This window comes from Pygmaiobacter massiliensis (assembly GCF_900199435.1).
GTDB lineage: Bacteria > Bacillota > Clostridia > Oscillospirales > Ruminococcaceae > Pygmaiobacter > Pygmaiobacter massiliensis.
On the sequence record NZ_OAML01000002.1, the window covers coordinates 287,615 to 345,285 of the forward strand.

Sequence of the window (57,671 nt, forward strand, 5' to 3'; positions counted from 1 at the left end):
CGCGTAACTACCCTGCCCACTGCTGCCGGCCGTGCGATCAACTCCGAATATACCGCGCAGGAAGCAAAAACCACTCAGTATACCAGCAACCTTGCTGTGTTTGGCGGCAAATTCGCCCTTGACCGTGTGCTGATCAACAACGAAAAACAGGTAACCGATTTGGTGCAGTTTCAGCTTGCACAGAAAATCGCTGCAACCCGCGCCAAGTTCTGCGATCAGTTCATCAATGGTGACTCGTCTACCGACGCCACCGCGTTTGATGGCTTGGATAAAGCTATTACCGGCAGCTCCACCGAGCGCACTATCTCGGCTGGCCTCGACCTTTCCTCTGCAACCAAAATCGAGACGAACTGGAAAGCTTTTCTCTATGAGCTGCGCCAGACTCTCAAGCTGATGGACGGTGCGCCCAGCATTGCACTGATGAACGGTGACATGTTTGCTGTAATTCAGACGGTCGCAGATTACGCCGCCGGTTTTACTGCCACAAAAAACGACCTCGGTCAGGAGCTCGTCAAATATGGCAACACCATCCTGATGGATGCCGGTGACAAGCCTGGCTCTTCCAGCCCCATCATCTCCACTTCCGCAATTTATATGACTCGCATCGGTTTGGACGGCGTACATGCGGTTACTCCGGACGGTTCTCGCGGTCCCAAGACCTACCTGCCGAACATGTCGGAGCCTGGTGCTGTGAAATTCGGCGAGGTTGAGATGGTTGCTGGTATGGCACTGAAGGCCACCCGTGCCGCCGCTGTGCTGCGGGGCATTACTCTGTAAGGAGGCAGTTATGAGTAAATACAAAATTATCGCACCGGTTAAAAAGACTTGCGACGGCTATGGTCTGCATTTTGTGGATGGCATTGCCGGCACGGATGACGATACCCGCGCTGAATATCTGAAAACCCGGGGCTACGAGGTGGAGCTTTCAGAGGCCGCCGTTGAAGATGCAAAGAAAGCCGAAAAAGAAGCGACTAAAGCCGCTAAAGCTGCCAAAAAAGCGGCAGAAGCAAGCTCCGAGCCTACAACTTCGCCGGACATTTAAGGAGAGATATTTTGCTTTACTGTGATTATCGTAGCTATGTACGTATGGGTGGGCTGATGACCGAAGAACAGTATCAAATCTGGGGTAGCCGGGCGACTCGAAAAATCGACCAACTAACCTTGGGAAGAGCGCAAGCTCATAGGTTATACCTTGCAGCTGAGCTTGCTGACGCATGTGGCCAAATGGCCGACGCTATGCAACGCCAAGCAGCTGCGCGAGCATCTTCTGCCAGTGGTCTCCTTGCCGGTGCAAGTACCGATGGTTACAGCGAAAGATACTCCGCTGGGAACAGCCGTGCCGCAGAAAGAGAGCTCTACCGTCTACTTGCCGACGCACTCGGCAACGATCCTTATGGATTGCTATACGCGGGGGTATAAGCATGCTAGGCTGTAATAAAACAATCACCATCGTCAACAGCTACCACAATTCTGATACCGATGAGGACGTTTATCTCTGCCATACGTTCTATGGTTGCAGCTGGCATGCGCAGCGTATGAGCCGGCCCGAAACAAACGGTTTAAGTTCTGCTGAAATTCATAAGCTGCGCATCCCGGTTGCTTCGGCCGCCGGGATGCCTTTTTATCATTCGCAGGCATGGGATGCACTCCCGCCAGCTGTAAAGGCAAAAAGCTGGACACTTGCACCAGGCAGTAAAATCATCGCCGGCCAGGTTGACAGCATCACACCGAGACAATATGCGGTGTTAGCCAGCGGTTCTTGTGTCACTATTCTCGGCTATCATGACAATCGCGGCACCGCAATGCCGCACTGGTATGTGGAGGGCGAGTAAATGGGAACAAATCCAAAATGTCGTGTACCGCAGCCTAATGATTTTGTCATGGGGCGCAACGGCGGCTGTTCGGTTCGTTTACACTGGTCTCCAGCCATGGGGCCTCGTTTCTCTGGCGCAATGCAACAAGCACAAACAATGTTTGATCACGAGTGCGCTCGCTTAACCGATAAATATGTCCCCAAGGATTCCGGCACGCTGAAAAACAGTGTGATCACTGCTTCTGATTTCGGATCTGGCATGCTCGTTTACAACACGCCCTATGCTCGCGCGCAGTATTATCGGCATGTGCTGGGTACCGGCTTACACAGCGGGTTGCGCGGCGCACACTGGGGCGAAAGAATGGTAAGCGACAACAAAGCACATCTTCATTCGTTTGTCGCTGGAGCAATTAAGAAAGGGATAGGCTGATGGGTGGAACCATTAAGAGCATGCAAGCATGGCTGAAAAGCTGCCCGCTTGTCACAGATATTGGCGGCAGCCATGTCGCCTTTCGCATCAACTATTTGGGCAGCAAGCCGGTAGAATTTGCTATCGAAGACACTCCCGGTGATCCGATTCTGCAAAAGTATATTTCCGGTTCGCTAAGGGTCAAAAACTTCGTACTGGCCTCTCGTATGGAGTACAGCGAGCAGATTGCACAACAAGCCGGAAATAGCGAATTCTGGGAAGCGTTTTCGGACTGGATTGAAGCCAAATCTGACGCCAAAGAACTGCCGACCCTTGCAGACGGCAAAACCCCGCGCTCCGTCGCGGTTACCAGTACCGGCTACATTATCACCAGTGCCGCCGGCACCTGCAAATTCCAAATCCAAATTCAACTGCAATATTATCAGAAAGGAGCTCGCGAGCAATGAAAATCAGTGAGCTGATGGCAAATCACACTCCGCGGCCGGAATATGCCGGTTTCGCAGACGCTGACACCTGGGTGCTTGGCATTAAAACTTCAGACTCCGAAAAGGCACCCAAAGACTTTGATATTTTTCAGGTCGGTGCGAAAGACCAGTCTGTTTCGTTTAACCCCAAAACAGCCAGTACCACCTATGTACGTGCCGGCGAGGTAACTGTCAAAACAGGCAACGCAGGCAAAATCAAGTTGGAGTTCGATCGCTGCTATGGGGATGCGGCACAGGACTTTCTCGCCAGCCATAAAATCATCTGGGGCACTGGCGAGCAAGTTAAAACACAATTCGTGTATTTCAATTATCTTACCGGAAAAGGTATTTCGGGCGAAGGCAACGTCATTATGGACGATGGCCCGAATCAGTCTGCCGGCAACAACGGCACCTTTAGCGGAAATTTGTTCATCATTGGTACCCCTGAAGAGTATACCTATTCCGCCTTAGCTTAACCTACCCCGGCCCCGCCCGTTTTACCTCCCCGGGTGGGGCCACTTTTATGGGCTTTTGAGCCACGCCGGTGCAACTCCGGCAAAGCCCACACAGTTATAAAGGAGGCTTTACTATGAAAATCAATGGAATTGAGTTCAGCTTTTCTGCTGCCAATGCAAAAGATCTTGAACGGATGGAAGCCGCGCATCTGCTGTCAGAGAAAGAGTCGGCAGCCGAGAAGCTGCGCATTGAAAAAGAACACATCACAAGTTTGCCGGAGATTATCCGCGGCCAGTGCAAGATAGTGATGAACTTTATCGACCGCACGTTGGGCGACGGTGCGAGTCAAAAGCTCGGTCTTGATGGTAATGATCTGAACGACTGCAAGCGTGTGTGCAGCGCGATTCTCTGTGCAACGCAAAACGAGTATAAAGCACTTGGACTTTACACTGCCGCGCGGGTACAGCGCAATGCGTTATAACCTACTTATTGACGAGTTGCCGCAAGATGCCGGCGGGTTGCAGATTAATACCAGCTTTCGAGTGGGCATTTTGCTTGAGCAGTTGTTGCAGGACGAGAGCGTTTCAGATGAACAGACAGTGGATCTTGCCCTCGGACTGCTCTTTCCTCAGGGATATTCCAACAGAGAACAAGCTTGGCATGTTTTGCTTTGGTTTTTTCGCTGCGGAAAACCAGTATCGCATAGCGGCGGCACCCAGACGGCACACAGTAGCAAAGCTTACGATTTTGATGAGGACGCATCGCTTATCGTTGCAGCTTTTCAGCAGGCTTACGGCATCGACCTGACTACAGAAGACCTGCACTGGTGGCGATTTCGAGCGCTGTTCGACGGCCTGCCGGAAAACTGCCGTATCTGCAAAATCATGGGCTACCGTACGGCTGACACCACAGACATGCCAGAAAGTGCAAAATCCTTTTACAGCAAAATGAAAGCCCGCTACGCGCTGCAAAGCCCTAAAGCAAGGCCGCATACCGCCGCAGAGCGGGATGCAGCTTTGAAAGCGAAAATAGACGAACAATTTAGAAAGGCAGAGGCATGGATAAAGAAAGAACCCCTGTAAAGTGCCCCTACTGCGGCAAGAACGCCCCGGTTTGGCGTACCCAAAACGCCAAAGCCACCGGTATATGGGTGAAGTGCAAAAACCCTGCATGTCGGAAAGAGTTTGAAGTGAAAATATAAGCCTGTGCCATTGTGCCCGCGCTCCTTAGGAGGTGGGTATCATTTGGCAGACTTTACAGTAAAGGGCGACACTAGCCTAGACGCCAGCGGGTTTAATGGCGGTATTTCTGCCATGACCGTTGCTGGCGGCAACCTAATTAGCTCTTTTGTGCAAAAGGTAGCCTCAGCAGGCGTAGAGATTGCCAAATCATTCATGAGCATCGGTGTAGGCTTTAATGCACAGCTGGAAACCTACACTACCAACTTTACAACGATGCTGAATGGCAACGCTGAGGCCGCGAGTACATTACTGGGTGAGCTGCGAGAACTGGGTGCATCGACTCCCCTTGCTATTAATGATTTGACCAATGCCGCCCAAACTTTGCTGTCTTTTGGCGCAGCCGACGCCAGCAGCATGACGGATACTCTGCGCATGATTGGCGACGTATCGCTGGGTAACGCTGAAAAACTAAAATCGCTTTCTCTTGCCTATGGCCAGATGGTCAGCACCGGCAAGCTGCAGGGCCAAGACCTGTTGCAGATGATAAATGCTGGCTTTAACCCGTTGCAGGAACTTTCTGAAATGGGTTATGGCACAATGGCATCACTCAAGGAGAAGATGTCGGACGGCGCTATTTCGGTTGAAATGGTGCAAGCTGCTTTCGAGCATGCAACCAGCGAAGGTGGCAAGTTCTACAATGCGATGGAAAATGCCAGTCACACCTTTGCAGGCCAACTCTCTACGCTGAAAGACAATGCAACCTCCCTGGCGGGAGATATCACCAAAGGGCTAACTGATAACCTGTCTAAGAATGTATTGCCAATGGCTATCGGCTGGGTTGATAAGCTGCAAACAGCTTTTACCCAAAATGGTACCGCCGGTATGGCCTCTGCGGCTCTGGATATTGCACAAGGGCTAATCGTCAATCTCATGGACGCCGGGCAGTCGCTCTTTGATTCTGGACTTGAGATGATTGACCAGGTTGCTGCTGGGCTCGTCGAGGGTGTACCACAGTTTCTGTCTCATGCATTGCCGATGATTGAGCAGTTCACTGCAAATCTGCGGCAAAATGCAGGGCGACTGGTGGATAGCGGACTAAATCTTATAAAAAATCTAGTGCAAGGCCTTATCGCAGCTCTGCCGGATTTGATTGCTTACGTTCCGCAAATCATCATTAATATCTGCGGAGTCATCAACGACAATCTGCCCAAAATCCTTCTAACCGGCGCCAGTTTAATTTTCGAGCTTATAAAAGGTATCATTGGCGCAGTGCCTGATCTGATTGCAAACTTTCCTAAAATCGTCCAAGCCATTGTTTCGGTGTTCACGGCGTTCAACTGGATAAACCTTGGTAAAAACCTAATCAAGTTTATCGCAGACGGTATTAAGGCGCTCTTTCATGCGCCTGTTGAAATTGCCAAGAACATCGTAAACAGCATCGTCAAAACGTTTAAGGATGGTTTCCACTGGTCCGATCTCGGCCGCAATATCATTCACGGTATCAAAGAAGGCATTACAGCAACAGCAACGCTCATCAAGGATGCCGCGCTAAACGCTGCAAAAGCTGCCTTCGACGCAGTAAAAAACTTTTTCGGCATTAAATCACCCTCACGATTAATGCGTGATCAAATCGGTAAAATGCTGCCGGCCGGCATGGCTGTTGGCGTCGAGGAATCCACTCCGCAGGCAGTGAGCGCGGCCCGAGCATCTGCGACGGACATGGTAGAAGCTGCCCGCGCTGCTGTAGATGACGCGCAGTATGGAATTGCTGTTTCCGCCTCGGATGCCATGCAGCAAGTAGCTGCGTTTTCTGTCCCGCCGGCTCCAGCCGCAGCCCCTAGTGCAACCACTAATTTTTATCAGACCATTCATACACACGATAGCCTTTCCCCCGCTGAATTAACGCGGGAGGCTGAAGATTTTATGGAAAGGAACCGCTGGAAAAACCCATGACTGAAAATGCTGTTTTCATCTATGAATCTGCTGGCAAATCGGTGGTATTCTCAAAAGATTCTTCGTTTTGGATTTCTTCTGTTACTGGCGTTTCAGGTAATTCCGTCGCAATCAGCGAGTCCCAAGGTGCCGGGCAAATTGGTAGCACCATTAACAACCAATCGGTGCAGCCTCGTGACATCACAATGAATGGTGTGCTGCTTTATGATGCAGAACCCAATCGCCGCGCGGTACTTTCTTGCATTTTGCCGGGGATAGTAGGCCGTCTTACCATTATTGACCGCGGCGAAAGTTGGTACATAGAAGGTGCACCGAAAAAGACACCGGAATTTTCTGATGGCGCTGGCATGCAGAACTTCCAATTCTCGTTGCGATGTCCATATCCGTATTGGCGTACCGTTGCATCTGTCCCCTCACAGATTGCAGGACTGACAAAGCTGTTTCGGTTTCCCTTAAATACCGGCGGTCGGTGGTATCTCTCGCAATATTCAAACAGCCTATTTACCACCGTCCACAACAGCGGCGGCGCGGCCACTGAGTTTGACATTACCTTTACTGCAGCAACACAGGTCACGAATCCTGAACTGTACCATGTGGAGCGGCAGAGCTATATCAAGATTAATAAAGTAATGGCGGCTGGCGAGCAGATTACCGTTTCCACGGTGTATGGCCGCAAAGGCGTAACGCTGCGGCTCGCTGGGGGCACCGAAGCCAACGGCTTCAAATATCTGGACATTGGCAGCGATCTCAACATGCAGCTAGATCCCGGCAACAACACGCTGCGCTGCGCCGCCGAAAACAACCGCGAGGGCCTGCGTGTGCAGATTCTCGCGCCGAAAGGAGTGCTGCCGGGTATATGACACTCTACGTTTACAATGCCTCGCTTGAGCGCATTGGTCTAATTGAAGATATTCGCAGCCTGCAATGGCTGAGTGAATACCAGGATGCCGGAGAAGTAAAGCTCGTGTGCTCGGCTACGAAAAAGAACACTGCTTTGCTTGTGGATGGCAACCGACTTTACTGCACCGAGCACCCGGAAAGCGCAGTCATCCGCGAAGTTACACTCGAGGACAAAGGCAAAGATGCCACGCTGACTGTGCGTGCACCGCTCTCTGTCTCACGCTGGGCAGATCGCATCGTGATGGCAACCGAGAATATTTCCGGTGTGGAAAGCGGCATGCTGGGCCTTACCACAAAGCACCGCAGAGGGCTGCCCGGCGCCTCGGCCGCAGCCAAAGGATTTGTAGCAAAGACCGATACCCAAATTACTTGGGGCAGCGTCTTAGCTGCTGAAATCAGCCTTGCGACCGCTTCCGGCCTGGGCTTTCGCGAAACATTCGCGCCGGAAACAGGCGTGGAAACCTTTGAGGTGTATCAGGGCACTGACCGCACGACCAGCAACGGATACAACGGCTATTTCGGCGATGACATCGACAACCTCTCGAACCTCAAAATCGTGCAAGGCTCTGCCGATTGGAAAAACGTCGCCGTCGTAGGCGGCCAGGGCGAAGGCGCAGCGCGCAAAATCATTACCGTTACGCTCGGCAGCTATGCCGGAGATGACCGCCGCGAGCTTTGGGTGGATGCCAAAGACATTGCCCAAACCTACCAGGTGGCAACACCAGATGGACAAGGTGGTTACACCTATTCCGAAGCTACTTACACCGACAGTCAGTACACTGCTCTACTTGAGGCGCGCGGACTGGAAAAGCTGGCAGCGCAGCTCAAAACGCTGGAAGTATCGGCTGCGCTGGGGCAAGGCTTAATGCTTTACGGCCAGGATTACTTCCTGGGCGACATTGTGCCGCTGAAAATCACCCGGTATGGTCTGCGGCTATCTGCACGGGTTTCTGCTGTGCGTACCGTATATGAAAAAACGGGCAAATCGGTCAATGCGATTCTTTCTGATTTTGCTCTTGAAAAGGAGGCTACGAGCCTATGATTTGTTTTCCTCTCGACAATACCGAATATGGCGCTGAAGCGCTTGGTGCATATCTTTGCACCAGAACTCGTGGTGTCTTTTCGGCTGAAACTAATCTCGCTGTCACTGCTACAAGCGGTATGTCGGTCACTGTCTCCCCTGGTCTTGCATGGCTAAAGTATGCAGAATACTGGGGCACCTGTGCCTTGCAGCCCCAGCCTTTAACACTTTCGATTGAGGTAGCCGATGGCGCTCTTGCCCGCATTGACGCCGTGGTCTGTCGGCTCGACAAAATCAAAAACTGCGCAGAAATCACCGTAAAGAAAGGAGCATATGCTTCTGCGCCTACCGTGGTGGCGCCAGTGCGCAACGACAACTACGACGAGATCTATCTTGCGACAATTAATGTCACTCCCGGCCTCATTGCTATTTCTCAGGAGCAAATTACAGACCGGCGACTTGACCCGAGCGTATGTGGTCTAATGGCCGACAGCATCACAGAAATTGACACTGCTGCCATTCATGCGCAGGTTGCCGGGCTGATTGCTTCGCTCCAAAAAGCCCTGGCAGATGTGTTTGGCGGTGCCTTGCCGGACAAGTCCGTCACTGAGCCCAAGATTGCGGATGGTGCCATTACTACGCCTAAATTCGCAGCAGATGCAAAAGTGCCAAACGCTGGTTACGCTAGTGAGTCTGGAATGGCTACCACAAAACTCCTCGTCAACAATGACTTTCTATCCATCAACACTGCCGGCGACTTTTCAAGTGAAGATATGAAGCCTAGTGTGTTTGGTAGCGAGACCGCTGATACTTCCTACACTAACTGCCCTCCCGGCATTAAAGGTGCTTTCTATGGCTACCGTGAAGTGTGGAAATCCTCTCAAGTTATTACTGTCCACTTAGTTGAGTCTTTCCCTGTTCCGGGAAGAGTCTGGTCTAATGGATATGACACAAACACAAAAGTGTGGTTTGGCTGGCAAGAAAATGGCGGTACTAACAAGTATGTGCGTGATTACGCATGGCCCATTTCTCGTATGGGTGGCTTTGACTCATTTAAGAACGAAGCTGCTACTGCTGCACAAGCCTATTACTTAGGCTTTAATGGCGGTGCTAACACTGTACTGGCTGTCCCTGCTGCTAAGATGGCAGCCAGGGCAAGTAATATCTCGATGGGTTCGGACGGCCGGCTCTGGATTAGCTATTCGTAAGGAGGCGGCGCAATGGCAGGAGGCATCTTTTTTAATAACGTTGCGCAAAGCGGCCTTTTTTACAATGGCGCAGAGCAACGCGAATGTTATTTCAACAATGTCCTTAACTGGAAAAAGGAACTCACGCTATTTTACAATGGCGCCTTCGGTGGGCTCGGCACACCTGTAAAAAAGTATGTGGAAGGGTCAGCATGGCAAGCTAGCCAGATATCTGGTGCCAATTGGCTGATTAACTGCGATGGTCGAGCTGACTGGTGGTTTCCCATCGCTACTTCCGGATACAGCACATTAAATATTCAGGTCGTAGGTCGCGAAGGCGCTGGTCAATGCTTTATGTTTGCCACGACTGGAAGTACCGACAAGTGGGGCGTAAATGCTGAACATGTCCGAGAAATCACTACTCCCGGTACATACACTCTTCCAGTTTCAGCAGGTGCTATCTCTATCGGTGTTGAGGCACTTCGTGGCGGCGTGTATATCTCAAATATGTGGCTTAGTTAAAGATTATTAGGAGGTTCTAACAATGCTAAAACTCACACTCGCAGACAAATCCGAATACGAGGTACTACCGCAAAGCACTGCGGTCTATCCTTCTTTTTCTACCAATGCCCGAAACCGCATGGAGATTCACATGCGGGAAGATCTCATGACACTGGAACAGCTGGATTCGCTTTTTTCGGACAAAAAGAAAACGGACACCATCACTCTCACTGAGATTGATGAGTCCGTGGAGCCTAACAAGGTCAAGCACTCTCTGATTTACAGCAAATACAACTATGTCACCTCGGTCGGCAAAGAAATCGTGACCATTCCGAATTTTACTGACGCAAGCACTCCGCCGGTTACGGAAACGCATCTTGTCGTCAAGCTGGAACAGCTCACCTACACCGAGCAGCAACTGGAGGCACTGGGAATTAAAGTGTAACACCCTATCTCAAAGGGCTACAAACTTTTATTTTTAGGACGGTGAAAGCGGAACGCCGCTGACGTGCAAGTATAAATTTGCGCACTCCTGTTCAAATACAGGCTCATTCGTCGGCTGTGTAGTTTCTTTACTGCACGACACCAACAACAATGCCATCATAATAGCAAAAAGTATTTTCTTCCGCACGACGATACACCTCTTTGGACATAGTGTGGTGTGGATTGAGCCCATTATTCTTTAGCAAGCCGATAAAACGAACAATAGAAAGGACGTAACATGATCACAATCAACGAAAGCATTCTTCCGATCAGCGCAGCACGCTGCGGCAAAAAGCTGCGTGCCTTTAGCGGTATCACCATCCACGAAACCGCAAACAAGGCAGCCACGGCGACTGCGAAAAACCATATGGTATATATGACACGCAACGGTGGCAGTGCAAAGGAATGCAGCTACCACTACGTTGTGGACGAAGCCGAAGTGTATCATCTTGTGCCAGACGGTGAAGTGGCATGGCATGCCGCAGACGGTGCAAACGGCAAGGGCAACAATGAAACGATTGCGATTGAAATTTGTGTGAACGTCGGCGCAGACTTTGCACAGGCATGTAAGAATGCAGCGTATCTTGCTGCTGCTCTGCTGCATGAGCGTAAAATCAAAACTGTGTCCGGCTACATTTTCGAGCACCACGATTTTTCTCGAGATAAAAAGAACTGCCCGGCGCAGTTACGTGCAGGCCAGTGCGGCGGCATGACATGGCTACGTCAGAAAGCACAGCAGTACTTAGATGAAATGTGGAATGTCGGTACCGCACCTGCTCAGCCTGTGCCGACACCTAACAATAAGCTGTACCGCGTACAGGCTGGTGCTTTCTCTTCGGAGCAGTCTGCTAAGGCGTACGCGGCAAAGCTTAGCGCACAGGGTATTCAGTGTTTTGTGACCGATGTGGAGGTGTAACATGGAAGAAAAGCGCAATATCTTTGCAGTGATCAAAGGCGGCATCGTGGGTACAGCAACAGCCTTTACCGCTGCCTTTGGCTGGATTGGTTGGCTTGTCGTAGGCTGGATTTGTTGCATGGCATTGGACTGGATTTCGGGCTCTGCTGCCGCAAAGAAAAACAAGGAGTGGAAGTCTAGCACTGCGAGAGACGGCATCTGGCACAAAGCTGGGATGATTCTTGTGGTCATTATTGCAGCAATCGTAGACGGAATACTCGGTCAAATCGTCAACAACATTCCCGGATTTACACTTCCCTTTACCTATGGCATGATGGTTTTTCCAGTGGTAATCTGCTGGTATATTTTCACGGAACTCGGCAGCATCTGCGAGAATGCAAACAAAATGGGCACTCGCATTCCTGACTTTTTAATCAGTCTTCTTTCCGCTGGAAAGCTCGGCACCGAAAACGTCTGGGACAATATTCTCAAGAAGCCTAGCAAAAAAGAATAGAGACAGGCAAAGCCCCCGGCTAATGAAGGCCGGGGGCTTTGCCTGTTATAGACATATTGGTGTCCCATCATTCTCACTACCAACTAGTTCAAAACTAGTACGAATAGCTTCTACGGTGTGCTCTCACATGCTCCCACTTTCCTAAGCGAAAACAAGAATATGCTCTTATTTTTGATAAACTAGATATCATATTCACCCTTTCTACATGTAATTATGTAAAAGAATGATAAAACAATTAAATCTTAACAAGAATTAACCTTGTGTCAATCATTTTACTTACATAGAACGCTATAGAAAAAGGCCATGATTTACTTGAAAATATCGCAAGCCTATGAGTAAACGTAAAGTTCATTCTGACACTAGTTAAATGGATAGAGCAAAAAGCGGAAGGTACAGCAAAATTAGCGAAATAATGTATATAAAATAAGGTCTCTAGTATATTCGTTCTGTAGGCCCTATTTCTTGCACTATTGAAATCAAAGAAAACAATATTGCATATTAAAGATCATATCAAATAATTATAGAAATTCAGTTTTTATACTTGCTTGCGGCTGGGTGATGGTTTGTATCCAATTATTTTGATTTCCCTGAGGCGGTTTGCAGAGTACAATACCGACTTCCTTACTACACTCCATGTAATGTTGATTTTTATATTTAATGTTAATATTAAGATGTATTTCATCGGGAATTGTTTCGGAGTTTTGAGTGTTACCATTAACTTTAGGAAGAGAGAATATAATAGAAAAAATTTCATCAACAAACACTACTTGTTTCATCTGGTCTATATCTATATGGGGTGCTTCTTTTTCTTCTTTAAGGTACCGTCTGGAGTTTTTATAGTAACTATAGGTAAAGTGATTAATACGTAAATCAATTATAGGATTATTAAGAGTTATAAATCTCAGTTTAAATATTTGTCTTTCCACATTATAATCAATTTGATCCTGGCTTTGGACAGAATAATAAAAAAATGGAAAATCTTCTTGAGACGGTAGCGCTGTAGAACTGTTAATGTGAATAAGAAAGATTTCGGGTAACAAAGTCAATTTCGTAACACTATCTGATAATTTTTTATATTTTGCACTTTGCCGGATAGTTACAATGCCCAAAAACACAGCAGTTAAGGCCCCTATATATGAAATCATAAAAGAAAACCATACTTCCTCGCTGAAGGCTGTAATAAATGGCCGCCAACCAAAAAAACCATTAAACAAAAATTTTTCTAAAATCAAGGGGAGAAATAAAATAAAGAAAATAATTCCTATACTTAATAAGCTTTTTAAAAATCGCTTTTTTTTAAGGTTCTCAAAAAAATTTAGGAATTCAATAATTTTTTTCACAAAAATAAGTCTCCTTAAAATACCAAATTTCGTATTAACATTAGGGCGTTTTCTTAAACATATTTTACTGTTTTTAAATAGCTGTCACACTTGTAGTCAATTTGCTTGCCTACTCATTATACTTAATAGTTTCTTATGAACATCTCTATTTTAAGATTAAAAATGGGGCTATTAAGTGAAGCTCAACCATCGAAGCAAAGGGTACGAAAAAGAAGCTTCCAACCTTCGGTAATCGAGCTTTTATTGATTTGTGTTCTATTTGGTGATCTCTAGAGTTTTAATGCTTTATATCGCATATTTTTAAATAATACTTTTCTATATTTATGAATCTTATCTTTCAACACGAAGCAACTTGCATATCTCTTATATCAATTACTGATATAAGAGTTGGCAAACCGGCAATACCTTTATAATCCATGTTGCGGCACTGATATCTGTTATTACAACGAACCGAATTTTTTGGTATTATTGCGGCATAAAAATTAAAACATTTACAATTTTTTGCAATTTATTTGTAATTCAGATCATATAGAAATAAATCCTCTAACCTGGGTTGAGCGGAAAAGCTTTAATATGGGTAATATTAAGTTCACAAGCCTCAAATAGGAGTCCGCTGCTAAGCGTGTAAAATCTTTAGATTTTCTGTTCCTAGGAATTTTAATCTTCACATTGCACATTCATTCTTGCCTTTTCAATTTCACCTCTCTTTTTTCAAGAAATTCTATAACATAATCTAGATGTTCCGGAATTATTGTTTTTTCCACAAAACTAAAAATTTTTTCTCCCACTTCTGTGAGAATCACACAGCCCACCGGTAAAGATTCTTGGGAAGTTATTGCTGTAAAAGAGGTTTGTCCGTAAAGAAAATTTATAAACGGAGACTCCTTTGGATCAATCCGAAGACGATAGCCTACAAAAGAATCATAGACTATCAATCCTAAGCATTGCAATTCACTTAAAACACTAAAATTTATATTGTATTTTTCTAAATATTCGTAGTTTGGAGGCACTATAACCGTTGGCATCGTCTTACCCCGCTGTGCTTCAGGGCCGAACGGGGTCAGATATATCGCTAAACTACAAAGTGCTTGAAACGCGTTGCAATAAAAAGGAGTAATTTCTGATAAAATACGAATAATGCGCGGAGGTGTGCTATTAGGCTTTTGAATCTCGCCAGCCAAAATTTTTCCCCACATAAACTGCAGTTTTTCATCTGAAACAAATTTTGACGCCTCGAAAAAGCGCTCAAACCATTCTACATTAATAGTTGATTCGAATTCAGAAGATGGACCTAGCTTAACTTGTTTTTCAGCAATCTGAGCAATTGCTATCTGATTTTTCAGATGCTTATAGGTTGATTTTGTTCTAGCAAGTGCCACCATCTTTGCTTCTGGGGATAAATCACTGGACTTAATCTCCTCTATATAAGTTAATACAGCCTCTTTCTTTACTCCCCAAAAAGGAAAGCATCTTCCCAACATATCCGAAAGTTTGTTTACACTTTCCTTAGCCACGGTTTCTCCTGCAGCCTTGAAAAATGTCTCGTAAGTTTCATCCATACACATTTTTTTCCTCCAGTTTTACTCGAAGTCAAATTTACCCTACTTTTGTTTTTATGAACCGCTGATTTATAACTGTTGTATTTTCCTTAGAAATCTGTGTTTGAATATGTTTTTTTATTTTAATTCCTTCTTGTTCTTGCTCGTATGGACAAACTAAAAAGATATCATTGTTTTCAAAAACAACAACTCCTCCGCTAGCCTTTTTCCACTCTTCTTCTTTGGCCTCTATCATATTTAATTTTTCAAGTGATATTGTTTTAAATGTACTTTTACCCATAGCTTCTATTCGTCCCATATTCAAGCTCACTGCTACCATCATAAGAAAACTAATTCCTATCATAATTGCTAGGAAACGGAGATTATCTTGTTTTGTGCTCCCCCTTATAGCTTTGTTCTGATTTCTCATTGCGACTTCTCCTTTGCATTCTGTCCTAAAAAACTTTCTTGAAAGGCGAGAAAGTTTTTCATTTGCCCACGAACACAAAGTCGGCATATGTGCTACTAATGTTAATGAGAACGCAACCCTTACAGATATATTTATATTATCTACTAAGTTGCTCATAAAAGCGGAGTTGTCTCCTATCGCTATAAAAATCATAAAAGCAAAAAATATTATACAAAAAAAAGAAAGCATGTACCGAATTAATTTTCTTTTCTTAAAAAAATAAAAAGAAAGTGCATTAAGTAAAAGCATAATAATAGCTCCACATGTATAAAGAAGAAAGCCATAACTATTTTTTTCTGTAATAGTAATATATGTATTTGAAACACCGAAGTAATTATTGTAGCTCAAGTTATGAACATAAAGCAGAAACTTAATCATAGTGGAAACAACGGTAACAATAATTGTTCCTGCAAAAACAAAGAGAGCAGGGTTAGTTTCGGCATAGTGTTTAATCTTTTCTATAATTGTCCAAAAATCGCTCTCTTTTTCTTCATTTTCCAACAATATTATTTCTTGTTTCATAACTTCTCCTTAATCGATTTCACAACTCGCTTTTTTCTTATCAAGTCATCCAGTAAAGCCATCCTCTGCGGCGTATAGCCTAATGTAAGTTTATCACTTAACTAACATATTGGAAAGGCTATTATTTAAACCCATTGACCAGGTCTCTTCATATTATATTCTAGGTTCTATTGGGAACCTTTGGGCGCAAATGATTATTTTCTTTTTAAATTAAGCTATTTTTTTATTTCCTCGTAATGAGCAGGTCGCCTGTTCGAATCAGGTCAGTAGCTCCAAGAAAAGACTACTAAAAATGGCTTATATTAGCTATTTTAGTAGTCTTTTTGTTTGTTTCAAGGAGATTTTGCAACTTTCCATAGTGCCGTTGAGTTCCTCCAAATATCAGTAAATATCGTATACATTGTAATATACATTGTAATATTATTATTGGAATAGATAATATCGTGTGCTATAATAAGCACAAATCACTAGGCTAATCCCCCTATACATTTTTTTATAAGAAGGGTGGCAGTTTTCAAATGGCCGACGAGAAAAAGATAACAAGGTACAAACGCAACCATGGCGAATGGTGCTTCTATGAATACAAACCCAAGAAATGGGTTGCTCGCAAACAGTTTGGCAGAAAAGAAAATGGTAAGCCAAACATAAAGGCGTTGTATAGTAACTCTGCATCCGAAGTAAAGAAAAAAGCAAAGATTATGATTTTATGCTTCGCTCTAATGGTAACGTAGACTCTACAAAGATGGTTTTTGATAAATATTACAAAAATTGGATGACTACGTACAAATTGCATCAGCTGAAGCCCACAAGCTATGATGCATTAGAAGAGTGTTTAGAATGTCGTATTAGGCCTTACCCTATCTTAGCTAAGGCACAGATGTTTAATGTGACAACTCTTCTTTTGCAAAAATATATTAATGAACTCGTGTCGTCTCAGAAGTATTCATATGGCACCATCAAACGTACAAAGGTCTGTATTAACAATTGCCTGAAGAAGGCAGTACAACTCAAAGACTTACCGTATAACCCCATGGATGGCGTAGAATTGCCATCAGAGGACGTATTGTCTGTCAAAACTAAAGAGATTGAATTTCTTGATGACGACGACATGGAAAAAATATATCTTGAAGCTGGTCGTGTAACCGAACCAAAAGGCGGATATACCACTGCAAAATACTATAAGGCACATAGCACTCGCATATATAGATATGGATACCATGTCGTGTTTCTAATGTATACAGGGCTTCGTATCGGAGAAGCCCTTGGCCTAAAATGGGGAGACATCAACTTTACAAAAAAAGAGATGTTAATTAGAGATAATATGACCACTTCTTTTGATCGCGACAAAGACGGCGCTCGCATAACAAACACCAAATCAAAAAAGCTAGGTTCTACAAAAACAAAAAAGGGTACTCGTACCGTAAGCCTATCGAAGCGTGCTTTAATCGCTTTATGCGAAATAAAGAAGCTCAACGGAGACCATGTTACAAGTACGGACTTTGTTTTTCTAACATCAAAGTTTACTCCGGTCTCAGACAGAAACATTAGAAGAACTTTTAATGCAATGCAAGAACGCTCAAAAACTCGCATACAAAACTCCGGTTTGCATTGTTTAAGGCATACATTTGCCTCTGCACTTTTAAGGCATGGCGTAGATGTTAAGATAGTGTCTGAATTGTTAGGACACGCCAAGGTTAGTACGACTTACGATATATATGCGCATTTTATCCCGTCTCAAAAGATTAATGCGGTCAGCGTATTAGATAAGGACGACGAATGAAGATTAAACCAGTTGTAAAACGTCACAATAAAAAACAGGGTTGAGATTGCTCTCTTCCCTGTTTTTTATTTTAATTCAGTATTACAGAACCGTACAAATTACGCTCTACCCACTTGTCAAACTGTGCTTTAGGAACATAGAATTGTCTCCCAATTTTAATCGTGGGGAACGTTTCATTTGTTAAAAGCTCATATAGTTTAGTTCTGCCACATCCCATAATAGATTGGATGTCTTTCGATGTGTAGAATTTCTTATCATCTTCCGATTTCTGAGTTAGCAGCATTTTATATCTCCTTTTCTTAATTCATGTAGCCAGTTTCGTCCAGACTGGAAACTGCTTGTATTGAAGGCAATCGCTTTAATAAATTCAGTAGAATTATTAGAGTTAGAGCATCTTTCGACGAAGTATATTTTTATAGACTCATCCACATTTTGATAATACACAATATAATTTTCATATATATCCTTATCTGCATTACTAGCTCCCGTGCATACGTTTAAGCAAAATATAATAGTAGTTAAGCATACTGATAAAGCCTTTGTATGTCAGTCGTTTTATATTGATTGCATTCTTTATGTGTTGAAAATTTATATGGGAATCTCACCCATATAAATTTTATACTAGATGTTGGGATGTGCTTTTTTATAGTCCATCCACTCGCAAAAGTTTACGCATTCTGGATCTAATATCGGTTTCCCAAGACAATTTTCATATGCCCTTTTACGCCCTACAAAACTATTTACTTTATGGTCATCTGTATCTTTGATGAATTCATAAACTTTAAGGAAATCTCTTGAATTGAGCAACCTTGTCATACTAACATTCTTTTCACTAAACGGAGAACTTTTTGGGAACCTTTGCATCGCGTCTTTTCTTTTTTTCGTCATATACCCAACTTGAAAGTTAACTTTAATATTAGGAGTTCCATCGCCTTTTACTGTGCTAAAAAGCAACACGTCATTTTTCAACTGATATTGTTTGACAACACCATTTGCACACTCTCGTGCTTCGTATTGCCTATCTCTAAATCGATACAATATCTCAAATAGTATTGGATCTGCAATAACATGCCCACAAGCTGTGTGATTATTTTGGTCTATATCAGTTCTCTTCATTGCGACCATATCATCATAATTTAATCCGTACCAAGCCAGTATCATCAGAGTTTGAAGTCCAAGGAACGAGTCTCCAAACTTTCCAATTTCGCTTACATATTGAGCAAACTCTTTAGTAGAGAAAAAGTATGACGAATATATCGCATTTGCAGAACGATTTAGCTCAGAACGAGTAATCATCATTACTGCATGTGTAGCCGCGTCCGCAAGTGTAATTTCCCCCCGTGCCGCGCACCAATAAACGTATTCTCTCAATACTGTAATTTTTTTGTAGAACAGCGAAGCCGTTCCCGTCATCTTTGCGCTAAGCAGACACTCAAACGTCTGTTCATAATTAAACTTGCAAAAATCTTTATCCCACTTTACCTCAAAAGGATAAAACGCAACTTTAAAGAGCGTTGCTGCAATATTTTTCTTATATACACCTGGTGTATCATCATCACCTAGAGATTTTAAAAAACCATTTTTCATCAGTGGATTATATATAGAAATAGATTGGTCTTCTTGCATACTATCACCTCTATCAAAGATCATCATACCTTAAGCAGATATTTCATGCAATACGCAGCTAGGCGAACACTGCAAACATAAACTTCGATAAAGTCCAGTGTGTTTTATGCCTTGTTCAAACGCTTTCAAAATACACTAGCTTAAAAGCGCCATACCAATAGCTTCCTTATTCCAATCCTTATCCGAAAACTGACCAAGTTTAAATTTCAAATTAGTCTGATCTACCATAGTTCTTACCCATCAAGGTGCTGTCTTTATCCATATACTTAATTTCTCTACTTGCGCATTTGCCGTGTACCGGAGAATTACTCTTCCAACACTGTCTACCAAATGGGATACCCTTAACCATTCCCGAATACATATTAAATTTAGCTTTGAGGCAATTGCAGCAAGTTGTTATCTATTTCTTCCATAGGCTATACTCCCTTATAAGTTTTGTTGCGGGCTTAGTTCTTCTATGTTTATTATCTTACGGCAAATAAAGAAGTTTGTCAAGAGTTAATTTTCATTGGATAAAACAAGTTTTTTACAGAGAGCCCTATTCCACACAGTAATATATTACTTTACGACTTAAGCCTGCCGACCACGTGGAGCTGTCTATCAACATTTTTGATAATTAGTATAGCAGTTGTCTTATAACTTTCACATAATAAAATTGTGAAATGTCCTGGTCAAGCATATTTGTAACACCACTGTCTAATTTAGCCCGAATTGCGTGCCTCTAGTGGTGTCATATAGTTGTTATAGGAATGCGGACGAATCTGGTTGTACCAGAGATAAGCGTACTCGGAAACGGCATAATTGAGCTCCTCGTCCGTGTTAAAAGTGAATTGCTCAATCAGCTCTGCTTTCAGGCTGTTGTAGTAGCGTTCCATTGGGGCGTTGTCATATGGGCAGCCGGCTCGGCTCATGCTCTGTCTAATCCCGTGTTCTTCACAAAAAAGGGTAAAGTTCAGAGATGTAAATTGGCTGCCTTGGTCAGAGTGTAAAATAAGCCCGTACGGACGTTTCCGCTGGGCATCCAACGCTTTGTTCAATGTCTTAATAGCAAGCTCGCTTGTAATCCATCTTCCCGTCTCACTTGCTACCACACGGCGATCGTAGAGGTCGATAATCGTGCAATTATATCGTACCATCCCGTTTGAAATGAAAAGATACGTAAAATCTGTGCATCAGACTTGGTTTTTGGCAGAAACCTCGAATCTCTGATTCAGAAGATTCGGAAATACCTTGTGAGGCTCCCCCTTTTTATAACCAGGCCGCTTTCTGCGGCAGATGCACAGCAACCGCAATTCTTTATTCATATACCGATGTACCGTGGCCTTGCTTAATGAAATCCTTTTTCGGAGCAGAAAGATTCTCATGCTTCTGTGCCCTAAAATACCACCAGTTTCATGGTAAATAGTCTCTATCTCTCGGCGAATATCTGCTTTTTTGGCAAGATACTCTGCCGTTTTTCCTTTTAAGTAGTTATAATAAGCATTTGGACAAATGCCCGCGCTCCGTAACATCCAGCGGATGCCAAACAATAATACACGACTTTTATGCTCCGGCACCAATAGCAACTGGGGTAAATCTGACAAGCTTTTATCATTGCCGAAAAACTTTCTCAGAAATCTAGGAATATTTCATTGCCGGAGCGTATGTAACTTTGATTAATTTTAGAAGGAGAAAACAAACACATGCAGAAAGATAGCCAAGAGCCATATTTGAAAATTTACACACCCCTTTTTAGGGTTTCCCAAGACATGGTGAAACCTTATCTACGTCCAGAGCAGCTGTTGATTTTCACCTCTCTCAAATATGGGGAAAGCAGACATGGAGAATCACGCGCATCCATTCAGGCCCTATATGAAGATTGTGGGCACGACATATCTTGCCCTTCACGCGCTACATATTACAGGTTCAAAAACTATATTCGCGACACCATCCAATTTGCGTATGAAAATCTTGGTTGGACTACGAATGCTGAATTGGATGAAAAGTATAGCAGCATACGAATGTTTAAAGTAAACATCTCGGACAGCCCCAAAAATCTATTAGATGGATGCGATAATAGCTTCGCCATGTTGTATGAAGATGAGTGGGAGGTGCTGCGAGACTATGTTAATGCAAAAAACAAAGGAGTCTTGTTGCAGGTATTCCTCACGATTGTTTCATACATTTATCCGCGCAAACCAGGTCAGACAATTGAATTCTCACCAATGGCCACTTATATGTCTTTTGAAAGATTAGCAAAAGAAACTAAGCTATCTGCTCCTACTGTTTTGAATGCGGTACACGCACTCGTGGATGCTGGCATGCTTGCTTGCAATAACTATGGTAAGTTTGTAAATGACAATGGCGTGATTGTAAATACTCCCAACGTATACGCACGACCCCAAATTGATGGATCCGAAAAAGAGGAAATGTTTGCAAAGGCTCATTTAATGCTAAAAGCATACAACGTTTCTGACCGTCAACTTCGTTATGAATACTAACTAAATATATCTACACCACGCTTGAGGAAGGAGGTGCACATATGGCAGTAAAAGAAAACGCAATTAATTGGGACTCCGAAAAGCCTTACGCTACAGTTTACTTTGAGATCCAGAGTTGGATTAATAAGATTACTAGGATGGCCGAGGCCAATGAAGAATTTAAAATTATAGCTACCAATACTGATGGTTCTATTTTGGCTCGTATTCCTAAGAAGTGTGTCAAAATTCATTTGCCCAGGCAGATGTCAGAAGAGGCACGTAAAGCAGCCGGAGAGCGTATGCGGAAAATGCAAACAAAAAATTAAACAAACTAATAACCATTCAAACTAACAACGCCAGTAGGAACTCGCAAAATAATATCGTCGATGATTCGCTACGTGACTATGGAAGGGAGGATACAATTTATCTCTCATTACATTTTAGTCTCTTCTGAACAGATCTCGCGTATAAACTCTTTCTTGTACATCATCTAGGCAACTGTCATAGCGGTTTGTGATAATGGCGTTACATTGGCGCTTAAAATTTTTCAAATTATTCTCCACTCGGCTGCCAAAAAAGGTCGTTCCCTCCTCTAATGTCGGTTCATATACAACGACGGTTGCGCCCTTGGCTTTGATGCGCTTCATAACGCCTTGGATGCTGGACTGACGGAAGTTGTCGGAATTAGACTTCATTGTCAAGCGGTATACGCCCACGACAACAGGCTTCTCTTTTTCTGCACTCCATACATCATTAGCTTCGTAGCTTCCAGCAATTTCCAACACACGGTCAGCAATAAAATCTTTGCGTGTGCGGTTGCTTTCAACAATTGCCTCAATCAGATTCTCTGGTACCTCAGCATAGTTTGCCAGCAGTTGCTTTGTATCCTTGGGTAGGCAGTAGCCACCATAGCCAAAGCTAGGATTATTGTATTGATCACCAATGCGCGGATCAAGGCAGACACCATTGATGATTTGCTGGGTGTTCAAGCCCTTCATTTCCGCATAGGTACAGATTCTCCGAGTGGTTGTTGCCAATATTGTAAAGCGCATAGGGTGGAATGGGCAGACCGTCCTCGCCATTTTTCTTTTCGGGTGGCTTTTTCATCACGCGAGCGATACCTTCCACAATATCGTCTATGTACGTGAAGTCGCGTTTACAGTTGCCATAGTTGAAGATTTGTATTGTCTCCCCTTTTAGCAGCTTGTTGGTAAAGCCGAAGTAGGCCATATCGGGGCGGCCTGCCGGGCCGTACACCGTAAAGAAACGCAGCCCTGTACAGGGGATGTTGTAGAGCTTGGCGTAGGCATGAGCCATAAGCTCATTGGATTTCTTGGTGGCGGCATAAAGGCTGACCGGGTTGTCCACCTTGTCATCCGTGGAATAGGGCACTTTTTTGTTGGTGCCGTATACGCTGGAGCTAGAGGCATAGACAAGATGCTGCACACCGGGCGCACCGTTATCATAGCTGTGTCGGCAGGCTTCGAGGATGTTATAGAAGCCCAGCATATTCGACTCTATGTAGGCATCCGGATTGGTAATGCTGTAACGCACACCAGCCTGTGCGCCGAGATTAACTACAATTTGCGGCTTGTATTCTTCAAAAATTTGGGAAATCAAGGTTTTATCGGCAAGGTTGCCTTTAATAAAGGTGAAATTCGGATATTTCTCAAGCTCAGCAAGGCGCGCTTCTTTGATGCGCACATTATAGTAAGCGTTCATATTGTCGAGGCCAACAACGATCATCCTCGGCTCCGTTTTTAAGAGCTGCTTTGCAAGATTGGAACCAATGAATCCGGCCACGCCTGTAATAAAAACAATTTTTTTCATCATTTATCCTCGACAGTCTGTAGTCTAGTATCTATCAATTTTTTGACTTTTCTTCTTCAAACTCTTTTAGTGCGTTCTGCACATACTCCGTAGTCAATATTTTTTTACCGTGCCATCAACATCCAAACGGTTGGTGTTGTGGCTGGTGTAGCTTTCATCCGCCATGGTCTGCACTTCACCCTTGACCACAAACTTATCGTAGTTCAAATCGCGGCTGTCGGCAGCAACGCGGTAATATTTGCCCATGTCTTCGCTACGCAGGCGCTCCTCGCGGGCCATGAGGGTTTCATACAGCTTTTCTCCGTGGCGAGTGCCAATGATGCGGGTGCCGTGGTCGCCAAACAGTTGTTGCACTGCTTTCGCCAAATCGCCAATCGTAGAGGCATCTGCTTTCTGGATAAACAAATCGCCCGGGTTGGCGTGCTGGAATGCGAACATAACCAGATCGACAGCCTCATCCAAATTCATCAGGAAACGAGTCATATTGGGGTCGGTGATCGTGATTTCATGGCCGGCACGAATCTGGTCAACAAACAGCGGGATAACGCTGCCACGGCTGCACATAACGTTGCCATAGCGTGTGCAGCACAAGGTAGTGCCGCGCTCGGCGGCGACACGAGCGTTGGCATATACAATATGTTCCATCATAGCCTTGGAAATTCCCATGGCATTGATGGGATAGGCTGCCTTATCCGTAGACAGAAACACGATATTTTTGACATGGTTTTCGGTCGCAGCATGGATAACATTGTCTGTGCCGATAATGTTAGAACGAACAGCTTCCATCGGGAAAAACTCGCAGTTCGGAACTTCCTTGAGAGCAGCCGCGTGGAATATGTAATCAACGCCCGACATGGCATCGCGCAGGCCTTGAATATTGCGGACATCGCCAATGTAGAATTTCACCTTGCTGAAATATTTAGGGTAATCCGCCTGTAGTTCATGGCGCATATCATCCTGCTTTTTCTCGTCGCGGGAGAAGATGCGGATTTCACCGATGTCGCTGGTGAGAAAGTGTTTTAGGACGGTGTGGCCGAAAGAGCCGGTACCTCCGGTAATCATGAGGGTTGCATTACAAAAAGCACTCATATTTATTATCTCCTTAGCTTTTTGAAGAAAAGCAGTAAAAATTTTTTTGAATTATTGCAAAAAAATTCGTCTCTCAATATAACTATTAGTGTAATATAGCTTATCACTCCAACCGCAATCATCTGTAACAGCCCCCAAATATTACAATGTGCAAATAAGGCCACAACACGAATATTCAAGGCCATCACAATGGCGCTAAACAAGTATTTCCATACCCCTCTAAAAATACATCTCGCATTTAGTTGTTTCGTTGCCAAACAAAAAATAATCTGTATAAGAATTCCCGTTATTTCCGCCGTTACAGATCCAACTGCTGCACCGATAGCACCAAATGTCGGAATTGATATTATGTTAATGACTAAATTAGCACAAGCTGCAATCGTCACAGAAATTGTATAGACATTTTGCTGACCTGTTGGTATTAAATAAGAGTAACCTGTAATATGTGCCAAACTAATTGGAATCATAATCATTCCAAATATTCTTAATAGCGGAATAGCCATTTCGTAGCCTTCCCCAAAAAACACCGGAACAAAAATATCCGCAATAGTTATAAGGCCGAGGGTCATCGGTATAGACAACAAAAAGACAAAACGATATCCTTGATACAAAATAGATTTTGCTTCTTCAATTTTGTCTTTTTTATATAAATTAGCAATTCGAGGAAGAACTACTGTAGAGATTGAAGTTACTACCGTTAGCGATATTCGTGCAATTTTTTCAGCCTGTTCATAGCATCCATTTTGATATGTTGATTGCGTTATCCACCCAATCATAGATTTGTCAAGAATAACATAAATTTGAGTGGAAATTGTTGGCAGGAAAAGCAAAAAAATTCCTTTTGCATTTTCAAAGGGCTTTAACTCTGTAGGTTTTCCCACATATCTTGGGACATAAATCCACATTATTAAGTATCCAACGGCATTAAATCCACATGTCATTAAGAGATATAACCAAAGATCTGATTCTGTACGAATAAATAGAAAAATGCATACACAATGGACAAGTCGTACAGCAACACTTCTGGTTACTATTTTTGTAAATTCTTCTATTCCTTGAAATAGCCATGTTACGTCTAAACCCACATTAATAATATTAATACTCAGGATCAAAAAATATATTTTATACTGTTTTGCCGTATCTATGAATAGCCAATACCCAACCAATGTAGCAATCGTTGTAATACCGCGAAAAGCCATTATATTCCAAAACGACTTTGTCATCTTATATTTGTCATCTCGACTGTAAGCAATTTCTCGTTGTCCAAACGAGCTCGACCCCATAACCGCAAACAGCGTAAAATATGTCACAATTGAATTGGTATAGCTCTGAATCCCGATGCCGTTTGCTGTCAGAACACGGGCAAGATACGGTGCCGTTATAAGCGGAACAATAATTGACATCAATTGATTTGCTGTGTTTAATATATAATTTTTCTTTATGCTAGCAGTTTGTTCCATTTCTTATAACTTGTCCTCCATATTAAAAAGTTTCCGAAAATTCTTTAATTACTTCAAGAAAAGCATACTTGTTTGCAATATCTGGTTCCAAGTAGCATCCTTCTCCCCATTCATTCCACGCATTTATAAACACATATGAATTATTTCGACTATCTATCTCTTGTATTCGATTCAGTTGCTTTCGAAAAAAATCAGGCGTTGTATGCGTGTACGTCAACCCCTTATAACTACGCCTTGGGGTGTTATCCCATTGCGGAAAAGCACCTAGGAAAGTATTTCTTTTTAGGTCTTCTTTAGCTTTCGCTCCATTTATATATGGAAGCAACATATTTGAATCAATAATGGATTCTATAATTTCTTTATGAAAAACTTTATTAATTTTTCTAACAGCGTGATTGCGCAGCTTAAAGAATCTTTTTGAAAGGCCTTTCCAACGATTGGAAAGTGTTAATCCCGGTTCAAAATTATAATACGCTTCATACAATTCCGTTCTTTGATCAACGCCTTTTGCTGTTTGACCTGCCACCAGATAAACTCCGTCAAACCCATAATTCATTGCCAATTTGTTCCATACCGCTAACATTTGTGGCATGCATTCAATATCTTGCGCTCTATATATACAAAGCATCGGTCGATTATCTATTTTGATATATCTGCTATCCTTGAAGTATGGGAGCATGTACTCAAAATGCTTTACCCAGTCATCATGTTCACCATAAGTTTGTTCCATAAGGACTTCATTTTGAAGTCCATACCATGTTTTTGTCCATGTTTCATTTGCCCAACAAAAGCAATATTGTATATTGATGTCTTTGTTATTCAGTAATATTTCAGCAGGCTTTTCCATCAATTGTTTGCCGCAAAACCAATATTGATAAATGCAAAATCCATCTACCCCATATTGATTTGCCAACTCCGCTTGCCATTTCCAAGTTTTGTAGCCCTCGCACCTTAAATCATAATAATTATTGTTCAATGGAATTTTGGGTTCTATATGATTTTTAAACAAAGGTTTAGCAGCTTTAACCGCACTCCACTCTGTATAGCCCTTTCCCCACCATCTGTCGTTTTCAGGAAACGTATGGTATTGGGGCAAATATAGTGCTAGAAATTTCATTCCATCCTCCTCATTTTTAGATACCTGCTTGCTCCATTTGACTTGATTTAATTTGATAGCTTTCTTTCATCATTAAGCCTGCAATCAACCAGAAAAACACATCGCAGCTATACGAAAAATAATTCACTTCAAACATCATGTTTCCGATCAAGAGTAAGGTCATAACAGCAAAGCTTTTCAGTCCTTTTTTCATATTCTTCAAAGCCGCCCTAATTAGCGTGAGCAGAACTATAAGGTAATTGAGTCCTCCAACAAAACCACCTTTATAAAACATATCAATCAAAACATTATGCGCTCCTGCACTGTGGCCAGATAACGACTTCATTCCCACACCAAATAATAAATTTGTATCAAACATAGCAGAAAGCATTTCTGCCCAAAGAGTACTGCGGCCACTGGTCCATCCTGCCAATGTAATATTATTACTTCCTTTTGCGAATCCTTGCATAAGAGTCAAAAAGCCCTCATCAGAAATTAGTGCGCCACTGAGGCACAGAACTGCAAAAATCAACCACAAATTATTTATGCGCGTCTTTCCATTTTGTTTATTATGAACAAACAAGCAAACAAACAGTGCAAAACAGACATACAGTATTGCGCCTCTTGATTTTGTTAGTACTATGCCACTTAAGATCACGATTATTGAGCACCATTTCACTCGTTTACTATTTATAAAATAAAAGCTCAAAAGCACTCCTGGAACCAACGCTGTAGCAATGATATTCGAACCTCCGTACGGAATAACCATGGCAATCTTGTACTGTATATCTAAATACTGGTAACCACAAAACAAAGCAGTGTAAACGACCTGTCCGCAAAGCACATATGCAAACAGCAGCAACATCTTTTTGAATACATTTCTATTTTTGTAATCTATATTGCAGTTTATCATTATGATATATGTAATCAAAGATGCTGCTGTACAGGACCAGTGCCAAAAATAATCCATTGTGTCAATTTGAGTTTTTAAAAAGGGGATGGCATCAACTATACATTTAATCATCAATCCAACCGAAACGCTATCAACAATAAACTTTCTACCTTTTAGACAGCTCAAAAAAAGCACAATTGCAAATACAGCCGCCAAAATAAAATGAATAACTATTACATGCCCTTCAATATACGGAACCACCATCGCATAGAAAGCTGTAGCCCCATCATAATTCACAAAAGCTAGTAGTAATAATGTTAGTGCACAATATAAAATTCCGATACACTTTTTAGGATTGAATGTCATTTTATACTCCGTGTTCTCTCAGTAATTCTATATACTTGGCCACATAATTTTCAACCATGGTAGCTTGTGCATACCTCTCGTGGGCTAATGTCTCGATTTTTTTTGCATCCAAATGCCGATGCAGCAGTTCCATCAACTGGTACTGTAATTGAGTGACATTTCCATATTCCACAAAAGTGCTGAATTCTTCAATGGAAATTTGCTCTGGTGCCCCGGCTTTAAACCCCACCACCGGCGTACCGCAACAAAGGCTTTCGGCACAAACCATTGAAAATGTTTCTCGCTTGCTTGTCAGCAATGTAACATCGGCCATCGAATAAAGCTGTGCAAGTTTCTTTTGATCTGTTACTTTTCCGAGCAAAGTCACATTGTCCGGTACGCTTACATCGCCCACACAATCGCCTGCAACAATAAACATAGCCTCCGGCATCTTTTTTGCCAGCTCTATGACATAATAGCCACCTTTAATATGGTTTGGGTCAGCGCTAAATCCAGGCGTTACATGAAGCACCACTTTATTGTTTTCGCAGCTATATTTTTTTCGAAGCTCTTGTGTACCATACGGTTTGAATACAGCTGTATCTACGCCATTCAGAACAACACAGTGCTGTTTTTCCGCCAAAATCGGAGATTTCTTCGCGCGCTCCATCAGCCATGGTGACACGGACACAACCATTAAGTTGTCATCAAACCCGTCAAATGCATCTTTCATTTTTCGCCACATATATCCTGATTTATCGCCCATCATTGACTTAAGCTCCGAGCGATAGCGAGGACAAATAGAGTGACCGCATCCTGTGCGGTTACTCCATTGATTACAATCAATGGAGTAACCGCATCCTCCGGTATACATAAACTCTGCATGCAGCGTCAAAACAGTAGGGATTTTATTGATTTTAAGCCAATTTACTAGTTTATAGATGTTAACGAAATAATTGTTCAAACACTGCAAGTGAACAACATCCGGTTTTTCCGATTTGATAATTTCAAGCAAACGATATGTTGATAACGCACACCCACCATACATTACGCCAGTTACATTGGCCCTGAAATGCTGGATGTGTGAATAGAAATCGTCGCAAAGCTGATAAACATTTTGCTCCGTGGATTTCTGTCTGCGGCCATAGCACACCACGCTTTGCACCCCGAATTGAGGCAACATTTTATGAATATCAGCAACTATTTTTCCCGTACTTCCATAGTCATAAACGCTATTTATCTGTAGTACCTTCATTCAATCTTCCTTTTCAGCGCTGACTCGATTTTCTATCGGGCCTGCATCAATTGCATCTTGCAGCCATTGCCGAACCTTTTTCGGATTGACATCTGCGCTGTGGTTTCTTTTTGCAAGCGCCCTTGCACGCTTCACAATTTGCTGCCGCAACTCTGCATTGCTCAAAATTTCTTCTAAACTGCTTTTTAAATCTTCCGGTCGCGTAATCACATAAGCCGCGCCATTTTCCTTTAAGTAGTCGATGGAAGCAATTCCTTCCGGGCCATAGGCAATCAAGCAAGGTCCATACATCAGCGATTCTGCAATTTTAGTGGATACGGAAAAGCGAACTAAATCCTGGGTTTCCTCTTCAAATGTCTCTGTATGTATAACAGCAACACTATTTTCCATAATCTTGGGAACATCTGATGCTGATACAGAGCCATGAAAAACAATACCAGCACCATTCTTAAGTGGGGTAATATACTCTTCATTAATCGATCCAGAATAAACATCAATACAATGCGGCGTGCTTTCAAACGGTATTGTTGATATTGCTTTTCCCAAATCAATCAATTGCCGATATCTGTTGTAGCCAACATTTCCAATGTAACTCACTTGAGCCGCGTCTGATTTTAATTTCAGTTCTTTGAATTCCGCTGACGTATGTAAAGTGAAGCATTTATTTCTAAACAGCTTTGTATAAGCCTCGTTCATTGTATCACAAATGGTAAAAATTCCGTCAACATCCGCAACGGTTTTTTTCACACTTTTCAAAAAGAGCTTTTGGCGAAATCTTCCCAGGAACTCGGATTTGTTTCGATTATTAATATAATAGTCATCAACGCAGACCATAACCATAGGAACATTAAGCCGTTCTTTAAGCCATTTCGCTATTCTATACGAGAAGGCTCCATCTCCAGATGCAAAAAAAATCACATCTGGCTTTACATCGTCAACCCATTGAAGCAGTTGTGTATTATTCCATTTGCTCAATCCCCATATAATGTCGCGGAGCAGCAATATCCACGCTTTATGCCTTGATCCAACCTTGTACGCATTTCGACTAATTCCTGTGTCAATTCGAGCAGACTCATCACAGTCGCGAACATCAGAGGCCTCTATTTTTGTTCCCGTTCTTTTTGATGAGAATATCGATTTTAAAGCGTCCACATCAGAGAAACGATAATAATCTTGGCATATTTCTGGATTTGTAGGCTTCTCCGAATGAAAATACAGCTGAGCAAGTTCATTCGGCTGAAATCCGGTAAAATAGCTCGTTAGTGTTTTCCCCATATTACTTGTTTTACTAAATACCGTTTGACTGATGACAAGTACCTTCATAACCTTCTTGTTATAACCTCTCATTTCCAATCATAACTTAGCCAAATCCGAATCCGAATCGAAATCAACCTTTCTCGCTAACAGCAATCTCTCTTTTTCTTTTTCAAGAATCCCCAAATCATCGCATGTAAGCACTTCCGGACTATTGCGATTTTCTTTCCAATTCACATAGCACACCGCTGGTCTTGCCTTTTTCACTCCAATCACTCTTCCATAGAGGGTTTGAAAGAAGCTCTCATCTGGCACCAAAGAATGCTTGAAATAGTCCGTATACCATTCATTGCTTTTCAAAAAAAACATCATAGCATCTATGCTATGTTTTGACAGAAGCCACCATTGACTTCCGTAGTAAAATTTTTCCACCCTGGTCCTTCTTTTACAGACATTTGTGGATTTTCTTCCGCCAGTCATAAACCAAAAGAGATGCTTTACCACCTTAATATAGGTATCATTAGATACCATCCAGTTTGGATAATACAGCTCATTTCTCTTCCAATAGCCGCGCTCAAACGACTCCTTGTCTGGAAGGATTTCTATAAAGTCCTCTCCATTGTGTTGCTCCACATATTTTATAATTTCATCCGAAGGGTGCAACGGCCAATCCTGCCCTGACATAAGCCAGATATAATCATATTTTTGATTGGATTGTCTGATTGTCTCGATAAGCCGGAGCGTCGCCTCGACCATTCCAAATCCGCCCCATTGAATATCTACACTGCACACCTTCGGGATAACTGTGATGTTTTTTCCCGAAATGTCATCACGGCTAATCGTACTTTTTCTATCCACGTGAATAAAAAAGGAGATATTCTCATTTTCCATTGCTCGGAGAAGCAAATTGATTTGTTGCACATTTTTATGGCATAACATTGCAACTGCAATTTTCATTAAGCCTCATCCTCCGTTTGAGATTGCAACGCCTTTTTCAGGTTGCTGAAATCAAGATCCAATGACTTTACATTCTGTGGCTTTACAATACTGTCATCGGGATCTCGCAGAAACGTGATTCCTTTACTACCATTCAGCCAATCATTGTAAGCATACAACGATTTCCCTGTACTATTGGAAACGGCAACGCATGGTGTAGATGTAATATAGGAAAATATCATTCCGTGAAGTCTATCCGTAATTACAATTTCACATTCAGCAAACTCTTTTAACTTGCTTATTACAAGGCTCTCTCTGTACTCTCCTGCCACTGGCCGTTCCGTACCGACCGTTGTGTCAAATTTTCTTGTTTTCACCTTGTTTTCTGAAAGGTGTTCAATGATTTTCTTTGTCTGTTCAGGCGTTATCGTCTTTTCCTTATCATCACGCATACACACCCCGATTCCACTTCGGTTTTCAGCAGAAACAGTTCCATTCAAAGAAAAGACAATATCCGGGCACAACTCAATGCACGTTTCAGGAAACAACATTTCCATTTCTTGAAAGGACTTAGAGTCTCGTGCAAATATAATCAGATTTTCATTCGCAGCATAGCTTTTTCGTGCTGCAACTATCTCATGCTTTCCATCCCTATCATTGCTAAAGTAGATTGACTGTGGAAAAACAACAATTCTATTCTGTGGAAAAGCTTTAATAATCGTTCTTCGAATATACTCGTATCTCGGATATAGATTTCCCAGATTTCCGCCACCTTGAAGGACAATTAGATCGCCCGGCTTTATTGTTCTTTTTAGCCACGAAAGATATTGAATAACACTACCTTCTTGGAATTCGTAGATTTCTGCATTGGGGAAGGTATTACTACAGAATTTGCAGATTGCGTATGCGATCGCTTGGTCTCCCAGATTTCCATAGGCTGGCGCATCCAAAAACCATATCTTCATTTTTCCGTCTGATGCGTTAATGTCAGCATTTTTTTGCAAAATGAATTCTTTTGCAAATCTGAGTTTTCCATATTGATCAATCGATAAGCCATCCAAAACTCTGCTCATAATATCTCCCTTCAATTTAGTACTTCTTCAACTTGTTAGTGATCTTTACCCTTAGCTTTTTGGGTGTATGCTGTCTAATCCAGCGGAAAGATCCTAACGCAACCGTATTGACAGCACCTTCGACTGCCATTTTCCGATTAACAGCCTTTTCCTCTTTTTCAGTAAATACCGTATTGTTATCTTGTAATTTCCCGCTCAGGAACTTTTTCATGTCCGGTTGGAGCCATTCACTTCCATCATCACACACGCGGTTTCGCATGCAACTGTATGTTGGAGTGTCCAACGCAGGGATATCACCCAATGTAAGCCATACATGAGAGTTATGACAGTGTGGCTCTGTGCAGTGTGTCCCAATCGCTTCCCACTTAATGGGTTTATCTAAGTCCTTAAAAATATTCTGAATATACTTTCCACAATAGCACTGTCTGAGAATTCCCGTACCAAGATTCAGTGTTGCTGTCCAATACCCTGCATAGCAGAATTCTTTCCGCTTGACATTAAATGTGGACATTTTAAACCTGAACAATTCAGAATCAAAGCTTCCCCATGTTTTGATATAATCTTCTCGGCTCAAACTTGTAAGAATCGGAAGATCCGGATCTGTTTCCTTGCGTGCCACAGTAATGTGGCACAACGCTCCCACTTGTTCTATGCACATTTTTTTAATATCATCAATATAGGGAATGGTTTCATCATTTGGTGTCAACTCTACCGAGAATGAACATCCTGCATTCTTCATTCGATGGACATTATCCCAAAAGGCATCAAATTTATTTAAGCGGCGCAATTCCGTATAGGGGAACGAAAATTTAAAGAGCAAACGTTTTCTAAATTCTTTTGGAAAGTCACAGATTTCCTCGAAGCGTTTAGTCACAGTACCATTTGTGACGACTGCCAGATAGTGTCCTTGAGCCAACAATTCATACAGGACATCTGTCATCTGCGGAGGCAATAGCGTTTCACCGCCGCCACAAAGGTTGAAGTGGCACACACCTCCAAGCCGTTCTTTCGAGAGCGCTTTCCCCATAGTTTTTGCATCGTACATAAAATATGGCAATGCCGCGAGGAACTTATCCTCTTGCGCAATGTAGCAATACGGACACCGAAGATTGCATGTCTGCACCGGTACAGCGATATCAATAAAACGTTTGATCTTATCCATTTTCTTTCCTCTTTCAGTAGTCAAATTCAATATCTTTTGGCAGTCGTCTCAAAACAGCCTCAAGTTTTTGTATCTCACGATACCTTTGGAACGGTTTTTCATGGGCAAAGATTATCAGTCTTTCTTTATATCTTAAACTGCATAATCTCCTAAAGCAGAACCTTTCAAGCCGCATATCCGTTAGCGTGTAGTTCATGCCATTCTGATTGTGCCCCCCGCATATAATTCGAAGGGTATGCCATAACTCAATCGTCCGTCATCAGCACACAGCAGCTCTCTGACTCCCGATTCGTTCATCGCACAAATCAATGAATTTTCAGCGGCAAACTCATGAAGCCGACAAGTTTTCGATATTAAGCCACTTTCGCATAAACATTTCTGAAATCTGCGATATGAATTAACCTCGATTTTTCCATCCACGCGAGCATGATAGCCCACGGACAGCCAGCTTTTACAGCTTTTTATCTCTCGAATGACGGATGGTGTCATCGTTAGATTCTCGTCTTCAAACAAGTACAATGAAAATTTGGCATTATAATCGGTATTTAATTTTTTGAGACTACTGAAAAAAGAGTTTTCAAAAATGGAATTATAATTGTTTTTAATTATTTCAACGAAAGATTCAGGCACATCATCAAAACTAATATGCACTTTCTTTACAGTCATTGGGACGAACAAGTTTTGAATAAGAACAGTATCTACAGCATTTAAGACAAGATGCCCCGCTGTGACTAACCGATTCTTTATTCCCATTATTCTTTCCTTTCCTCAAATCATCTCCTTCTAAATCCTTTTACCGTTCGAACTCCAAATCTTAGGAGGTCGTCATAAACTCCAACAATGTTACTTTCCAGTTTCTTCGTCAGGGCATACTTCTCGTTGGAGTCGTATAACCGCCCTGATAGGAATTCCTTCATATCCTCTGTGTGCCATCCCGCTTCCTCACGGTTTCGCAATTCCGCATACGATGGAGTCTCAATTTCTGGAATAACACCGAGCGACATAAAGTGACTGGAATTCATGCAAAATGGTGAACCGCAATGAGTTACCATCGCTAAAAAGCGAATAGGCTCATCCGGGTTCTTGAATATATCCTGAAACACGTATGAACTATAGCAACGTCTTAATCGCCCATTAGATAGATCAAGATTTCCAGCCCAATCTCCCGCATAGCAGAACTCTTTTCGCTTCACATTAAAGTTCTTCATTGTAAAGCGAAATTGTGGAGAATCAAATTCTTCCCCATACTTTTGATATTCAGCTTCAGTATGTTCTGTTAGCAACTCGATTTTCTGTAAGACTTTTTCTTCCTTGCGAGTCGCTGCCACCTGAGGTTTTTCTCCTACTCGTTCAATACATATATCTTCAATTTCTTGGAGATACGGAATATATTCATCGCACAGGTTGATCTGCACCATAATAGATGCACCCGCTGCACGAACCATATTGACATTGTCGAAAAAAGTATTTAGAAGGCCAAGTCGTTTTAATTCCAAATAGTGAAGTGAAAAGGCAAAATGAAGATGCGAAACATACTCCCCTGCTTTTTCAACTATTTCCTTCAGTCTTTTTTCAATTGTCCCATTCGTGATAATATTCACATAATGGCCATTTTTCAAAATGCTATATGTGATATCTGCAATTTCATTCTGTAAAGTTGTTTCACCTGCACCGCAGATTGAAAAGTACGTTACCACCCCCAGCGATTTTTAGAGATGGCACGGTCAATTTGCTCAGGAGTGTACTTCAACTCCGCTTGCTTCATTTTTCGATTATTTCTTTGGATCACATAGCAATAACTACATTTTAAATTACATGCAGTTACTGGCAATAAGCACTCAACAAATCGCTTAATGGGCATTATTTATTCTCCTCATTTCCTCAGCACTTTCTCAAACACAAACTTCCGCATCCAGTTTGGAGCCAACGCCGACCCATTGCGAATCATGCAACTTTTAATGTACTGGCTGTTTCCAATAAAGCCCTTGTCCTTCATGTACTTGAACAGTCTCGCCTGTGTTTTAGCATACTTCCAACCTGCTCGTCTCAAATACATCTCAGAACCAGCCCTCATATGCAGCAGTGGCTCTTGAATGTTGTAGCCTTGATATCCGGCCAGCAGCATCCGCAGCCAAAGGTAATAGTCCTCCAATAGATAGAAATCCTGATAGGAACCAGCCGCCTCGACCGCCAATTTCTTGTACATCACACAAGGGTGATTGAACGGATTGCGCTTCTTCGCAAACTCCACAATCGCCGCATTGGTTTCAGGCGGAACACGCATCGCATCCACAACCTCTGGATTAGTTGTAAATTCCTCTACGACACCGGAGCAGATGCTCACTTCCGGATGTAAGTTAAAAACAGTAATCTGCTTTTCGCAGCGATTGGGATAAGCAATATCATCACTATCCATCCGGGCGACCAACTCATTCTTGCAATGATTGATACCCTCATTCAGAGCATTGCCAAGGCCTCCGTTCTTCGCCAGCCGGACGACATTCAAGGTATCGCCCATCTCCTGCTGCTTTACTGCAATCACGGCATCCAGCTCTGGATTCAGCGGGCCATCGCACACCAACACAAAATCACCTGTGGGCAGAGTTTGCTCTTGAATGCTCTCGATTGCCTGCCTCAAATACTCTGGTTTCTCTTTTTGGTAGACGGACATGAGAATCGAGTATCCTTCGTATTCACTCATACTCATCAGCGCTAACATTTCCCTCCCACAAAAAACGGTACTCCTCAATCTGAAGAAGTTTGAGCCGTTTGTACCCCATTTCAATTTTTATTCACTCATAGCCGTGGTCTTTCCCTCTGCTACCCCTTCTGTGCTATCCGGCACAAACAGAATCTTCACTGTCGCCAGCATAATTTTCAAATCCTCAATAATGCTGGGGTGGGCTATGTACATCAAATCCATTTGGAGTTTGTCATACGGTGTCGTATTATATTTTCCATACACCTGCGCGTAGCCGGTCAAGCCTGCTTTCGCCTGCAAGCGGAGAGAAAACTCAGGCATTTCCTCACAGTATTGGGCTGCGATTTCAGGGCGCTCAGGTCTGGGGCCGACGATTGACAATGAACCGACAAGAATATTAAACAGCTGAGGTAACTCATCAATGCGGCACTTACGGATAAACTTTCCTACCGGGGTAATGCGGTCGTCCTTATCGCCAGTACTAAGACGTGCTACGCCGTCTTTTTCTGCATCAATTTGCATGCTACGGAACTTCAGAATTTTAAAAGGCCTTCCGTCCTTTCCAAGACGGATTTGTTTGTATAGCACGGGTTTTCTGTCGTATCCATAAATCGCTAAAGCCGTAACCAGCATAATAGGACTGGTAATGACAATTGCAACCAGAGAGAGGATAATATCCATTGTACGTTTGGTAAACAGATATTCCGGCTGTGCCATATAGCGCCCCACCTGCAAAATGGGCAGATGGAACATGTGCATGGGACGCGCGCCAGACATGATCGCATCGCCCACGCGCGGAATGACGAACACATTGATATCGTTTGCGATGCAGTATTTTAAGATTACATTGCGGTCATGACTATGTATGCCGCTTAGGAAAACGACCTTCATTTGCGCAAGCATATCCAAATTTTGCAGGCATTCTGACACATTGGCCGTAAGCTGAACATTATACTTTTTGTCCATGCCATATTCATCGATGAGCTTTAGCAAGCCGCGTCGCTCGTCATAAATGATGGCCGTTGGTTGCGGTGGGGAGGTTCGGAAATACCAATGGTTTGCCAAGAGCGCCCATGCAGTCGCCAACAAAATCTGCCCCACAAATGCAGCAAGACCCGGCAGAATATTCGGAAGATGCTTTGACAACAGCCAAATCACAATGTACATAATTCCATCGCAGACTGCCGCTGCCAAAGTCTGCGCATAAATGATCTCCGAAATGCGCTGAGTCGACATCCAGAAGGCATCATACACGCGGCCAATCATGATATACAAAATGAAATACAACGCCACAATCAGCATGTTACCCTTTGCGTAGTAAGGCGATGACACTCTGTTTGCATAGTAGCAGTACCAGCACAAAAAGAACGGCAATGTAATCATGCACACATTGATTATCTTGACAATCCGCAAAGCCAAGTTGTGCTTAAACTCTGTCATTTGATTTTCTCCTTCTCCCCCACGACAAATAGCTTGTATCGAACAGCATCCGACACAGGCTCAAGTCTTACCTCCCTATTCAATTTCTCAGCTCAATTTGATTGGGTCAAAATGGAGCAAGCAGGAACTACGCACTATCATGCAGATTCGCTCGCTTGACCATCCTAGACATTCAAATTGAAGAAATCAAAAGAAAAGCAGGACTCAAGCCATCGAAAATACGCATAACTGCGATGATTTCTTGGTTGTCCCTATTATATCCCCAGCACCGCCGTCCTCCAGCTTAATTGCAAGTGCGGCTATCAGCATGATGGGTGAGGTCAAAATCAGCATGAGCAAGCTGATAACAATATCGAGGGCGCGTTTCCCGAAATAGGTTTGTGCGTTTTTGAATGAACCGTTATATTCCATTAGCGGCGTATCAATGAAGTGCTTTACATTGTAACCGCGAGCAACAATATCTTCGACGGTCAGTGTGACATAAAAGCGCTTACCTGTATTCACACAGTAATTCACAATCTTGCTGCGTTTTTCAAGTCGCATATCATAAATGAAGATTACAGGATAGTTTGCAATCTCAACTAACGTCTCGTTAATATCGTTTGATACTGGTATGCGCTCTTCAATTTCAAATAAGTGACCATAGGTTGCTTCCAGTTTTTTCGCAAATTCCTGTCCCTTGATTTGTTCGTGTCTGGTAATATCCGCATCGTAAATCAGCAGACAACGGCGCGGTTCTACATGAGCCAAAAAGTATTGCTTTGAACGCGTTGCCCAGAAAAATCCGATAACACTCTGAAGAATAACAATACCTGCACCAGGCAGCACGTTGATATATTGCCTTGCCACAAGACAGCCTGCTACATACAAAATCAAATCCGCAAAACCGATGGAGAGAAATTGTGAAAAAGCAGTTTCGCCAATCGCGTTGGAAGCAATCTTAAAAGCGCGATAAACCTGTCCAAACTTGATGTACAGAATCAACCAAATCACAATGACAAAAATGCTCTCAACTCGCGGTGCGTACGAAACACAATGTTGTTATAATAAAGTAGCCATATCACTTCAAACGCCGCCGTCATTAAGGCAGTGATTATCACGCTTGCTGTTCGCGTAATCGTTCTGTTTTCTTCAACCTTGTTCGACATCTCTCAGAATCCCCCACGCAAATCCTAATCTGCATAAACTCTAATCATTCACAAACACAAAAAATAGCCCATGCCGAAATATTATTAGGCATGGGCTTAAGTCGTACTTTCTCGTTTGCGTTTCTCGCCATTGGATTGGTCACGATAAATAGTCGAAATCCATTTTGTGCTTTGCGACACAGTCGCTCGCATTTGCCGAAATATTAAAGCAGAGAAACTCGAGAGTTAGTATGACTTAAGCCGACGAAACACCACATTATCATGTGGATTGCGGTTTCTTTATTTTATCTTTATCGCCTTTTAGCACATTTTAAAGTTTTAAAGTTCATTCGTGTGAATTTTATACAACGCTACATTACTGATTGATTCATTATCTGCGTGAGGCTTTCAGAAGTTTCTCTGTGAGTAATACTTCTGAAATCTTTTGGTCTTGGTCGTAATGATGAACGCCGCTGCCAAAATTGTATTTATGATTCCAAAATACAACACAGCTTGAAACACACTTGCAACATATTGAACTAAAAACACATAGGCTGACTTCGGCGACACATTGATTCGCTCAATTGGAAAAAACATCTTTCCTGCCAATACAAGCAAAAAACAAAATGCGGCTGTTGCTATAAGCGCATAAACAATATCAGAAATTCTTTTTTCCCAATCACGCTCGGTTTTAAATAAAAGCAAAACTGTAAATATCGATGCCACGCTAAAAAATGCAAGAGAAGCGATTGCTAAGCGGTTAACCTTGGGAACCAGGGGTGCGATATAGCCTGACATCATGACGCTGACATAGCTTTCATAATCCAGCCGGCAACCATCTGCCAGTTGATTCAGTCCTTCTTTTATATTTTCAGTTACGGTGATATTTCGCTTTTTCAGGTCAGTTTCAAAAGTTTTCAAAGCAGCATCTTTTATCTCGGGGTGTTGCAGCAACTCTCGCTCTCCCCGATAAAGGGAATCTACCGCTGCAAACATATCGGTTTGAATTTGCCCCTCAGAGATGAAACTGGTCATTACCTGCTTATCAAATCCACCGGCCGCACCATAGCTTTCATAGTTTTCTTTCAGCTCGGTGCATACCACTTGAGAAAATCCGCTTTTTAAAATTTGCGTTTTGCAAAAACTAGAATTGCATAATGTCATACCTACCACTGCACTACACATTAAAAGTGTCAGCATCAGTGATAAAAAATAAGAAAGAAAAAGAGAAAGCCTATTTTTTGCTTTTGTTTTATTCATGAATTTTCTTCCTAACTCTCGTAATCAATCATTGGTCCACTTGCGTATTCGCCGTAAATAAAATATCTCTCTTTTACAAAACCCAGAGCTGTAAAGGGGTAGCAAGTATATAAAATTAAGTTTTCTTCCGTCTTTGAAAAATCATACGCTGTGGGGTCTCGATAATCTTTAATCCCCATATCTTGGACACGATAAGTGTATTCTCCATAATGAGTACGCACGCTTACAATGTCCCCAATCTGTACATCCTGCAACCCATTAAAAAAGGTGCTGCAATGGCCTGCAAGAAGCACTGTTTTATGATCTCCCGGGATACCCACACCTGCGTCGTCTGCGTAGGTGCCTACGCCGCGGTTGAGCTCTCGATTGCTGTCGCCGTAATACAAAGGAGCGTCTACTGAGGTACCCTCAATTGTAATTTGTCCATAAAGGTCACCTTTGTCGGGATATTCAAAGGCGCTGCGAGAGACTTTTCCGTTTTTCGCAATATTCTGAGAGAGGTCTGAAAACAAATCTGCTGGCTGGGCATGTGGTAAATCCACAAACAAATAATTCGCTAAACTCAAATATGGTTCTACCACTGGCTTTGCCGTGAAAAATAAAAGAGTCAATGTAATTGCGAGAAATAGGATGGGGATAAAAACATACTGCGCTACTGTTGTTTTTTGTGTTTTATCCAACATGCACTCAATCCCTTCTTTTCGCTTTATTTAAACGTCACGATTTTTGTGACGGTTTCTATTCGTAAGGAGAGAGACCCCGAGGCCTCTCTCTGCTTCTTTTAGAAGCAACTTAAGTGGAGCTTTTACGCACCCATCTCAAGTTTACGGGCTTTTACAGTAGCCACGCCCAGAACGCCCACAACAGCAAGTGCAACTACAGTTGCAGCTGTCTGAAGGTTGGAACCAGTGGATTTAATAACTCCAGTGGTAACCGGGGTAGTGGTGGTGGAACCGCTGTTGACCTTCCAATCGCCTGCAACGCTTGCATTTGTAACAACAGCTTTGCCACCAACGGTAGCAGTAGCTTTTGCGGTTACAGTGCCTTTTGCAGTATCAATAGCCAGGTCAGACAAAGCAACTTTGACATCCGAACCCAAGGCAGCATTGATGGCATTGATAGCAGCATCAACATCTGCAGCGCTCAAGGTGCCAGCATTTACTTTAGTCCGTACGCCTTCTGCCTGTGCTTTGATGATATCAGCATCTACAGCAGCAATCTGCGCATCGGTCATTTCGTTAACAACCTGCAGTGCCAAAGCTTTCTGAGAAGCAGTAGCAATGTTATTGCCATTGATCATCCCAGTCAGCTGGTCACGGCTATAGTTGGTTGCTGCAAATGCGGATACACTTAATGCGAGTGCCAAAACCAAAACCAGTGCAACGGAAATTAATTTTTTCATCTTAAATATCCTCCTTTCCACCAAATTTTATATAAACGGTTCATACAAACCGGTTATATCAATTTGAGGCTATGCGCTCAAATACTCTTCCAGGCAGAGGCCGCTCTCGTAAATAAGCTTTGCCTGCTCTCCGCCCACATAGCGATAATGCCAGGGCTCATAAATTACGCCGGTCACATCCTGCTTATCTTTGGGATAGCGCAAGATAAAACCATATTTCCAAGCCTCTCTGGCAAGCCACTGGCATTCTGGCGTTTGTTCGTAATCTTCTTCCATGCGTTGGTTGTAGGTTGCTACGATATCTAATGCCAAGCCCAAATTGTGTTCACTTTCACCGGGCTTTGCTACCAGAGTTTGTGCTTCCTCTGCCGCTTGTTCTGCTGACATTTCTGAAGACAATTCTCGGACTTTTGCATTATAAAGTTGTTGTTGCTTTTCATAAGAACGGTATGCTGAAGCAATTTTCAGCTTCATACCATCCGCAGTTGCCGCATCAAGCAGTGCCGCAAAATCGTCAGCTGCCCGGGCATCTAAGTAATATCCTGCTGTATCGATTGCAACCGTTTGCACATCAAAGCCTTCTGGCAAAGGATTGGCACGATTCACCAGTTTTAAATACCATTCTTCTCTTGGGATAGGATCTGGAGTGGGAGCGGGTGTAGGTGCAGGAGTTGACGGAGCAACCTCTTGCGCCATTGCTGTGCTCACAATGCTGGGCGCAGCAACTTCCTTAGCAGGTTCACGTTGCGTAAAATAAAAAATCACCAACAGCAGTATCGTTATTGCTATTAAGGTGATAAAAACGACCGCCAGTGTTCGGATAAGCTTATCCATCTTTCTTGAAAGATGCGCTGTGTTTGAAGTTGGCAGCTCAGTTTCCACTTTAGGTTCTGGCTTTTCTGCGCCATCCTCAAAATATTTCATCTCAATAGACATGCTCTAGCTCCTTAGCAGGTTTAATAATTAAACCCAATAGTTAAGCAGACGTTTTGGTTCGTGTGGTTCTTCCGGAGTAAAATCTTCTTTTGAAAAGATTTTAACCGCATTGCATAGCAACGTAGATACCCGTTCGGCTCGTACCATACCAGACAGCTCCTCTATTCCTTTTTTCATCTGGGGTGGCCTTCTCTCTAGCGAGTGGGCATCACTAGCAATCACGTGCACTAAATTCCAATTGATCATTTTTCTGATGATCTTTTTTCTTTTTTTATTGTGAAGTAAACTGCTTGCATTGATTTGTGCAAGGGCCCCAGCGGAAACCAGTTCGTAAAGCAAATGAGGATTTTTCATGATGTAAGGATATCGTTCTACATGTGCCAGAATTGGCACAATACCTTTGAGCTGCAATTGATAAAAAACATCCTTTACCCATGCCGGGAAATGCGTAACCGGAAGCTCTACTAAAAGGTAAGGCGTATCCTGAAGGCACAGCTTTCCAAAATCCAGCGTAGCAACGGCAGGAGAAAAATAGACTTCTGCTCCCATTCTATATTCGAGCGCCACCATTTCTGTTGTCTTTTCCTGCATGAGAAGCTCAAATGCTTCCTCGCGCTTTTGCAAAAATTCTTCCAGCGTCTGGTCTTCACATCGAAAATGTGGTGTGAAAGCGACGCGGCTGACGCCGTCATTATACTGGCGTGCCAGCAGTGCTCTGGCCATCGTGACATCTTTTGCTCCGTCATCTATGCCCGGCAAAATATGAGAGTGTAAGTCTGCGATAAGCAAGCTCGTTCTCCTTTCCTGATTGCAGGTTAAACGTGTTGATAGTTATATTCGTACGAATAGTAGTAGCCGTTATCTTTGGCAACGCCCTTAAAATCAAACCGATTGAGAACGCTGCCGATGATATTCACGCCCACGCTTTCCAGGTTTTGTTTCGCAAGCTTGACGGATTCAATGGTAACGTACTTATGGCGAATCACCAATACCGCACCATCAGTCAGACGTCCGAGCACCGCTGCGTCGGTAACCACCGATACCGGCGGTGCATCGAAGATGATATAATCGTAGGTTTTCTCCATTTCGCTGATTAGCGCTTCCATCTTCTTGCTGCCAAGAATTTCTGCGGGGTTCGGGGGCACGGCGCCAGCTACAAGCACCTCTATTTTTAAATCGCTAAAGGAAACAACGCTTTCTTCCAAAGTTGCCTCTCCGCTGAGCACAGAGGTCAACCCTTGAGAGCGCCGGTTGATTTTGAGGTAGCGGTGCAAAATAGGTTTTCTCAAATCGCAGTCTACCAGCAATACTCGTTTGTCCGTTTCGCCAAGGGTAACGGCAAGGTTAATCGCTACATTGCTCTTTCCTTCTTCCGGGATAGAGCTAGTGACGACGATTTTTTTGTAGTCCCCGTTAACCGTCATAAAATTCAAATTAGTGCGTAGGGATTTATAAGCTTCTACATACTGAAATGGTGCAGCAGCAGAAATAATGTGCAAGGAACGATTTTCTTTTTTCGCTTTTTGCTTTTTCTTTCCTAATTTCATGGCTTCTCCTTAGTCAATTTCAGGGATGACACCCAAGACTGTAAGGCCCAATCGGCTTTGAATATCTTCACTGGTTTTAAATGTGTTGTTAAACAGCTCTTTTATCAACACAACAGCAACAATTAAAGCCATGCCTAATATTCCGGCAATGGCCGTGTTCTTTTTGATGCTCGGAGAAACCGGCTCTGTGCCTACCCGCGCTTCAGAGATCACCTTTACGGAACCGGCCTCCACCATATCCTGAATAACTCCGGGCGCCACTTTCGTAATCTCCTGCACAACCGTTTTGGCATATTGCGGATCCGGATTCTGGTAAGAAATTCTCATGACCTGTGTAGCATCTACGGCTGAAACCACTACTTTTTTAGAAAGTTCTTCATATGTTTCTGAAAGTTTGAGATTGTTGATGACTGGCATTAAAACAGTATCGCTGCGGACGATAATGCTGTATGTAGAAACCAAATTTTTAGCTGATGTAATCTGATCATTTGTTACAGTGGCGGATTGATCTTGCCGAGTATTTACAATCATTGTGGCACTCGCCTCATATTGAGGCGTGATCAGAAACATTGTAATCATTAGCCCTACAATGGCAGACACTAACGTGGTGGCAACGATCGCAATCAGGTTATGCTTGAGTAAAAGAAACACTTCTCTCAAATCAATTTCTTGTTCATATTCACGCTCTTGCAAACAAAACTCTCCTCTTTTTTCAATATCCTCTAAAAGTGCTTTTTATTCCAAAATTTAGCATAAAAATAGTAAATGCCATATATTTCTATAATATTTCTTTTTTCGTGATTAGGTCAAAGAAAATGTTCCCAATGGCCTAATTTTTGTTCCCAATGGATTTAGTATCATTTTAATCGATATGTTATAGTAAGTTGAAGAAATGCAAAATCGGCTAAAAAACAACAAATTTACTTTGAGAGAGTAGTCTGTTCGTTATATATCACGTATTTTAAAGTAGCCATAAATACAAATAGGGCAGCGTTGAGATTAAGCTCTCGTCTCTGCCCTATTTTTACTAATTGAAATATGTTATAATATTGTTAAATGATAGTCTAAAAAATCATACAATAAACTTGCATTGTAATAACATTGTAATACGAAATGATTATTGGCACCCACAAATCCTCAATACAGCTCATTCTTCCTATGATAGACTATCTTTCTCGTAATGGGCAGGTCGCCTGTTCGAATCAGGTCAGTAGCTCCAAGAAAAGCCCTTATATTTCTCTTGTTTAAGCCAAATATAAGGGCTTTTCTGTTTTGGCAATTTACTTGATTGTATACACAATTTGAATTTTAAATTAAAGCTTATTCGTCTAACATCAGCATTTTTCACCCAACTTTTGCGTACTAAATACAGTTATTTTCTTTTAGGCATATTTGCATAGCTTAGGGGAAAACTTATGGCAGAGGTGATAAATATGGCGAAACAAGGCATGGCACGTCCGGACTGGACGCACACCCATCCTCGCAACGATGTAGCTCCCGTTCCAGAAATTCAAGGTAAAGCAAAGCATGGCAAGGCTCATGTGCGTCCTATCATCCCTGGCACAGAAGCCCCTAGCCAAAAAGTGTATCACGAACTAAAAGGTGATGGCACCGTGGGCGATATAGATCCTTAGGTCAAACAATAATTTTATATTAATTGAGCAAATAAGAACCCCGGGTGCCACAAACAGTTGGCGCCCGGGGTTCTTTTGTTTTCTAAATTGCATTTGCTCCTTATTAACCTCTAACAAGCGCCATGCCTATGTTACTTTTAATATTTTGCCATTGCATATTCTGCGTTACAGCGGTCGAGCTTGTCTTCTTCGTCGGCTTCCTCTAGGTATTCCTGTTCATTAGAAAGACGGAACTTTTTAACCAGCTCTTTGAGTATATTGGCCTGTCCTGAAAGTTCTTCGCTTGATGCTGCACTTTCCTCTGCGGTTGCAGAATTGGTTTGTACCACAGCAGAGATTTGTTCTGCTCCCTGTAGCACTTGATCTACAGCATCTGCCTGTTCTGTGGATGCCATTGAAATTTGCTCCATTAATGTCAGGCTGTTTTTGGCTTCCGCGGCCATATTATCTATGGTCTGAGCAATCTCGCCTGTAATTGTTTGGCCCTTTTGCACGGCCTGAATTGACTGCTCTATCAGCTGGGCAGTAGTTTTTGCGCTTTCGGCGGATTTCTGCGCCAGATTCCTCACTTCATCGGCGACAACAGCAAATCCTTTGCCTGCTGTTCCTGCGCGAGCTGCTTCTACTGCGGCATTCAGTGCCAGAATGTTGGTCTGAAACGCGATGTCGTCGATATCTTTGATGATTTTTTGTATATTATTTGATGAAGCATTGATTTCAGTCATGGCTTTTTGCATTACCTGCATTTGCTCGTGTCCGGTGTCTACTTGCTGATTGGTACGTCGCAGATTTTCCTGACCTTCTGTTACATGCGCTACAACTTCGTGAATACTGTTGTTCATCCCCTGTAAAGAGGCAACCAGTTCTTCTACGCTATTTGCCTGTTCGGTAGAACTTTGGGACAAGACCTGGGCACCGCTTGCTATTTGTTCTGCACCGCCTGAAACCTGGTCAGCACTTTCGTTAATCTGCTGCAAGGTTTCACTAAGGTTATCCCGCAATATATCTAGAGACTTTAAAATAGGCGCAAAATCACCTTTATATGCTGTCTCATCCTGTGTGTTAACACAAAAGTCACCTTTAGACATCGCCTCTACCATATAGCTGATATCATTAATCAGCGAGTGGTATCCTCGCGTCATTTCGCGCATATTTTCTGCAAGGCTGCCAATCTCATCGCGTGATTGATAGGTAATTTCGACATTCAAATCGCCTTCTGCCATACTATGCGCGGCCTTTTCAATTTCGTGTAGTGGCTTAGTAATCATCCGAATAATCGCTAGACCCATTACGATTGCTACCCCAAAAGAAGCAGCTGTAACCAGTAAAATAATCGTTTGCGTGTATTTTGTGCGTGTAACACTGTTTTGCAGCAACGCCGTCTTTTGCTGCTGTACTGCTTCGTCAATCGTCCCCAGTGCTTCGGAGGCTTTTTGCGCAGCTGGCAACAGCTCGTTTTTGTAAAGGCGCTGCGCGGTCTCTTTATCCGTTAGCGACAAGGAGTAAATGCGCCGACTGAGCTCATCAGAAGAGCTAGTTAAGCCTCGGAAGATTTTAACTTGATTTTGATACTCGGGGTAATTTTCCAAGAGATAGGTCAGGTCATTGGCAAGGTTTTGGGTGTGCGCTTGATATTCGGCATACAACGCATCCACATCCTTCTGTGTTACAGCTAACACCATTTGTGCTGTAATTGCAGAAGATGCCTCTACATTGTATTTAACCTCGTCTACACGCTCCATTACTTGATAAGCATCCTCATCAAATTGCCCTATCATTTTGTTCATGGTGCTCATTGCACCAGAAGACATCCAAGTTGCCAAAGAGAATAAAATTAAAATTAAACCAAAACCAAGAACCAGTTTACTGCGCACTTTCATATGTTTCACAATTTGTCACCTGTATTCTATATTTTTAATTATTATACACTTTTCGACATTAAGATGAAATATTTTTGTATATATTTCAAATATTTTTTATTTTTATCTATAAATTTATATATAAAATCAATTTGTTCGTTTCTCTTTTCGAGTTTTGCTTTTCCTTTTTCAGTATTTTGATATAATAAGAAAAAAGAGATGGGGTGACGCCATTGTCGCAAACCACCAAACGCGCCTTAGAAGCTTCTTTAAAAACGCTTCTTTTACAAAAGCCCTTAGATAAAATCACCATTGCTGATATTACAGAGGACTGCGGTATCAGCCGTATGACCTTTTACTATCACTTTAAAGATATTTATGATTTAGTGGAATGGTCCTGTGCAGAGGATGCCGCCAAAGCCCTTGCCGGCAAAAAAACTTATGCCACCTGGCAACAGGGCTTTCTGCAAATCTTTGAAGCCGTGGTTGAGAATAAGCCTTTTATCATGAACGTTTACCATTCTGTCAGCCGCGAGCAGGTGGAGCTTTACCTGCATAAAGTAACCTATGACTTGCTGATTGGCGTGGTAGAAGAAAAAGCTGCGGGCATGACGGTGCGGGAAGAGGATAAAAAGTTTATTGCTGATTTTTACAAATGGGCCTTTGTCGGCATTATGCTGGACTGGATTAAAGGCGGCATGCGTGAAGACCCGCAAAAGATTATCGACCGCCTGGCAATGCTCATTCACGGGGATGTAACGCGTGCTCTGGGCAACTACCGTACCGATAAAAATTAGACAAATTTGCCCGAATGATAAAATTTTTTACATATCGGCCGCTGTGATAGATTTTTCTACACAGCGGCTTTTCTGTTTATTGTTTTTGTTGTGTGAAAAGCTAGAATAAAGGCATACACCAAACCAAATAAACGGAGGTATTAACTATGTACTATTCCAGTGGTAACTATGAAGCATTTGCACGCCCGGTGAAACCCGAAGGCGTAGATCACAAATCTGCATACATTGTCGGCTCTGGCCTTGCAGCTCTTGCTGCCGCCTGCTTTCTCGTCCGTGACGGCCAGATGAAGGGCGAACGCGTACACATCTTAGAAAAAGGCCCCATCCCCGGCGGTGCTTGCGATGGTTTTTTATACGAAAACCTCGGCTATGTCATGCGCGGCGGCCGTGAAATGGATAACCACTTTGAGTGCATGTGGGATTTGTTCCGCTCTGTCCCCTCTATTGAAACCGAGGGTGTTAGTGTGCTGGATGAATACTATTGGCTGAATAAAAAAGACCCGAACTCCTCTTTGATGCGCGCTACCATCAACCGCGGCCAAGATGCCCACACAGATAAAAAATTCGGTCTTTCGGACAAAGGTGCAATGGAAATTATGCAGCTTTTCTTTACGCCGGATGAAGACCTGTACGACAAACGCATCGACGAGCTTTTTGATGCTGAAGTTCTGGATTCCAACTTCTGGCTGTATTGGCGCACCATGTTTGCGTTTGAAAACTGGCACAGCGCTCTTGAGATGAAGCTATATATCAAACGCTTTATCCACCATGTTGGCGGTTTGCCGGACTTTACCGCACTCCGTTTCACCAAATACAATCAGTACGAATCCATGATTCTGCCGATGATTAAGTATCTTGAGTCTTATGGCGTGCAGTTCCACTACAATACCAAAGTTGTCAATGTGGAATTCGACATTCAGCCGGAAAAGAAAGTTGCGAAACGAGTCATCGTGCTCCATGAGGGTAAAGAAGAATCCATTGATTTAACCGAAGATGACCTTATCTTTATCACCAACGGCGGCTGTGTAGAAAACTCCAGCCTCGGCAGCCAGAACGCCCCTGCCCCCTTCCATTCGGAAATCAAAGAGGGTGGTGGCTGGGATATGTGGCGCAAAATCGCGGCACAGGATCCCGCATTTGGCCATCCCGATAAATTCTGCCACGACCCCGAAAAGAGCAACTGGATGAGCGCCACCGTCACTACCCTCGACAACCGCATTCCTCCTTATGTGCAGAAGATTTGTCAGCGCGACCCGTTCTCCGGTAAGGTCGTCACTGGCGGCATTGTTACTGCTAAAGACTCGAACTGGCTGCTTAGCTGGACATTTAACCGCCAGCCTCAGTTCCGCAGCCAGCCCAAAGGGCAGCTTGTCGGTTGGATTTACGGTCTATTTAGCGATAAACCGGGCAACTTTGTAAAAAAGACGATGCGCGAGTGCACTGGTAAAGAAATCTGCATGGAGTGGCTTTATCATATGGGCGTGCCCGAGGACCAGATTGAGGACCTTGCAGAGCACAGCGCAAATACGATTCCCTGCATGATGCCGTATATCACTGCTTTCTTTATGCCGCGCGCTGCCGGCGACCGGCCTGCCGTGGTGCCCGAGGGCAGTGTAAACTTTGCTTTTGTTGGCCAGTTTGCAGAAACTGTGCGAGACACCATCTTCACCACAGAATACTCCATCCGCACCGGTATGGAGGCAGTTTACACCCTGCTGGACATTGACCGGGGTGTGCCCGAAGTTTGGGGCAGCGTTTATGATGTGCGCGACCTGCTGAACTCTACCGTACAGCTGCGCGATGGCAAAAAAATAACTGATATGGAACTTGGTTTTAAAGAAAAAATTGCACTGAAAGAAATTCTTAAAAAAATCCAAGGAACAGATATTGAAAAGTTGCTGAAAGAGCACAACCTGATTTAACCTAATCGTTTCCCTTTTTCAACTCTGCGTTTCTCAAAAATAAAAAAGCATGGCTTCTTTATCGAGGCCATGCTTTTCGTTTTTTCTTGAAATATTTTCCATTTAGAATCGTTTTAATAGTGGAGCATTGAGAAAAGTGTAGCGCGGAGGGTAACGCAAGTGCAGCTTGCTTTTTCGCTTATTGCGCGAGATAATACCAAAAAGGGGCGTTTTGATATGTATAAAATTTTGATTGTGGAAGACGACGCAGCAATTACCGCAGTGCTGACCCGACGACTTACCAGCTGGGGTTATGCGGTAGAAACGGTGCAGGATTTTTCCGCTGTATTAGAGCAGTTCGAGACTTTCGAGCCTCATTTGGTATTGATGGATCTTTCACTACCCTTATATAATGGCTACCACTGGTGTACCGAAATCCGTAAAACCAGTAAAACGCCAGTGCTTTTTATTTCTTCTGCTGGGGACGATATGAACCTGGTGATGGCCCTGAATTTGGGTGCAGACGATTTCATCGCAAAGCCCTTCCATTTAGATGTAGTAACGGCAAAGATACAGGCCATTTTACGCCGCACCTATGCCTTTGGCGCTGACACCTCTTTGCTGACCTTGGGGGACGTTTCTCTCAACCTTGGAGACTGCACCCTTTGCCGCAACAGCGAAAAACTAGAGCTGACCAAAAATGAATTTCGCATTTTGCAGCGGCTGATGGAAGCACAAGGCAACATTGTTTCGCGAGAGGCGATTATTCGCAGCCTTTGGGAAAGCGAAAGCTTTGTGGATGACAATACGCTTACCGTAAATGTTACCCGGCTGCGGCGCAAGCTCGAAGAACTGAACCTTGGCGATTTTATCCGCACCAAAAAAGGGATCGGCTATTGGGTGGAGGTTCCCACATGAAGATGATTTTCAATTATTTTAGGCTGCGGGCAAAATTCTTTTTGCTCTATTTGCTGCTGCTTTTTTTACTATTTGCAGTTTACGGGTTGTATGGCCTGCCGTTTGGCCCGGCACAGTATACCGCGCTGCTGCTTAGCCTTGTCTGCGTGCTTTTTTGCATTGCAGACTTTTTCTCTTTCGCAAAGAAACTTCGTTATTATGCCGTCATGCAAAATCAGCTTGTAGCACTGCCCAATGTGGTGCCTTCCTCCCCTTCCCCCACCGAAGAGGCTTTGCTGGCCGTGATTCGCCAGCTTTCTCAGCGTGCACAGGCTGCCGAAACCGCCCATACAGCACAGCTTTCTGCCACCAACGAATACTACACACTCTGGTCGCACCAAATCAAAACCCCTCTGGCCGCCATGCGGCTTTTGCTGCAAGAGCCGGAGCCCGACACCGACGCCCTTCTCCAGGAACTGTTTAAGACCGAACAGTACGTCGAGATGGTGCTGGGCTATCAGCGATTAAAAATGTCGACCAAGGACTTGGTTTTGCAAGAGTATCCACTAAATACGCTTGTGCACAAAGCAGTTATGGGGGTTTCAACCCTCATAATCCATAAAAAGCTTTCGCTTGATTTGGCTGAGCTGCATGGCACAGTGCTGACCGATGAAAAATGGCTGATTTTTGTGCTGGAGCAGCTTTTGACCAATGCCGCAAAATATACTGCTCGCGGCACCATTTCGATTTATCAATCCGCAGATGCCCCACATCTTTTAGTTGTAGAAGATACCGGCATCGGCATCCGGCCAGAAGATTTACCACGTGTATGCGAGCAGGGCTACACCGGCTGCAACGGCAGGCTGGAGGAGCATTCTACCGGCATCGGGCTCGCACTTTGTAAACAGGTAATGGCGATGCTTGGGCACTCTTTTACCATTACTTCTGTTTTGGGCAAGGGCACCCGTGTGACGCTGGACCTGGGACGCAAAAAACTGGAAACAGAATAGTCTCCTTACAAAACTGTAAGGTTTGCCACACAAATTGTAAGGCGGTTCGATGGCTTCGCTGTTAACCGCCTTTTATAATAGAGTCAGAAACAAAACAAAGGAGATTTCTGTTATGCCTTTATTAGAAGTCAAGCATCTCAAAAAAATTTACACCACCCGGTTTGGCAACAACCCTGTGGAAGCGTTAAAAGATGTGAATTTTACCGTAGAACCCGGCGAATATGTCGCTGTGATGGGCGAATCCGGCTCTGGCAAAACCACACTGCTGAATATTCTGGCAGCACTGGATCGGCCTACCGGGGGCGAAGTTTTGCTGGCTGGCACCCCGACAAGTGCCATTCCTGAAGCAAAGATGGCCGCTTACCGGCGCGACAACCTCGGCTTTGTATTTCAGGATTTTAACCTGCTGGATACGTTCTCGTTGCGGGATAATATTTATCTGCCCCTTGTGCTGGCACAAAAGAATCATACTGAAATGGCGGCGCGGCTGGAGCCGATTGCAAAACAGCTTGGCATTGCGGACCTGTTGGACAAATACCCGTATGAAATATCCGGCGGGCAAAAGCAGCGCGTGGCGGTGGCCCGTGCACTGATTACTCACCCGCAACTGGTACTGGCAGATGAACCCACCGGCGCGCTCGATTCGAAAGCCACCGAAAGCCTGTTGCACGTTTTTGAAGAAATCAACAAAGCTGGTCAGACAATTGTAATGGTAACCCACTCCACGCGGGCAGCCAGCCATGCAGGGCGCGTGCTCTTTATCAAGGACGGCGTGGTTTTCCATCAGCTATACCGCGGCGAGCACACCAGTGCCGAAATGTTCCAAAAAATTTCGGAAACGCTGACTGTTTTGACGACAGGGGGGAACAGCGTTGAATAGCCGTTTTTATCTGCGCCTTGCGAAAACCAACATTAGCAAAAACCGAAACATCTATACCCCCTACCACATCGCGGCTACCTTGATTGTTATGCTGTTTTACTGTCTCATTTCCGTCACCACCATGGTGGCCAAAAGCGACAGCTCTACCATGGCTTTTATGTTGGGGCTTTGTACAGTAATTTGCGGCATTATGTCGCTGGTCATTTTGTTTTATATCAACTGTTTTGTAATGCGCCGTCGCAAACACGAATTTGGTCTTTACAGCATTTTAGGCATGGAAAAGCGCCACATCGCACGGGTAATGATGTGGGAAGTGATGCTTACCGGGCTCTTTTGCATCGTCGCCGGCATTGTTTGCGGTGCGGTGTTCAGCCAGTTTTTCTTTCTATTATTAATGTATATTGTCAAACTGCCTACCCGGCTTTCCTTTACGATTCCCCTGGGCGGTGTTGGCGTCACCTTTTTGCTTTTTGCCGCTGGGTTTGCCCTCGTGCTTTTATACGATGTTCTCTCGCTGCGCCGCACCGACCCAATTGCGCTGATGCGCAGCGGCAAAGAGGGCGAGCGCGAGCCCAAGGCGCGCTGGCTGGTTGCGCTGATTGGCCTTGTTACACTGGGCGCCGGTTATACACTTGCATTGACAGTAAAAACCGGCTCTGAGGCCCTTATGGCATTTTTCCCGGCGGTGCTGCTTGTCATCGCCGGCACCTACTCGCTTTTTATTGCCGGCAGCATCGCACTGCTGAAGCTGCTGCGCAAAAATAAAAATTTCTATTACCGGCCCAAAAACTTTATCTCTGTTTCGGGTATGATTTACCGGATGAAACAAAACGCTGTGGGGCTTGCAAATATCTGTATCCTCTCCACCTGCGTACTGGTTACACTCTCTTCTACGGTTTGCCTTTTTATTGGCGAAGAAGATATTCTGCGCAGCATGTACCCACGCGATGTTGCGGCAAGCTGCGTTGCCAACACCCCCGCAGATGGCGATAAGCTGCGCGAAGCCGCCGAAGACCACGCCAAGGCGTATGGGCTTTCTCTTGAAAACCCCACTGGCTTTTACCGCATTTTCTGCCCTGGTGTGCGCAGCGGCGATTCGTTTAAAGTACAGACCTATTTTGACAATTCTACCTATCAGGTGTATCTGACGACCCTCGAAGATTACAATAGAAACACCGGTTCTACTCAAACACTGGGCAAAGATGAAGTTCTGGCCGCTGTATATGGTGAACCGTTACAGGGCACTACCCTTTCGATCGCTGGCCATGACTACCGCATCGCGCAAGAGGTGGATTTGCCCGCTTTCATTGGCGCTGCTGATAAAATGAAGGCACTCGTTGTCGTGCTGCCCTCTTTTGAAGCACTGCAAACACAGCTTGGAGAGATTAACGCCAACCTGTCCGATGACGATGCCCGTGTATTGTTCTACCACTATCAATACGACACCGCAGGCGGCAAAGCAGTTTCAGCTGATTATTACGACACAATGTACAGCGACTTCGCTGCAAAGGTACCCACCCTTAGCCGGGTGCAGGATGTTAACGGAGCACGCAACGAGTTCTACCAGCTTTACGGCACACTGCTTTTTGTAGGCATCTTTTTTGTCGCACTATTCCTCATCTGCGCAGTGCTTATCATTTACTATAAGCAAATCACAGAAGGTTTTGACGACCATGACCGTTTCCGCATTATGAAAAACGTTGGCCTTTCTGATGCCGAGGTGCGTTCTACCATCAGCAAGCAGGTGCTTCTGGTATTCTTTTTGCCGCTGCTTACGGCAGTGCTGCACATTTCGGTTGCTTTCCCGGTTTTGCTTAAACTGTTAATGGCTTTTAATATGGCCAATACTCCACTATTTTTAGGCTGCACGGCAGGCTCTGTGCTTTGTTTCTCGGCACTCTACCTCGTTGTATACCGCCTTACCTCTCGCACTTATTACCGCATTGTGCAAGCTTAGCTGCTATCTTTCACCAAAGGGTCTGTGCCTGTATCGGCGCAGACCCTTTCCTTTTTTCTTGAAAAAGCTTACAAAATAAGCTAAAATATAAGCACAACACTTGCGGGAGGGAGCAATTATGGCAGATTCGGCCCTGACAAAGCGCGTGCTTGGCGACAGCTTAAAAGAGCTGATGCAAAAAAAGCCTCTTGCCAAAATCTCGGTGGGTGACATTACCAGCCACTGCGATATCAACCGGCAAACCTTTTATTATCACTTTAAAGATAAATACGACCTGGTCAACTGGATTTACTCTTCTGAAACGATTCCCTATATGACCAGTTTTTCAGACAAGGCACATTGGGCAGATGGAATGTGTGACCTTTGTCTTTACATGCAGGAAAATAAAAAGTTTTACATAAATGCATTGTCTACCCCAGGCCAAAACAGCTTTCAGGAATATCTGACTGACTTTTTATATGATCTTATTCTTTCTTTGCTGGACGAGCTTTGCGGCGAACGCAAGGTAGATCAGCGAGACCTTGATTTTATCGCAAACTTCTACTCGCTTGCCTTTGTGGCACTTGTGATGCAGTGGGCCCAACACGGCATGAAAGAAGACCCAGTAGAGTACGTTGGCCGCATTACTGCACTGGTAGACGGCAACATGCTGCACGAGCTCGACAAATACAGCACAAAAGAATAGCACGATTCCTTTTCTGCTATCCATTTTCGGAACTCGCGTTTTTGTATGCTACGAAATTTATTTGCTTTCATATGAAAACAAGGCGTCAACGCTGTAAAAAGCGTTGACGCCTTGTTTTTTGCAAGTCTTTGCTAAATCTTATTTCCTTATACTGCGGGCATAATGGTCAAAATAGCCTGTCGCAGTGTAGCGGGGGCTGGCACGCTCATTTCAAGATGGCCGAGTGAGATGGTCCCGCCCCGCCGCCAAATGAGAAAGTCGCTGCCGGGCGAAAATGCATCTGCAAGGTATGCGGTATCTATTTGCCAGTTAACCGGGAACGTATTGAGCTGCGCATCTTCACGAGCAGCATCTACAAACTGTGCCATCGCCGACAACTGCGACGGTGTGAGATTTTGCGGAATCAGCAGCGTATACATACAACCCGCTTGGCCTAGCTGGTGCAGCATTGCATTGGTTTGCACTACCGTTGCTGTTTCTGCCGACACCCGCAGGCTTGCGCCATAAACGCAGGCATTTTTCCGCAGTAACGCAGCAGCGGATTCCATATCATCAGAATCGGCTTTGAGTGCCAGCATGCAGTTTCGCATTTGCCCCAATGCCTGCGCTGTGCCCTCAGTGATTAACGATGCGGGCATATTCAGCAAAAAAGTGGACTCGGTATATTTGCGGGCAAACTGTAAAATCTGGTTCAGCTCGCCAAAGTCGTGCCGCAAATCCAGCGCGAAAGAAAACACACCAAGCTCTCTCGCTTCATCTATCAAGCCCGGCATCTTCGCCAGTATATTATCTTCTGCATTTTTCTGCAAATCGAACAAAATAAACGGCGGAAGATGTCGGCGAAGCACCTCTTGCTGTGCGCGAACCTGCCGCACACCATAGGTGAACGAGGTGTACCCCAGGTTCATGCTAAGCATACGCAGCGTTTCCGGGTTGGCATCTTGGGCAACCCGCAGCAACAATTCATAATAAGGGCTATTGGGTGCCTCGATGGCTTTTTGCACGCAATCTACAAATAGCTGCTGGTTTTCGCCTTGAAAAGTCATCTGCCCCAGGTCCGCCAGACGGCGCAACGCCCGCTTGGGATCGGTTTTTAAATCAGCGATGCTGCGCTGCACAATTGTGCCTACCGCAGTGCGCTTCATTCTGTGTTGAAAATCCATTTCGTTCCTCCAAATTCTCGCCGACAGCAGAGCTTTTCAGCTGAATGGTGCAGCTCACCCTACTATTCCTTATTCAGTATAACGGCAGCCAATGCCCTCTCATATAGACAAAAAGTATATTTGTCTAAAAAACAGATAGATTCCTTTTTTGCACAAACAAAAACAGGCCCGCCACCAAGTGAAACGGCCTGTTTTTGATCATCTTTTCTTCTATTATATGCAGCAGGTTACAGAGTTTCTTCTACCTTTACTGCACCGTAATTGCGTACCGAAAGCACATAGCAGCTGTCTGCACCAAAGGTCTGCTCCATAGTGCTAATATACTGCGACAGTTTTTCCTGTGGCACAAATGCTTGAATTGTGCCTGCAAAGCCGCCTCCCTGCAACCGCCATGCGCCGGTATCGCCCAGTACATGCTGGCTTAGCGCTACGCCCAGCGCCACCCCCTGCTCTGTTGGGTGCTTAATACTGTAGGCATTTTGGTTATACTCAAACGAGGAATGACCACCATCGATAATCAATTTTTCGAAACGGGCAATATCCCCTGCGCG

57 protein-coding genes and 4 pseudogenes (2 of these 61 running past the window's edge) are annotated in these 57,671 nt (G+C 43.7%); 28 read left to right on the forward strand and 33 right to left on the reverse strand.

Annotated features, from left to right (window positions below; all coding sequences use genetic code 11):
• From C1A11_RS01380 to C1A11_RS01460, 17 genes are all read left to right on the forward strand, one after another.
• On the forward strand, positions 1 to 777 hold the 3' portion of the coding sequence (locus C1A11_RS01380) for a major capsid protein (RefSeq protein ID WP_102048643.1). Its footprint begins 156 nt before the window's first position; only the last 777 of its 933 coding nucleotides appear in the window; its start codon lies off the left edge, out of view; its stop codon occupies positions 775 to 777.
• 10 nt (positions 778 to 787) lie between these two features.
• Positions 788 to 1,042: a hypothetical protein gene (locus tag C1A11_RS01385; RefSeq protein ID WP_102048644.1), complete on the forward strand. Its 255-nt coding sequence runs from the start codon at positions 788 to 790 to the stop codon at positions 1,040 to 1,042.
• Positions 1,043 to 1,053: 11 nt separating this feature from the next.
• The gene (locus C1A11_RS01390) at positions 1,054 to 1,419 is read left to right on the forward strand and encodes a head-tail connector protein (RefSeq protein ID WP_102048645.1); all 366 of its coding nucleotides are present in this window, start codon (positions 1,054 to 1,056) and stop codon (positions 1,417 to 1,419) included.
• A gap of 2 nt (positions 1,420 to 1,421) precedes the next feature.
• Complete coding sequence (locus tag C1A11_RS01395; RefSeq protein WP_102048646.1) at positions 1,422 to 1,832, forward strand: DUF6751 family protein; 411 nt, start codon at positions 1,422 to 1,424, stop codon at positions 1,830 to 1,832.
• Complete coding sequence (locus tag C1A11_RS01400) at positions 1,833 to 2,243, forward strand: minor capsid protein (RefSeq protein WP_102048647.1); 411 nt, start codon at positions 1,833 to 1,835, stop codon at positions 2,241 to 2,243.
• Positions 2,243 to 2,689: a hypothetical protein gene (locus tag C1A11_RS01405; protein ID WP_102048648.1), complete on the forward strand. Its 447-nt coding sequence runs from the start codon at positions 2,243 to 2,245 to the stop codon at positions 2,687 to 2,689. Before C1A11_RS01400 ends, C1A11_RS01405 begins: the two co-directional genes overlap by 1 nt.
• Positions 2,686 to 3,183: a phage tail tube protein gene (locus tag C1A11_RS01410; protein ID WP_102048649.1), complete on the forward strand. Its 498-nt coding sequence runs from the start codon at positions 2,686 to 2,688 to the stop codon at positions 3,181 to 3,183. The genes C1A11_RS01405 and C1A11_RS01410 overlap by 4 nt, the downstream gene beginning before the upstream one ends.
• Before the next feature lie 113 nt (positions 3,184 to 3,296).
• Entirely contained in the window at positions 3,297 to 3,644 is a 348-nt protein-coding gene (locus C1A11_RS01415; RefSeq protein WP_102048650.1) for a DUF6673 family protein, read from the forward strand.
• A complete protein-coding gene (locus tag C1A11_RS01420; protein ID WP_145995698.1) occupies positions 3,601 to 4,245 on the forward strand; it encodes a bacteriophage Gp15 family protein in 645 nt (214 codons plus the stop codon). The genes C1A11_RS01415 and C1A11_RS01420 overlap by 44 nt, the downstream gene beginning before the upstream one ends.
• Before the next feature lie 162 nt (positions 4,246 to 4,407).
• Positions 4,408 to 6,297, forward strand: a complete 1,890-nt coding sequence (locus tag C1A11_RS01425; protein ID WP_102048652.1) for a tape measure protein — start codon at positions 4,408 to 4,410, stop codon at positions 6,295 to 6,297.
• The gene (locus C1A11_RS01430; protein WP_102048653.1) at positions 6,294 to 7,157 is read left to right on the forward strand and encodes a phage distal tail protein; all 864 of its coding nucleotides are present in this window, start codon (positions 6,294 to 6,296) and stop codon (positions 7,155 to 7,157) included. The genes C1A11_RS01425 and C1A11_RS01430 overlap by 4 nt, the downstream gene beginning before the upstream one ends.
• Positions 7,154 to 8,239, forward strand: coding sequence for a siphovirus ReqiPepy6 Gp37-like family protein (locus C1A11_RS01435; RefSeq protein WP_102048654.1), 1,086 nt, complete (start codon positions 7,154 to 7,156; stop codon positions 8,237 to 8,239). Before C1A11_RS01430 ends, C1A11_RS01435 begins: the two co-directional genes overlap by 4 nt.
• Entirely contained in the window at positions 8,236 to 9,426 is a 1,191-nt protein-coding gene (locus C1A11_RS01440; RefSeq protein ID WP_102048655.1) for a hypothetical protein, read from the forward strand. The genes C1A11_RS01435 and C1A11_RS01440 overlap by 4 nt, the downstream gene beginning before the upstream one ends.
• 12 nt (positions 9,427 to 9,438) lie before the next feature.
• Entirely contained in the window at positions 9,439 to 9,927 is a 489-nt protein-coding gene (locus C1A11_RS01445) for a hypothetical protein (protein ID WP_102048656.1), read from the forward strand.
• 22 nt (positions 9,928 to 9,949) lie between these two features.
• Entirely contained in the window at positions 9,950 to 10,351 is a 402-nt protein-coding gene (locus C1A11_RS01450; protein ID WP_102048657.1) for a hypothetical protein, read from the forward strand.
• Between the two features lie 276 nt (positions 10,352 to 10,627).
• Positions 10,628 to 11,305: an N-acetylmuramoyl-L-alanine amidase gene (locus C1A11_RS01455; RefSeq protein WP_102048658.1), complete on the forward strand. Its 678-nt coding sequence runs from the start codon at positions 10,628 to 10,630 to the stop codon at positions 11,303 to 11,305.
• A 1-nt stretch (position 11,306) separates the two neighbouring features.
• Entirely contained in the window at positions 11,307 to 11,798 is a 492-nt protein-coding gene (locus C1A11_RS01460) for a phage holin family protein (protein ID WP_102048659.1), read from the forward strand.
• Positions 11,799 to 12,316: 518 nt separating this feature from the next.
• Here the strand turns inward: C1A11_RS01460 and C1A11_RS01465 are convergent.
• The 3 genes from C1A11_RS01465 to C1A11_RS01475 all read right to left on the reverse strand — a co-directional run bounded on the left by C1A11_RS01465 (position 12,317) and on the right by C1A11_RS01475 (position 15,667).
• Positions 12,317 to 13,138: a hypothetical protein gene (locus C1A11_RS01465; RefSeq protein ID WP_102048660.1), complete on the reverse strand. Its 822-nt coding sequence runs from the start codon at positions 13,136 to 13,138 to the stop codon at positions 12,317 to 12,319.
• Positions 13,139 to 13,815: 677 nt separating this feature from the next.
• Entirely contained in the window at positions 13,816 to 14,697 is an 882-nt protein-coding gene (locus C1A11_RS01470; protein ID WP_180950203.1) for a DUF2806 domain-containing protein, read from the reverse strand.
• 37 nt (positions 14,698 to 14,734) lie between these two features.
• Positions 14,735 to 15,667 (reverse strand): hypothetical protein, encoded by a 933-nt coding sequence (locus C1A11_RS01475; RefSeq protein ID WP_102048662.1) that lies wholly within the window; start codon positions 15,665 to 15,667, stop codon positions 14,735 to 14,737.
• Positions 15,668 to 16,373: 706 nt separating this feature from the next.
• Here C1A11_RS01475 and C1A11_RS01485 point away from each other — a divergent pair.
• Positions 16,374 to 17,447 (forward strand): tyrosine-type recombinase/integrase, encoded by a 1,074-nt coding sequence (locus tag C1A11_RS01485; protein ID WP_102048664.1) that lies wholly within the window; start codon positions 16,374 to 16,376, stop codon positions 17,445 to 17,447.
• A 70-nt stretch (positions 17,448 to 17,517) separates the two neighbouring features.
• Here the strand turns inward: C1A11_RS01485 and C1A11_RS14030 are convergent, their stop codons facing one another.
• The 4 genes and pseudogenes from C1A11_RS14030 to C1A11_RS14035 all read right to left on the reverse strand — a co-directional run bounded on the left by C1A11_RS14030 (position 17,518) and on the right by C1A11_RS14035 (position 20,584).
• Positions 17,518 to 17,730, reverse strand: coding sequence for a helix-turn-helix domain-containing protein (locus C1A11_RS14030; protein WP_102048665.1), 213 nt, complete (start codon positions 17,728 to 17,730; stop codon positions 17,518 to 17,520).
• A 338-nt stretch (positions 17,731 to 18,068) separates the two neighbouring features.
• Positions 18,069 to 19,073 (reverse strand): phage lytic cycle repressor MrpR family protein, encoded by a 1,005-nt coding sequence (locus C1A11_RS01495; protein WP_102048666.1) that lies wholly within the window; start codon positions 19,071 to 19,073, stop codon positions 18,069 to 18,071.
• Positions 19,074 to 19,774: 701 nt separating this feature from the next.
• Positions 19,775 to 20,233: pseudogene (locus C1A11_RS01500) on the reverse strand (IS3 family transposase); the annotation flags it as partial.
• A gap of 12 nt (positions 20,234 to 20,245) precedes the next feature.
• Entirely contained in the window at positions 20,246 to 20,584 is a 339-nt protein-coding gene (locus tag C1A11_RS14035; RefSeq protein ID WP_423242017.1) for an IS3 family transposase, read from the reverse strand.
• Between the two features lie 171 nt (positions 20,585 to 20,755).
• On the opposite strand from C1A11_RS14035, the gene C1A11_RS01510 reads away from it, so the two are divergent.
• Together C1A11_RS01510 and C1A11_RS01515 are read left to right on the forward strand one after the other, a co-directional pair.
• The gene (locus C1A11_RS01510) at positions 20,756 to 21,553 is read left to right on the forward strand and encodes a hypothetical protein (protein WP_102048669.1); all 798 of its coding nucleotides are present in this window, start codon (positions 20,756 to 20,758) and stop codon (positions 21,551 to 21,553) included.
• A gap of 41 nt (positions 21,554 to 21,594) precedes the next feature.
• Complete coding sequence (locus tag C1A11_RS01515; protein ID WP_102048670.1) at positions 21,595 to 21,858, forward strand: hypothetical protein; 264 nt, start codon at positions 21,595 to 21,597, stop codon at positions 21,856 to 21,858.
• A gap of 114 nt (positions 21,859 to 21,972) precedes the next feature.
• Here C1A11_RS01515 and C1A11_RS01520 read toward each other — a convergent pair.
• The 23 genes and pseudogenes from C1A11_RS01520 to C1A11_RS01630 all read right to left on the reverse strand — a co-directional run.
• Positions 21,973 to 22,542: pseudogene (locus C1A11_RS01520) on the reverse strand (UDP binding domain-containing protein); the annotation flags it as partial.
• A 1-nt stretch (position 22,543) separates the two neighbouring features.
• Positions 22,544 to 23,362 (reverse strand): annotated as a pseudogene (locus C1A11_RS01525) (NAD-dependent epimerase/dehydratase family protein); the annotation flags it as partial.
• A gap of 34 nt (positions 23,363 to 23,396) precedes the next feature.
• Positions 23,397 to 24,451: pseudogene (locus tag C1A11_RS01530) on the reverse strand (polysaccharide biosynthesis protein).
• A 5-nt stretch (positions 24,452 to 24,456) separates the two neighbouring features.
• Positions 24,457 to 25,911: a flippase gene (locus C1A11_RS01535; protein ID WP_102048672.1), complete on the reverse strand. Its 1,455-nt coding sequence runs from the start codon at positions 25,909 to 25,911 to the stop codon at positions 24,457 to 24,459.
• A gap of 22 nt (positions 25,912 to 25,933) precedes the next feature.
• Entirely contained in the window at positions 25,934 to 27,028 is a 1,095-nt protein-coding gene (locus C1A11_RS01540; RefSeq protein WP_102048673.1) for a glycosyltransferase WbsX family protein, read from the reverse strand.
• Between the two features lie 16 nt (positions 27,029 to 27,044).
• On the reverse strand, positions 27,045 to 28,265 hold the full coding sequence (locus C1A11_RS01545; protein ID WP_102048674.1) for an O-antigen ligase family protein: 1,221 nt from the start codon (positions 28,263 to 28,265) through the stop codon (positions 27,045 to 27,047).
• A gap of 1 nt (position 28,266) precedes the next feature.
• Positions 28,267 to 29,499, reverse strand: coding sequence for a glycosyltransferase (locus tag C1A11_RS01550; protein ID WP_102048675.1), 1,233 nt, complete (start codon positions 29,497 to 29,499; stop codon positions 28,267 to 28,269).
• Positions 29,500 to 30,822: a glycosyltransferase family protein gene (locus tag C1A11_RS01555; protein WP_102048676.1), complete on the reverse strand. Its 1,323-nt coding sequence runs from the start codon at positions 30,820 to 30,822 to the stop codon at positions 29,500 to 29,502.
• Positions 30,823 to 30,852: 30 nt separating this feature from the next.
• Positions 30,853 to 31,710 carry a beta-1,6-N-acetylglucosaminyltransferase gene (locus C1A11_RS01560; protein WP_102048677.1) on the reverse strand — a complete coding sequence of 286 codons (858 nt, stop codon included), beginning with the start codon at positions 31,708 to 31,710 and terminating at the stop codon, positions 30,853 to 30,855.
• Entirely contained in the window at positions 31,710 to 32,762 is a 1,053-nt protein-coding gene (locus tag C1A11_RS01565; protein WP_102048678.1) for a polysaccharide pyruvyl transferase family protein, read from the reverse strand. Before C1A11_RS01565 ends, C1A11_RS01560 begins: the two co-directional genes overlap by 1 nt.
• A 16-nt stretch (positions 32,763 to 32,778) precedes the next feature.
• Positions 32,779 to 33,924: a radical SAM protein gene (locus C1A11_RS01570; RefSeq protein WP_102048679.1), complete on the reverse strand. Its 1,146-nt coding sequence runs from the start codon at positions 33,922 to 33,924 to the stop codon at positions 32,779 to 32,781.
• 192 nt (positions 33,925 to 34,116) lie between these two features.
• Positions 34,117 to 34,677, reverse strand: a complete 561-nt coding sequence (locus tag C1A11_RS01575; RefSeq protein WP_102048680.1) for a hypothetical protein — start codon at positions 34,675 to 34,677, stop codon at positions 34,117 to 34,119.
• 20 nt (positions 34,678 to 34,697) lie between these two features.
• Positions 34,698 to 35,621, reverse strand: a complete 924-nt coding sequence (locus C1A11_RS01580) for a radical SAM protein (protein WP_102048681.1) — start codon at positions 35,619 to 35,621, stop codon at positions 34,698 to 34,700.
• A 176-nt stretch (positions 35,622 to 35,797) separates the two neighbouring features.
• The gene (locus tag C1A11_RS01585; protein WP_242965780.1) at positions 35,798 to 36,643 is read right to left on the reverse strand and encodes a glycosyltransferase; all 846 of its coding nucleotides are present in this window, start codon (positions 36,641 to 36,643) and stop codon (positions 35,798 to 35,800) included.
• Positions 36,644 to 36,712: 69 nt separating this feature from the next.
• Positions 36,713 to 38,065 carry a sugar transferase gene (locus C1A11_RS01590; protein WP_102048682.1) on the reverse strand — a complete coding sequence of 451 codons (1,353 nt, stop codon included), beginning with the start codon at positions 38,063 to 38,065 and terminating at the stop codon, positions 36,713 to 36,715.
• Positions 38,066 to 38,269: 204 nt separating this feature from the next.
• The gene (locus tag C1A11_RS01595; protein WP_102048683.1) at positions 38,270 to 39,058 is read right to left on the reverse strand and encodes a sugar transferase; all 789 of its coding nucleotides are present in this window, start codon (positions 39,056 to 39,058) and stop codon (positions 38,270 to 38,272) included.
• A 542-nt stretch (positions 39,059 to 39,600) separates the two neighbouring features.
• Positions 39,601 to 40,452 (reverse strand): hypothetical protein, encoded by an 852-nt coding sequence (locus C1A11_RS01600; RefSeq protein ID WP_102048684.1) that lies wholly within the window; start codon positions 40,450 to 40,452, stop codon positions 39,601 to 39,603.
• 11 nt (positions 40,453 to 40,463) lie between these two features.
• A complete protein-coding gene (locus C1A11_RS01605; RefSeq protein WP_102048685.1) occupies positions 40,464 to 41,135 on the reverse strand; it encodes a class D sortase in 672 nt (223 codons plus the stop codon).
• Between the two features lie 122 nt (positions 41,136 to 41,257).
• Positions 41,258 to 41,854 carry a hypothetical protein gene (locus C1A11_RS01610; protein ID WP_102048686.1) on the reverse strand — a complete coding sequence of 199 codons (597 nt, stop codon included), beginning with the start codon at positions 41,852 to 41,854 and terminating at the stop codon, positions 41,258 to 41,260.
• A 69-nt stretch (positions 41,855 to 41,923) separates the two neighbouring features.
• Positions 41,924 to 42,790: a M15 family metallopeptidase gene (locus C1A11_RS01615; protein ID WP_102048687.1), complete on the reverse strand. Its 867-nt coding sequence runs from the start codon at positions 42,788 to 42,790 to the stop codon at positions 41,924 to 41,926.
• 27 nt (positions 42,791 to 42,817) lie between these two features.
• A complete protein-coding gene (locus tag C1A11_RS01620; protein ID WP_102048688.1) occupies positions 42,818 to 43,579 on the reverse strand; it encodes a tyrosine-protein phosphatase in 762 nt (253 codons plus the stop codon).
• A 26-nt stretch (positions 43,580 to 43,605) separates the two neighbouring features.
• Positions 43,606 to 44,337, reverse strand: coding sequence for a CpsD/CapB family tyrosine-protein kinase (locus C1A11_RS01625; RefSeq protein WP_102048689.1), 732 nt, complete (start codon positions 44,335 to 44,337; stop codon positions 43,606 to 43,608).
• Positions 44,338 to 44,346: 9 nt separating this feature from the next.
• Positions 44,347 to 45,030 carry a YveK family protein gene (locus C1A11_RS01630; RefSeq protein ID WP_180950205.1) on the reverse strand — a complete coding sequence of 228 codons (684 nt, stop codon included), beginning with the start codon at positions 45,028 to 45,030 and terminating at the stop codon, positions 44,347 to 44,349.
• Between the two features lie 722 nt (positions 45,031 to 45,752).
• Between C1A11_RS01630 and C1A11_RS01635 the strand changes: the two genes are divergently transcribed.
• On the forward strand, positions 45,753 to 45,971 hold the full coding sequence (locus tag C1A11_RS01635) for a hypothetical protein (RefSeq protein WP_242965781.1): 219 nt from the start codon (positions 45,753 to 45,755) through the stop codon (positions 45,969 to 45,971).
• Between the two features lie 137 nt (positions 45,972 to 46,108).
• Here the strand turns inward: C1A11_RS01635 and C1A11_RS01640 are convergent, their stop codons facing one another.
• Complete coding sequence (locus C1A11_RS01640; protein WP_242965821.1) at positions 46,109 to 47,851, reverse strand: methyl-accepting chemotaxis protein; 1,743 nt, start codon at positions 47,849 to 47,851, stop codon at positions 46,109 to 46,111.
• A 212-nt stretch (positions 47,852 to 48,063) separates the two neighbouring features.
• On the opposite strand from C1A11_RS01640, the gene C1A11_RS01645 reads away from it, so the two are divergent.
• The 7 genes from C1A11_RS01645 (at position 48,064) to dhaS (ending at position 55,957) form a co-directional block, all read left to right on the forward strand.
• Entirely contained in the window at positions 48,064 to 48,627 is a 564-nt protein-coding gene (locus tag C1A11_RS01645) for a TetR/AcrR family transcriptional regulator (RefSeq protein WP_102048693.1), read from the forward strand.
• 146 nt (positions 48,628 to 48,773) lie between these two features.
• The gene (locus C1A11_RS01650) at positions 48,774 to 50,549 is read left to right on the forward strand and encodes an oleate hydratase (RefSeq protein WP_102048694.1); all 1,776 of its coding nucleotides are present in this window, start codon (positions 48,774 to 48,776) and stop codon (positions 50,547 to 50,549) included.
• Between the two features lie 216 nt (positions 50,550 to 50,765).
• On the forward strand, positions 50,766 to 51,446 hold the full coding sequence (locus tag C1A11_RS01655) for a response regulator transcription factor (RefSeq protein ID WP_102049207.1): 681 nt from the start codon (positions 50,766 to 50,768) through the stop codon (positions 51,444 to 51,446).
• Positions 51,443 to 52,435, forward strand: coding sequence for a sensor histidine kinase (locus C1A11_RS01660; protein WP_102048695.1), 993 nt, complete (start codon positions 51,443 to 51,445; stop codon positions 52,433 to 52,435). Before C1A11_RS01655 ends, C1A11_RS01660 begins: the two co-directional genes overlap by 4 nt.
• A 112-nt stretch (positions 52,436 to 52,547) precedes the next feature.
• The gene (locus C1A11_RS01665) at positions 52,548 to 53,315 is read left to right on the forward strand and encodes an ABC transporter ATP-binding protein (RefSeq protein WP_102048696.1); all 768 of its coding nucleotides are present in this window, start codon (positions 52,548 to 52,550) and stop codon (positions 53,313 to 53,315) included.
• Positions 53,308 to 55,272 carry an FtsX-like permease family protein gene (locus C1A11_RS01670; protein WP_102048697.1) on the forward strand — a complete coding sequence of 655 codons (1,965 nt, stop codon included), beginning with the start codon at positions 53,308 to 53,310 and terminating at the stop codon, positions 55,270 to 55,272. The genes C1A11_RS01665 and C1A11_RS01670 overlap by 8 nt, the downstream gene beginning before the upstream one ends.
• A gap of 118 nt (positions 55,273 to 55,390) precedes the next feature.
• Positions 55,391 to 55,957: a dihydroxyacetone kinase transcriptional activator DhaS gene (gene dhaS, locus C1A11_RS01675; protein ID WP_102048698.1), complete on the forward strand. Its 567-nt coding sequence runs from the start codon at positions 55,391 to 55,393 to the stop codon at positions 55,955 to 55,957.
• A 146-nt stretch (positions 55,958 to 56,103) separates the two neighbouring features.
• Here dhaS and C1A11_RS01680 read toward each other — a convergent pair whose 3' ends face one another.
• Together C1A11_RS01680 and C1A11_RS01685 are read right to left on the reverse strand one after the other, a co-directional pair.
• Entirely contained in the window at positions 56,104 to 57,120 is a 1,017-nt protein-coding gene (locus C1A11_RS01680) for a hypothetical protein (RefSeq protein WP_102048699.1), read from the reverse strand.
• Positions 57,121 to 57,347: 227 nt separating this feature from the next.
• Positions 57,348 to 57,671: the end of a galactokinase gene (locus tag C1A11_RS01685; RefSeq protein ID WP_102048700.1), read on the reverse strand. The gene runs 975 nt beyond the window's last position; 324 of the gene's 1,299 nt are visible here — the last part of the coding sequence; the start codon falls outside the window, past its right edge; its stop codon occupies positions 57,348 to 57,350.

Coding starts and splice junctions, on each gene's coding strand:
- C1A11_RS01385 (WP_102048644.1), top strand. CDS start 788: ATGAGTAAATACAAAATTATCGCACCGGTTAAAAAGACTTGCGACGGC.
- C1A11_RS01395 (WP_102048646.1), top strand. CDS start 1,422: ATGCTAGGCTGTAATAAAACAATCACCATCGTCAACAGCTACCACAAT.
- C1A11_RS01400 (WP_102048647.1), top strand. CDS start 1,833: ATGGGAACAAATCCAAAATGTCGTGTACCGCAGCCTAATGATTTTGTC.
- C1A11_RS01405 (WP_102048648.1), top strand. CDS start 2,243: ATGGGTGGAACCATTAAGAGCATGCAAGCATGGCTGAAAAGCTGCCCG.
- C1A11_RS01410 (WP_102048649.1), top strand. CDS start 2,686: ATGAAAATCAGTGAGCTGATGGCAAATCACACTCCGCGGCCGGAATAT.
- C1A11_RS01415 (WP_102048650.1), top strand. CDS start 3,297: ATGAAAATCAATGGAATTGAGTTCAGCTTTTCTGCTGCCAATGCAAAA.
- C1A11_RS01430 (WP_102048653.1), top strand. CDS start 6,294: ATGACTGAAAATGCTGTTTTCATCTATGAATCTGCTGGCAAATCGGTG.
- C1A11_RS01435 (WP_102048654.1), top strand. CDS start 7,154: ATGACACTCTACGTTTACAATGCCTCGCTTGAGCGCATTGGTCTAATT.
- C1A11_RS01440 (WP_102048655.1), top strand. CDS start 8,236: ATGATTTGTTTTCCTCTCGACAATACCGAATATGGCGCTGAAGCGCTT.
- C1A11_RS01445 (WP_102048656.1), top strand. CDS start 9,439: ATGGCAGGAGGCATCTTTTTTAATAACGTTGCGCAAAGCGGCCTTTTT.
- C1A11_RS01450 (WP_102048657.1), top strand. CDS start 9,950: ATGCTAAAACTCACACTCGCAGACAAATCCGAATACGAGGTACTACCG.
- C1A11_RS01455 (WP_102048658.1), top strand. CDS start 10,628: ATGATCACAATCAACGAAAGCATTCTTCCGATCAGCGCAGCACGCTGC.
- C1A11_RS01460 (WP_102048659.1), top strand. CDS start 11,307: ATGGAAGAAAAGCGCAATATCTTTGCAGTGATCAAAGGCGGCATCGTG.
- C1A11_RS01470 (WP_180950203.1), bottom strand. CDS start 14,697: ATGGATGAAACTTACGAGACATTTTTCAAGGCTGCAGGAGAAACCGTG.
- C1A11_RS01475 (WP_102048662.1), bottom strand. CDS start 15,667: ATGAAACAAGAAATAATATTGTTGGAAAATGAAGAAAAAGAGAGCGAT.
- C1A11_RS01485 (WP_102048664.1), top strand. CDS start 16,374: ATGCTTCGCTCTAATGGTAACGTAGACTCTACAAAGATGGTTTTTGAT.
- C1A11_RS14030 (WP_102048665.1), bottom strand. CDS start 17,730: ATGCTGCTAACTCAGAAATCGGAAGATGATAAGAAATTCTACACATCG.
- C1A11_RS01495 (WP_102048666.1), bottom strand. CDS start 19,073: ATGCAAGAAGACCAATCTATTTCTATATATAATCCACTGATGAAAAAT.
- C1A11_RS14035 (WP_423242017.1), bottom strand. CDS start 20,584: ATGTTACGGAGCGCGGGCATTTGTCCAAATGCTTATTATAACTACTTA.
- C1A11_RS01510 (WP_102048669.1), top strand. CDS start 20,756: ATGCAGAAAGATAGCCAAGAGCCATATTTGAAAATTTACACACCCCTT.
- C1A11_RS01515 (WP_102048670.1), top strand. CDS start 21,595: ATGGCAGTAAAAGAAAACGCAATTAATTGGGACTCCGAAAAGCCTTAC.
- C1A11_RS01535 (WP_102048672.1), bottom strand. CDS start 25,911: ATGGAACAAACTGCTAGCATAAAGAAAAATTATATATTAAACACAGCA.
- C1A11_RS01540 (WP_102048673.1), bottom strand. CDS start 27,028: ATGAAATTTCTAGCACTATATTTGCCCCAATACCATACGTTTCCTGAA.
- C1A11_RS01545 (WP_102048674.1), bottom strand. CDS start 28,265: ATGACATTCAATCCTAAAAAGTGTATCGGAATTTTATATTGTGCACTA.
- C1A11_RS01550 (WP_102048675.1), bottom strand. CDS start 29,499: ATGAAGGTACTACAGATAAATAGCGTTTATGACTATGGAAGTACGGGA.
- C1A11_RS01555 (WP_102048676.1), bottom strand. CDS start 30,822: ATGAAGGTACTTGTCATCAGTCAAACGGTATTTAGTAAAACAAGTAAT.
- C1A11_RS01560 (WP_102048677.1), bottom strand. CDS start 31,710: ATGAAAATTGCAGTTGCAATGTTATGCCATAAAAATGTGCAACAAATC.
- C1A11_RS01565 (WP_102048678.1), bottom strand. CDS start 32,762: ATGAGCAGAGTTTTGGATGGCTTATCGATTGATCAATATGGAAAACTC.
- C1A11_RS01570 (WP_102048679.1), bottom strand. CDS start 33,924: ATGGATAAGATCAAACGTTTTATTGATATCGCTGTACCGGTGCAGACA.
- C1A11_RS01575 (WP_102048680.1), bottom strand. CDS start 34,677: ATGGGAATAAAGAATCGGTTAGTCACAGCGGGGCATCTTGTCTTAAAT.
- C1A11_RS01585 (WP_242965780.1), bottom strand. CDS start 36,643: ATGTTAGCGCTGATGAGTATGAGTGAATACGAAGGATACTCGATTCTC.
- C1A11_RS01590 (WP_102048682.1), bottom strand. CDS start 38,065: ATGACAGAGTTTAAGCACAACTTGGCTTTGCGGATTGTCAAGATAATC.
- C1A11_RS01600 (WP_102048684.1), bottom strand. CDS start 40,452: ATGAATAAAACAAAAGCAAAAAATAGGCTTTCTCTTTTTCTTTCTTAT.
- C1A11_RS01605 (WP_102048685.1), bottom strand. CDS start 41,135: ATGTTGGATAAAACACAAAAAACAACAGTAGCGCAGTATGTTTTTATC.
- C1A11_RS01610 (WP_102048686.1), bottom strand. CDS start 41,854: ATGAAAAAATTAATTTCCGTTGCACTGGTTTTGGTTTTGGCACTCGCA.
- C1A11_RS01615 (WP_102048687.1), bottom strand. CDS start 42,790: ATGTCTATTGAGATGAAATATTTTGAGGATGGCGCAGAAAAGCCAGAA.
- C1A11_RS01625 (WP_102048689.1), bottom strand. CDS start 44,337: ATGAAATTAGGAAAGAAAAAGCAAAAAGCGAAAAAAGAAAATCGTTCC.
- C1A11_RS01635 (WP_242965781.1), top strand. CDS start 45,753: ATGGCAGAGGTGATAAATATGGCGAAACAAGGCATGGCACGTCCGGAC.
- C1A11_RS01640 (WP_242965821.1), bottom strand. CDS start 47,851: ATGAAAGTGCGCAGTAAACTGGTTCTTGGTTTTGGTTTAATTTTAATT.
- C1A11_RS01650 (WP_102048694.1), top strand. CDS start 48,774: ATGTACTATTCCAGTGGTAACTATGAAGCATTTGCACGCCCGGTGAAA.
- C1A11_RS01655 (WP_102049207.1), top strand. CDS start 50,766: ATGTATAAAATTTTGATTGTGGAAGACGACGCAGCAATTACCGCAGTG.
- C1A11_RS01660 (WP_102048695.1), top strand. CDS start 51,443: ATGAAGATGATTTTCAATTATTTTAGGCTGCGGGCAAAATTCTTTTTG.
- C1A11_RS01665 (WP_102048696.1), top strand. CDS start 52,548: ATGCCTTTATTAGAAGTCAAGCATCTCAAAAAAATTTACACCACCCGG.
- dhaS (WP_102048698.1), top strand. CDS start 55,391: ATGGCAGATTCGGCCCTGACAAAGCGCGTGCTTGGCGACAGCTTAAAA.
- C1A11_RS01680 (WP_102048699.1), bottom strand. CDS start 57,120: ATGGATTTTCAACACAGAATGAAGCGCACTGCGGTAGGCACAATTGTG.